The following is a 51,150-nucleotide window of genomic DNA, read 5'->3' on the forward strand; positions in this document are numbered from 1 at the left end:
CGGCTAGCTTCCTAGTTTGTACTTTGATTTTCATTGAGTATAAACAAGTGACGCCATCGTTTTCTTTCCATACTAACCTCCATCAAAAAAGTCCTCACACAAAAAACTTGTGTGAGGACGTCGATGCGCGGTACCACCTCAATTATAGGGAATTTCCCTATCGCTCTGTCTCGCAATAACGAGATGCACTGTAAGGTGTGCTCACCGAATTTTTATGATTTCAAATTCTAAATAGCATTCAGCCCAATTTTCATCATCGCCACTTATCTGTTTTCAGCTACCACAGACTCTCTAAAAAGTTTGTACGATTACTTTTCTGAATGGTTAAATTATATCATTTTTAAACTACTTGTCAATAGTCTATTAGAATTTTTTTGATATTCACTCTTGAAAATTATCAACCTGAATTACGCAATCCTGTCGCAATTCCGTTGATGGTGATATGAATCAATCGTTCTTGATCACTTGACAATTCTCCACGACGTTGGCGTTTAATCAACTCTAACTGAATATAGTTGAGAATATTAAAGTAAGGCATACGGTAATCCAGACTAGCTTTTAGATATGGATTGTCAGCTAAGAGTTCGTCATGTCCTTCAATAGCCAAGATAACGTTCTTAGTAACTTGCCATTCATTTAAAATAGTCTCATAGATGGCCTTAACTTGCTCGTCTTCACAAAGTTTAGCATATTCAAAAGCAATATTCATATTTGATTTTGACAAGACCATATCAACATTTGAAAGAAGCGATTGGAAGAAAGGCCAATTTTGGTACATATCTCGTAAGATAGCAATATTCTCTGGATTTTTATCGATAAATTCCTTGAAGCTTGAACCAACCCCGTACCATCCAGGGAACATAACACGACTCTGTGACCATGAGAATACCCAAGGGATGGCACGCAAACCACCGATTTCAGTAATCGTCTTACGAGCGGCTGGACGAGAACCAATATTAAAACTTGAAATAGCCTTGATTGGACTTGACTCGAAGAAATAATCATAGAAATGCTCATTACCAAAGACCAAATCACGGTAGATATCGTAACTACGATCCACTACTTGATCCATAATGGCTTCATAACGATTTGAGGTATTGGTATCGCTCTTTTTCTGCGTAATCATACGATTAATAGCTGCCGATACTAGCATTTCAAGGTTATAGTAAGCGGCGTCTTTGTTACCGTATTTATTCCCAATTACTTCACCCTGCTCCGTCAAGCGGATACGATCCTTGATAGACTTGAGCGGTTGAGATGTGATGGCTTCATAGGTTGGTCCACCACCACGACCGACAGTACCACCACGACCATGGAAAAAGGTAACCTTAACGCCAAATTCATCTCCAATAGCAGTCAATTGTTGTTGAGCCTTGTAGAGGGTCCAACATGATGACAAGTAACCACCATCTTTATTACTGTCAGAGTAGCCAAGCATGATTTCTTGGTAGTTATTTCGTGAGGCAATCCATTTTTTGGCAAGGCTAAGAGAAAGATATTTTCTCATTGTTTCCTCTGAATGATCCAAGTCTTCAATTGTTTCAAAAAGGGGAACAATCTGAACACGCGCCCTTTCCGTATCCACCAGTCCTACTTCTTTTAATAGAATAGCTAATTCTAGCATATCAGAAAGGCTAGTAGCGTGCGAAATGATGGTCTGGCGGATGACATCATCTCCCAACTTATCTTTCAAAACACGAGCCGTCTTAAAAATAGCTAGTTCTTTTGCTAATAATTCTGATTTTTCTGCGTGAGTCGCAGAAAGAATTCGGGGATCTTCTTCTAACTCTTTCAAGAGAAGGTCACACTTTTCTTCTTCGCTTAACTCGCTATAACGAGAATGAATTCCTGCTGATTTCAAGAGTTCTGCCACACAGGCTTCATAGACGCTAGAGTCTTGTCGCATATCAATTGATGCTAGGTAAAAACCAAATATCTCTACTGCCTGCAATAATTCCACAAAATCACCTGAAATCAAGGACTCACCCTTATTTTCCAGTAGAGAATCTCGAATAGCAATCAAATCCTTGTAAAAATCATTGGCTGTTTCATAACGAGTCCCAACTTCCTTATCCTCAATCAGATAGGTTTTAGTTGCTTGGATTTTTGACTGAATATCAAACAAGGCACGACGGTAAAGCTCTTTTTCACGGTAAATCGAGTTATCCTTGGATTGACGAGCCATTTCTCTGACTTGCTTGCTGACGTTAACAATACTAGTTGAAAGAGAAAATTCACGATAAAGTTGGTAAATCTTTTCATCATAGTAGTTCATGATGACTTCACACTGAGTGAGTGCAGACTGCTTCAAGGTCTCTGCTGTAACAAATGGATTTCCATCACGGTCTCCACCAATCCACATACCCATGGTGATTGGCTTAGCCTGTTTTAAATCCAGACCATGCGCTTGCGCTAAGCGCTTATACTCCGTCGTCAAGTGAGGTACAGCTTTCAAAAAGGAGCTGTTGTAATATTCCATAGCATTCGTGATTTCGTTAGTCACTTTTAATTTTTTCTCACGAATCATGTCTGTCTGCATGATAATTTCGATATAACGGCGCAAATCATTGTGCCATTTTTCTTTATTGATCAACCCCAACTTAACATCACGGTATTTACGCAAAAGACTATGAATATGATTTGTTAAATCCAACATACTTTTGCGTTGCACTTGTGTTGGATGGGCTGTCAAAACAGGGACAACATTCAAGTGTTCTAGGATCTCAACGGCATTTTCCTTTTCTGCTACTAATTTAATCGTTGTAGATAATTTACCTAAGTAGTCCTGATCAATATTATTTTGATGATTGATTTCATAAGCTAAATCCACATCCTCTGAAATATTAATCAAAAGAGGTAAGATTGAAAAATAGCGTGAAATATAGACCATTTCATCATTTGATAAGCTAGTCACTAGACGGTTTAGACCTTGATAATCTTCTTGAGTTGACAATTCTTTCAACTGCATGATTTTTTCAAAGGTCTCTGGGGTAAGCATATTTTTAGTAATATCTTCCAGCAATTCTGTTAGAATCAATACTTCTTCTTGCACAACACTTTTATTACTATAATTTTCTAATTTTTGAAGAGACATAGACTATCCTTTCTTTATTCTACTTCACAGAAGGTTCATTTGTTGATTTTCCAATTCTCGGTACAACTTAGCGCGTTTTTCACTGGCATCAATATTTAAGACAAAGGCCACTGCCACTGATAAGACTAGAAGACTATTTCCACCCTGGGATAAGAAGGGGAAAGTCACTCCTGTAGATGGAATCAAGCCCGAAATCCCTCCGATATTGACAAATACCTGAACCAACATCATCCCTCCGACACCGAGTGCAACCATGGCATTAAAAGGATTCTCCGCTCGGATACCGACCAAGATAATTCGCAGAATCATGAAAAACAAGAGAGCTAAAATAAGACTAGCACCAACAAAGCCAAATTCTTCAATCACGATAGAAAAGACAAAGTCTGTATGAGCTTCTGGTAAATAACCTCGTTTTTCAATCGAGTTTCCAAGACCTAGACCAAACCAACCGCCATTGACCATGGCAAAATAAGAATTAGCTAACTGGTGACCCGCATCAGCACGATCGGCAAAAGGATTAAAAAAGGCACTAAAGCGCTTGGCCACATAGCCAAATACTGGAATTTTTGAAAAGGTCTCAACACCGATTAGGCTGATAGTGGTCAAGACAAAGACAGAAGCGGCAGATACGAGCACCAGAATGGTTGAAAACCAGCGATAAGCGATTCCACTAACTGTATACATAATCAAGGAAACCAAGACTAAAATAGTCGCATTCCCTAAATCAGGGAAAATTCCCAAACTTCCAATCAGAACTAGGAGAACGAATCGCCAATCATTAAAAGCACGGGGAAGCCATTGATTTTGAGTCAAAACTTGAAAATCATAAATAGCTATTTCTTCTTGCTGTTTGGAGAATCGGTGAGCCAAATACCAAATAATAATGATTTTCAAGTACTCAGCTGGCTGAATAGTTACTCCTGCAACCGAAATCCAACCGTATGCCCCGTTTACGGAAATACCAATAAAACGAGCCAAGAACAATAAAACCATTTCTATCAAGATAACTAAAATGATTAGTCGCTCATTTCTCAAAAAATCTAGTCTTAATTTATAAATTAAGGCAATCAGTATTAAACTAACAATCCAAAAGATTCCTTGATTTCGAACCAATTGCAAGGCGCTCTTGCCTTCTTCGATTAAAATAGCACTGGTGGTCGAATAGACCACAATCAAGCCCAAAATAGATAAAAGCAAGTAGGGAATCAAGATGGAATAATTTAATAAGTGCCTCTTACTAATCTTCATAGTATCACCACTCTACTAGGATACAGACAAATCTGTTCCAAATTCCGTTTTATTTTCTAGTTTTGATTGCTATTATACCATTTTTTCAGAAAGAAAAAAACTCTTACCTTACAATCCTTCACAATCCTTCGAATTTTACTATTTTTACAGAATTAAGGCAGAATTTGAAATCGTAAAACTATTTTGAATAAGAGTTGCTTCAACCCATTGGCTCCGACGGATTAAGTTGCTTTCGTGAATGCCAAAATCAGCCGCAATTTGTTCATAAGTGCTCTATTCTCGCATGTATTGAATAGTTAGCATGAGGAGACCAGGAGACCGTCTAGGCTTAATTTGGGTTTTCGTCCACTTTTGCGCGTTTACGTTGATAAGCTGTTTTTAACACAACTAACATCTCTTTAAATGTCGTGCGCTGAACTGAACACCTACAAGGCTCTTAAAACGGCTATCGCTTAATTGTTTACTTGCTTCATCATCCATAGTTTTATTGTATTGTATTTTGTTTCGCAGGAAGTCTATTATCCCTTTAGTTCCAAGGTTTTTACGCTTTTAGCAACAAGCTTACACACTCCACGTGATGCGTCTGTAGAACTCAAAAGGTTCGGGGAACCTTTTGAGGATTAATTGCGTTTATCTAACAAACTCACACATTCAACGTGGCATGACTGATGAAGTCATCATAAGAATTTCACTTGCTGCTCTTTTACGTTGGCAGGCTGAACGGTCAGAAGTATCATTGTATATCATTTGTATCATGGCATATAAAGTATCGCTCTATTTTATTGATGGTTTTAAAATCGCTCTTATCATGGCGAGCCATTCAAATTTGCTCCACAAATGAGGAAAGTACCATTTTAGGCTATTCAGTTGTCAAAGGGCAAATAAAAAATCTCACTCATTTTCAAACTCTATGAAATTGAGGAGATTATTTTCTAAAGCGAATTTTATCAGGAAAATCAGTTAATCCCAATAAATAGTCTGTACTGACGTCATAGAAATCTGAGAGTTTAACCAATACATCAGCCGTCAACGCATGCTCACCCCGTTCAATTTTGGCATAAGCTGAATTTGTAAACGAAAGTATTGTAGCTATTTGCTTTTGGGGCAGATCATGATTCTCCCTCAAATCTCTCAAACGTCTGTACATCTAGCTTTCTCCTAAGAAAAAGTATAGACCATATATTGTAACTATTTAGGATATTGTCCAAATCGGACAACAGGAATTTTACCATCCTTTATATAGACTTTTATTTTTATGTATCAAGTTTTTTAAATCAAAACCACCAGTGTGAACTGGTGGTTTGTTCTGCGGCTATAAGCCGCTTCTACCGGCCAGGGCCAAAGGCCCACCGAAATAGCTTCCTCGCGCACCACTTTCCCGAGCAGGTGCTAAAGCACCTTAGTTACTTCCTCTTATTTATTTCGCCAGTAAACGGATCTACTGACTCGAATAACGTGAGCTGGTCTGCTACTCTGTCTTCTTGTAATTGATTCTGAATATATTCAGCTATCACTTTCTGATTACGGCCTACCGTATCTACATAATAGCCTCTACACCAAAACTTGCGATTGCCATATTTGTATTTTAAATTCGCATGCTTATCAAAAATCATCAAACTGCTCTTGCCCTTTAAATAGCCCATAAAGGACGAAACACTAAGTTTCGGAGGAATACTGATAAGCATGTGAATATGGTCTGAACAAGCATTCGCTTCATGGATTATTACACCCTTACGCTCACATAAGTCACGTATGATTCTTCCGATACTAGCTTTGTATCTGCCATAAATGATTTGACGACGATATTTGGGTGCAAAAACAATATGATATTTACAATTCCATGTGGTATGTGATAAACTTTGATTATCCTCTCTCATGAGGTACCTCCTGTATGATATGTTGTAGTGGCGGAGAAACCACTTCTATCTTATCATTTTAGGAGGTTCTTTTTGTTACCACGCTAAAAGCTCTATGGAACCACTAGCATAGCTAGTGGTTTTCGGGAGACAACAAAAAAGTTGGATGACCCAACTTTTATCTTTCTATCAGTATCAATTTTATCTTTGGTATAATAAAAGATACAGATATAAGGACAAGTAATGATGTTAACAATAAGAAAACTAATTCCAAAGTTGTTGAATTTTTAAAATAAAAGTTTCTCAAAATAGTTAATTGATAAGTTAAGGGATTTAACTGACCAATCCATCTCACAATACTAGGAGCAGAATCTATTAAGTAGAAAACAGGAGCTGTAAAACCAAGCGGTGTTAGTACAAAACGTATTACAATATCACGTCTTCTGTAATCATTGATAAACATTGTAAGTAAAATTGCAAGGGAGTCCCAAAATAATAAAACAACAATAGATAACAAAACTGTATAAAAAAATCTATCCATTGCGATATTTATCTCAAACGCTAACGTAATTATATATATAATAATTTCTTGAACTATCAACCCTAATATAGAATAGATACTCATCCCTAAAATATAATATAAAGGACGAACTCCACTGCATAACTTAAGAGCAAGTAGCCCATATTTTTTATCTATTGTCACCCTATAAATAACTTGAGTCATCTGCCCGATTATCAATAAAGCTATAACACCAATGATTGTATATTCTGCATAAGAGGTTTTTATATCATTAAACTGAATGTTCTTTATCGAAGAATTTAATCCTATTATTATAAAAACAACATATAAGATTGGTTGTAGAAACTGAGAAATAATTAAACCTTTACTTCTAAAAAAAGCAATAATCTCATTTTTAGCAATAATCGCTAGACCTCTTAAACCTAAGTCCGATTTGTGCCTTAATTGATCAGCCTTCATTTTTCTCCTCCTATTCTTTGCAAATAACTTTCTTGTAAGGTTAATTTACTTGTTGAAAAGTTTTTAATTTCACATGCTTTTCCTATCTCATTGATAACATCTAAGATATTTTCTTCTATAGGGACTTCTATTGTAAAACTATCATTATCTTCGATGTGAACTTTAAATCTAAAATTTTCTAAAAATTCAATTTGATATCTAGAAATTCTATTCTGCATTGAAAAATTTAATTTGATAGTTGAATTATCTACAAAGTCACGCATATCACCAAAAAATGATATGGAGCCATTTTGTAAAAAAAGTATTTTTTTACAAAACTTTTCGAGTAGATTTATGTCATGTGAAGATATGATAATAGTTTTTCCTTCCAAACTCTTATCTTTTAAATACATTAAAAATTTTTCGGCAGATTCAGTATCTAAACCAACGGTAGGTTCATCTAAAATATAAAAATCTGGATTATGAGCTATTGCTCTAGCAATCTGGACGCGTTGCAGTTGTCCACCTGACAATGTTTCTACCAAATTATTTTTTTTATCAGCTAACCCAACAATTTCTAAGGCTATTTGACACAACTTCTCAGCATTTTTCCCAAACTTTCCAGCAAGGTTCAGCCCCAATATTACATTGTCCTTCACAGTAGTATAAAAATCAATTACTGTGGTTTGAGGAGTAAAGCCTAAATGAGCAAAAGGTTGAGAACTAACTATCAAATCTTTATCACAATACTCTATTTCTCCTAAATAAATCTCTTGAAAACCTACAATAGAATTAATTAACGTAGATTTACCTGCACCATTTGAACCTAATAAGCCAATGAAATCTCCCTTATTTATTTGTAAAGTTATATCTTTTAAAGCCATTACGTCATCATAACGAACACTTACATTATTCATTTTCAAGAAACAATTCATAACACCCCTACCTTTATTTTAATACCTCTATAAAATCTTTTTTTAATTCAGAAAAAGTATCATATTTATAATTGAACGCTTTTTTATAAATATCATAAAGCCAATCTGATTTATCAAGTGTGTCTAAGCGACGCGAATTAAAATTCATTGCATACTCCATCGCTTCTAAAAAACTCATTTTTGAAAAGACGTTAAAATCATCTAAATTCTGACTCCAATATAATAACAAAACCAATCCCATAATATCCTCTGGTTGATTATTCAATAAATTTAAGTTGGTTTCATAAAACCCTGGAGTTCCAAATAGAGGCAACTTTTTTTCTTCAATTTGAGTTTCTTTCCTTAGGGCATGCTCAAAGTCTATAATATAAATATTATTTCTATTATCAATAAGTATATTATTAAATGATAAATCTCTATAGGAAAGATTATATTTGGAGTTTATTATCTCCATATAATCAATTAATGTTAAAAACCAATCATACGAGCCACTAACCATATTATACTCGCTTAATTTATCTGCAATAATAAACTCAAATTCCACAAAATACGAATTCTTTATGTAAAAATCGTTAAAAACTTTTGGAGTAAATTCCTCCTTTTCCAATTCTACTAATATTTCTCTTTCATTTATTAAACGATTCACAGAATCTCTATTTGTAAAATCAACCAACGATAAATCACTAGCTTCTTTTAATAAAGAATAAACTCGCTTTTGAGTATTAAATACTTTATAAACTCCACCTTTGGCATTTTTAGAAATCACTTCCAAAATAATATATTGATCAGGAATAGTGTTATATCTTGGAATATAGTAATCCCTTATTGGAACATTCACATTTGAAGGGATTTTCTTATCTCTTTTATCCTTGAAAGTGCTATCTTTTACGAACTCCCCATATCTGTAATATACAACCTCGCTAAGTTGAAATCTGAAATCTGATGGTATGTTTACACCCTTTACACCTTTATACAATATTTCTAATTTGTGTAACAAACGTTGAAACTCTTTATTATCTTTTGGATAAATTGTAATGAATTTCCCGACTTGTGAATAACCATTAAGCCCTGTATTTTGCAAAGAAAGTTCTTTAATGCTAACCAAAATTTTGAAATTTATCTTCTTCTCTCTAGAAAATATAAAATCAAAGAATTTTTTAGCAACCAAATTAGCATTTAATATTGAAGCGCTCAGGTGTATTTTAAATCCCTTAGATTGGGTGATATTAGACGGCAAATTATATAACCAATGTTCATCACTAAAATTATCACTAATTTTATATTCTAATAATAAATTATGGTATGCGTCTTCTATTTCAGTTTCATAGTCCAAATAGTTTAAATACTTTTCGTAATTCATATTAAGAAATCTTCTCCATAAATTTTTAGACCATCATTTAAAGCCAAACAATTTAAAGCGTGATAATAAATGTTGATAATCAATGTAACTTTCAGTCCTCTATTTTGTAATTCCTTCACCAATAATTTTATGCTATATCTATTTTCTCGAGGCAATTTATAGGACTTCAAGATAAAACCATAAAAGAGATAAGTATTATAATCTGACAATCCAGTTTCAGAATAATTTTTTAGAAAAATATCTAGTGATTCTGATAATTCATCCGGAATAATTCTTTTAACATCGTATTTATTTTTCATATCGGCCACTCTTCCTTAAAAAGCTCACAATAAAATTTTAAATTTCTATACAACAATCCGAGAGTAGTCTCACAATTTGAACATTTCACATCACTCTTAATATATAAAAAATGAATTAATCAGAAACCTCTGACTAAGATTTCCTAATTAATTCACTTTCTATATCATAGTAAGGAATTCTATTATCCCTAATTGAAAATTGAAATTTTATGTTTTATATATTAACAATTATGCGGATTGTAAATCTTGTCTAACAAAATGGCAAGTGCTACTATGTGCCCCAGAAGGCGATGCAACGCTATTTTGAATTGAAAGAGCATAATCATCCATATCATTTAAGTCACGGATTAGCAATGCTTCCTTCTCTCTTCCGACAATTCCAAATTTTCTAATTACCTTTTCAGGATTATCAAAAAATTCTCCAACAACTTCCATATTTCCTTGAAGTTCATTCAAGAAAGCTTTCATTTGACTACTCATTATATAGCTCCTTTTCTATTACTTTATTTGGAATCAAAACTTACTTGTACATTGGAAACACCTCTATTCTACGCTTTCATATTGCTGCATGACACTTTCAAAATCAAATTGCTAAAAATAATTTTTTAAAGCTTAATTTAGATTTAATTACATATATCTCAAAAAATTGTTTTGAAATTAGTAAATTAAAATAGGTTTCTGTACTTATAGGAACTAGTTATAAAAACTTCGCCCATCATAAAATATCTATTTAAGTAAAACAAAAATTTTATAATTTTTTGATTTTTAAGTGACTATAATCTCCTATCTATAAATACCATTCGCAGGACCTGGATCAATCCCTCTAGCCATCTTATGAACTTGAGTTCCTCCAGCAGTCCCTAATAGGATTAATCCTATGACTAACAAAGCAACAATTTTCCTAAACAAACTTCTCATATACCTCTCCTTTCGTTTTCTTGCATTTATTTTATCACTTCAAAATTAGCTTGTCAAGTATTTTTATAATCTTTTTTTATTTTTTTTATTTAATACTTTTTTGTATTCAAATTAGATTTAAAAAACGATGCTCACTAGAACACCGTATTCCTTATTCTGTTATATCTGCAAAATAATGTTCGACTTTCAAAGCCATTGACATGTTTTCCTCAAGTTTGTAGAGAAAATGAGCAGTCTCAAAATATTCTTTTACTGAACTTTTAGAAGAAAAATTTTCACTTACACTTCCCATCAATAAATACAAATCAGCTAATAGATAAGTTGTCCTGTACTCCTTACATTGCTTTATCGTAGCTGTGATTTTCGTAATAGCTTCTTCAATATTTTTCTGTAACCATAGGTATCGACAAACGTTATAATTGAACTTAATTGATAGTTCTAACTCTTCAATTGTGTTTAAATTAAGCTGATTCACTTGATGCTCTAGCTTGTCTCTAATCTCATTAAAACGTTCTAAATCTTCAATATCATAATAAAAATTGAATAGAGTGTTTGAAACTTGAAGGTAGTTCAAATCAGATACATTTAACTGAGGTAGCATATTCTCTAATCGTGTAATTGCCTCTTCTTTCTGTCCATAAAAATAAAAATCTATAAGAGACTTTATCCATTCCATGTAAAATTTATCTGCTAGAGATAAGCGATGGGCTTTTACATTTTCCAATTCATATATATATTTTAAAGATTCATAATTACGATTTGTGATAAATGTCTGTGCTAACTTCTTAAACTCTGATAACTCATTGACTTCCTCTACAACCTGCTCATCAAAAAAGTAGTCCATACTAACTTTTAATTTCTTAGCAAGGGCATGTAAAAAATCCGCTCCAGGGGTGAACTCTCCACTCTCTAATCGACTAATTTGCCCCTGTTTACAGATACCCTCAGCTAATTCTCGCTGAGACATTTTTAATTCTTTTCGTCTATTTTTTAATCTTGTTGCTAATAGTGTACCCACGTTTGCATCTTCCTTTTCTATTTGATTTCAATGTTAATTGTAACATGATTAAATCTAAATTTCAAATATATTTTACAAAAGATACACATTGTATATAATTATTGGCTAGATTCCTATTTTTGAAAATCTATCCCATCTCCTTTTGAAAGTCCTGTATTTAAGCGATTTATAAATTTATCTAGCCTGACTACCATCTTTTCATACCTGCCCCTTTCCAATTCCAGTTGATTCCCCAGGCTCTTCAATTTTTTCTCAACAATATTAGCACTGATATTCTCAGTTATATTCAGTTTTGAAAGATTTAATTTCATTTCTTGCTTACTTTCAACTGAAGCCAGTAGATATTCTGCTACTTGATTCAAGGTTGACATTCGTTCTTGCAACTCATTGATTCTCAATTCAGACGCTGCTAGTTCATGCACTAACTCATCTTTAATCGTGACATAAGATTGATTTTCTACTTCCAGTTCAATCAAAGCATCCACTTCCGCAATCTTCTCTTTAATCATATCGACTGTCGCTTTTCTGCGTAATGGAATGGTTTGATTTTCATAGCTGAACTGTCTAATTAAGGTTCGACCTTTCATATAACAATTTTTCTCGGCAGCGTCTTTGTGGTAGACATAGTAGGAGCTGGTTTCCCTGATGAAAACCTTCACCTTATCCTCTTCCATATCAAGCTGCATGTTCGGCACAAAGATAAGTCCCTCCTGACGAATACCAAACTTGACCTTGACGTAAATTCCATCATCCACTACTTTTTCAATTTGATTGAGTGACAACTCCACCTCAAATTCATGAACGGCATCTCTGTTACTCTTGAACTCTTGATAGGACTCCCAGAACTTCTCATCGCTTGGAAGTTCTTTTTCTTTGGATAACTTTTCTTCTTGATAAAGTTGAACGAAATCCTCAGTTTCTGGAGCTTGCCAATCTTTTCTATTTTTAAAATAATCTTGGAAAAACTCTACATCATAAAGATTTTTCTGGTCTAGCTCTGTCTCCTTTACCTCCACTCCTGCAAATTGAAAAGAAACATGCTTTTGTTTAGGATTGATAGTTAGTCCAAAAAGTTTTGCTTTCTGAAGTAAATCATCCATATTCTCAACTTTCAGCAATAAAAATTCCATGAGACTTTCTATTTCTCTTTTGGCAAAGTAGTTCTTAAAAAATTCTTCTGTGTAAGGCTGCTTGAGATTGAGTTGCTTGCCACGCACCACCTGTTTCATAGTTGAGTCCGTAATAAAAAAGGTGGCATGCTTGTGACGGAAATCCATCTCCACATGTAGTAGCGGAGCATTCTTTTTGAAATCCTCAAAGTCCCTAGAATGTTCCATCAAAAAATAGAGTCGCTGCTTGAGTTCATACTTGTGATTAGTCTTACGATAGACTTCATACCGCTGGTGAGAATAGCGGTTCTCAATGATTTTAGCACCTGCGATTTTAGAAAAACGGTCAGAAATCATGCGAAGATTTCGCTCCACCTTGTAGTCCCACTTGAGCTTTTTGTCAGAATTGCTATCTACTGAATTGATAATGATGTGATTGTGCAGGTGGTCTTTATCAACATGGGTCGCAACGATAAAACGAAATTTGCCACCAGTTAATTCCTTCACAGTCTCATAACCTATCCGATTGATTTGTTCAGGAGTGAGATGATCCTCTGGCGAGAAAGACTGAATGATGTGGTGAGCGTGTATTTTTCGTTGATTTTCTTCCATCCTGTCGTGGCGAAAATCGTAAAGCGTATTGTTGATGATGAAATTTTCATGATACATCTGCACCATTTCCTCATAGCTAGGAAAGTCCAGAAAATTCTTCATGCCATAGTCCGACACCAAGGCAAGATTATTGGTTTTCTCAGGATTGAGAATGTACTTGATAAGCTTTCTGCGGTAACTCTTTCCGTGAATGGCAAAGTGTTTAGTGATGACCATGGAACTCCTTTAGCTTCTGCGCTTGCAGATTAAATTCCTTATCAACTTCTTTTATCAATTCACCAATTCCTTTTTTCAACTCCTGCAATTCTTCACCAGAAATTAACTGAGATTGATTAACACTTCGAGCAATCTGGTTGATATTATTGCCAATCCTCTTTAACTCAAACACTAAATCTTGGTAACCGTTTGTGTCAATCGTGATAAAATTCATACCAGGATCGAGTAGAGTTCGTCTCGCATATTCAGAAAAGGATTTACAACCACTTTGATCGATATTTATATTTAGTTGGTTCAACTCACTATCAGACAAAAACACTTTCTTGAGATTGGTTCGGTAACGATGTTCCATGTGCTTACCTCATGTACTTCTCACGAAATTCTTTACTGAGGGGTATGGTGTTTGCAACCTCTTGAATCAATTCCTGCACGCACGTTAAGAGAATAGATACATGCTCTTGGGTGACTTGACGTTCTGACTGTGCCAAGATTAAAACTTCATGAACGTCACGACTGATTTGTTCTAGTTTTTGGGATTGCCAGAGGGCAAACCATGTCTCCATCTGTTTTTGTAAATCAGAGGAAAGTAAACTTTTACGAAGAAAATCAGAGAAATTAGTCTCTCCCCGCTCTCTCATCAAAGCTAGAATTTGCTTTTCTTCTGCTTCTGTTAAACGAAATTGTTTCCGAATATCACGCACATCTCGTTTCATACTGCTACTTCCTTTCCAAAATACTTGTACTGACAATGTGAGCTACCATACAATGTCAGTACACTTTTCCAACAACTGATTTTCATTCTTGTAAGGCTTTGCGAGCTCAGATATTGTGTCCACAATATCCCAAAAATCATATCGCCAGCCTATCAAAACTTTCTAGTTTTGACAGCCAACGATAAGATAACTTGGTGACTTCGCCCCCAAACCCCCAGGTAAAATTCTTAGTTGGATTTTTAAAAGTTGAGAAAAGTATAGCAGAAGAAATTTGGGGAAGTTATCACAAATCAAGTAAGGACTAATCTCTAACACCACTGCATGTACCGTCCTATATTTATGATCAGCTCCCATCGTTTACATTTTCAGGTCACTGTCTTTTCATACCAGGAATTAGAATTGACAAATTTAATTAGAGAGGTATTCATTTAATTGTTCACTTCTTCGCTCCATTTCCATTACAGAAATTTCTTCAATACTATGTGTTCAGCTGACTCCCATGATTCGTTGTACTACGTCCTAAACGCTAACGGAATAAGCCGTACATCTTTCCTAGTTTACTCTCGTAATTTACGTATATAGGTTACGACACCTATTTGGATTTTAGAGTTCCTCATCCGCTATATATGGCTTCAAGTCACGATTCTGTTTGTAGAACCTTGATTTCGCTAATTCCTTCCTATCCCCCCTACCTCACGATATTCAGGCTTAGGAGTCGCTATTGGTTTCATCTGCAGCAAATATCCACAGAGGACTTGGACCTCAGATGTACACTATGCCTGTCGAACAAAGAAAAAAGTAGGCTAAATTTCTAACCTACTTTTTCTGACTCTACTCTGATAAAGCCGTCTCATATATAGACATTTTATGCTTGAAGGAATCTTTTCCTCCCTCTAATTGATTGATGATATGATTTTTTATATATTTTTCACTAACATATCCCTGTGATTCAATCCATCCGTTAACTCCATCTGACTCCATAATAACAACTTGATCTGTCATAGAATTTGTTACAATTGTAGCATTATGTGTTGCTAAAATAATTTGACGTTGAGCTTTCACATCTCTAAACTGCTGAACTAAATGCCTGTAAATATAACGATTGTCTAGATTGTCTTCAGGCTGATCAATAATCAATGGTCTGAAGTCTTTAGAATAATCACTATATGCTAATAAAAAATCAAGCATGGCTACAACTTTTTGGCCCAAACTTAATACACCAACTTCTTTATAGAGAATATCAAGTTGTTGCGAAGATTCTTTCGAGTTAATATTAAACTCCAAAAATCGTGTATTTTCTTTAGAAAAAATTTTTCGTTTATATGCACCTAATAAGTGAGAACCTTTTTTCAAAATGTCATAACTATTGAAATGAGCAATATAGTTAACTATTTTTTGATTATTGAAATCCTTCATTATAGTCAGTGAATGTTGATAACTTCCATCTTTCTCACTTATAATATTTTCACTTAACCATTGATTAACCCATGATTCTTGTTCATAATCATATATACATACAATATGCAATTTATCTGCTGCACTAATTTCTACTCCATGTAAAATATGAGGATGTATATCATAAATCGGATAATTTTTCATTATGATTGAGACTGCCATTTGTAACTTTTTAATACCTTTGGTAGTATTATGATCAGTTACTACAACTATTTCTATTCCATTTTTTATGATTGCCTCTGCTAACATAAGAAAACTAATATATTCTTTTGAACTAGAAAAAACAACCTTATCAAAATTACTAAAAAAAATTGTCTTATCAACTTTTATTTTCTTATTTTCAAAAAATATATCATATAGTTCATCTTCAGTAATTTTTCTATATTTCGTTGCAGTCCAATTAGAAAATAGCTTGTAATCATAAGAAACAGGTGTATGCAAATGAATTAAAGTCTTGTGAAAGCTACCGAATTTCTCTTTGGAATTTGTTAGTTCTTGATAAACAGACTTTATCTTGTTATTAAACCCTCTCATTTCTATTCTCCTAAAAATATCAATTGTTTATTTTTCAAGTAATTCATTAAGTCTCTTTTCCCCCACCTGCAACATCTCCTTCTCTACCTGACTCCACTCCCCAAAGAGTAACTCTTGAAGAACATCTGCTGCTGAAGTTGTATTTTCTTTTGAATCATATACACAACTTCTATCTCGTTGGTAAATTTGAATTCTTTCAAAGATAGCTAGTTCTTCTAATTGCCGTGTATTATCAACTAGATGATTTACAATGAAATCATGATGTTCTTTTGGAGTTGCGCGTGCTTGATTTGGATTGATAATGTACAGTTCTTCATAACGGATAAGAGTACTTAGATAGGACAGCTCAGGCTTTGTCGCAATCAAGGCTAATTGTACTTTATATCCTTTGTTTTTCAATAGTTGTGCTGTTTTCTTTGGAACATCAATTGTTCGTAAAGTTCCCTCTATCAAAAGATTGTATCCCAAATGACTTAATTCGGCTACTAAAGACTCTACCATTTTCCCTGCAAAATCCTTGGTGTATTCTACACTATCTTTGCCATATTCTTGCTGCAGTTCTAAATAGCGTGGATGCTGAGAACGAAAACTATCGCCATCTATGATAACAATATTTCTTTGAAATTCTTTCTGTTTAATACGATGAATTGTAGTCTTACCAGCACCACTTTGCCCTCCAAGTAAAATCGCTATAGGTTTCTTACTGGACTTTTTTCCTCTTGTCAGAGAACGAAGATTCCGTGCTAAAGCATGTTTGAATTCGCTATCAGTATAATCTTGAATTTCCATTAAGCTACCATCCGTTTTTCAGATATCTCTAACATACGTTCAATTCCATCCAAATAGCCGCTATATCTCTCTATTTCATCAAAATTTTCTACTAAATAGATATTTGTATGAATCAAGTCAGATAGATCATCACTCATTAAAATCCAAGGATTAGATTCATCATCAATGCTAATTCTCTGACTATCTTGATAACGATAGAGTCTGGCTAGTAAATTAGCACCTCTTTCTTTCACAATTTCAATTTTCAAAGTCAATTCATAATCTTCAACAGGATTGAGCATTTTATCTTCTCCTACAATATCGACATAAGATACATTAAACTTCTGACAAATGATGTCAATTAATTCCGTAGAGACTGAACTAGTTCCATTTTCATAACGACTCAAGCTATTTCGAGAAATTCCTATAATTCGTGCAAATTCGGGTTGTGTTAAGTCATGTGTTTTACGTAAGGATTTTATGTTCTTTCCAATCATAGCAAACTCCTTTATTTTTATAAATCCATTATAGCATAAAAAAGCATAACGCACCAAAAATGGTGCGTTATTTCTTGTTTGTCTATCCTAAACTTTACTTCTATAAAAGTCACCTAAAGAGCCATAAATATTTATTCTTGTATTAATTTTTTCGATGCGCAAACGATATCTACAAATACATCTATAACGATTCACCTTTTAGGATTTTTATTGTCAAAATTGTCTTTATCTACAAAGACAAAATGCTTATAAAATAGCTTGAAATCAAGGATTATCACCTTTTTCGTTGTAGCAACACTCCACATGTGATTATTAGGCTATTAGCAAAGCGTATCCAATACCTCAATAAAGTGTTGTTTTTACTGATATTTTAACTATATTGTATAGTCTACTATTTAAATCTCAATTAGGATATTTTATAGAATACCCAAAATTCAACAATAACTAAAAGTAAGATTCCATTGTATTTCCTTGTTGGTCTTTCATATCACGAATTTTATTTTTCAGAATATTAAAGTTACAAATTTCATCTCTAATATCGTTATCCGCTCTGTAGCCATTAATCATCTCAGTCAGAGTTTTCCCTTTACTACCATTCTTTATAGTAGTATTTACTCTTTTTATACTGCTTTCAAAAGGCTCATATGTTTTATACTTAATTACTTCGTCTTTAAAATTAAATAAAGGTGTATCCGGCTTAGCATTCCATAAAATAATCAACCACATTATAGCATTATAAAGCTGCTTTGCAGTTTCATTCCACTTTTCAGGTTGTAAATTTCCACTCCCTGTATTGTCATATTCTTGTCTATTATTTACATGAGAATCACCTACAAGCGGATTAAAAAGAGGTAGCCCTTTGTAATTAATTAGTTCTAAAAAATCCCTTGCCGCACCCATGCAACACTGAATAACTTCCTTCTTGCCATCAATTTTACTCTCAGCGATAAATACATAATATTCATCTTCAATAGTTGCTCCTGCATCACTATGTTTTTGTTGATTTGCTAACAGCTTAATATGTGCTTTAGGCTAAACTTCAAAATCTCTAACAATTCTTTGTCTTGTTTCATGTCCTCTACAATTCATTTAAGTTCTCCTTTACAAGTTTAGTAACTAGCCTTATTATACTATATAAGATATGAAATGTACCATAATCTTCATCAACTAGTTTTTAGAAAATCACAAATCCATCTGGAGAGATGACAAGCTGATTCTCCAATTCTTGGCAATTGCTTGCTAGTGCTACTGCTTCTTTCTCTAAAAGATAATCTTCTGTTGATTGGTTGAATATTGCTTTGAGGATCCGTCCTTCGTATTTCCATTCCAGAGCTACTAGATCAGATTTGATTTCTTGAAGGCTATACTTGCCATGCGAAATGATTACTGACGCGTATTTCCGAATCTTAATTAGCCTCTTCATAAAGTTCAGCATATCATTGTCACTTGATACACGTTCCCAAGGCATACAACGACGGCAATCTGGATCTGGTCCTCCAGTCAAGGCTAGCTCGGTTCCGTAATAAATGCACGGTGTTCCTTTTTGTAAAAAGAGAAAGGCTAAGGCTGATTTAACCAGTTGAACATCTTCATTGGCCGTCCACAGGATTCGCTCTGTATCATGTGAATCCAAGAGATTAAACATGACCTCTGAAATCTGCTGCTTGTAATACATAGACTCTCCATTGATTTCATCGATGAACTGGTCTGTCTTCTTAATTCCTCGTAAGAAATAGTCCTTGATACTATCAGATAAAGGATAATTCATGACGGCATGGAACTCATCTCCATTTAGCCAAGGCTGAGATGTATGCCAGACTTCTCCTAGGATATAAAGATCAGGATTTTTAGCTAAAACTGCCTTACGAAAATCCTTCCAGAACTGATGGTCAATCTCATTAGCCACATCCAAACGCCAAGCATCGATATTAAACTCTTCAATCCAATAAGTCGCAACCTTTAAAAGATAATTCTTGACCTCTGGATTGGCTGTATTTAGCTTAGGCATATAGTCCTCGAAACCAAAAACATGATAGGGTAAGTCTCTCTTATTAACTAGCTTTTCAGTTGTCACTGGGAATTGTTGAATATGGAACCAATCCTTATAAGCAGACTGTTCACCATTTTTGACGACATTTTTCCATTGAAGAGATTGCGAACCAATATGATTAAATACCGCATCCAGCATGACTTTCATGCCACGATGATGCGCTTGATCCACCAGTTCCCGAAAGGTCTCCTTGTCTCCAAAATGATGGTCAATTTCAAAGTAATCTGTCGTATTGTACTTGTGATTGCTTGTAGATTCAAAGATGGGACAAAGATATAGTCCAGTAATACCCAAGTCTTGCAAGTAATCCATATGATCAATAATCCCCTGTAAATCACCACCAAAGAAATCATCGCTCTTAGGTGTGACAGATGAATCCCAGTCTAAAGTCCCTTCTGGGTTTAATAGAGCATTGCCATTGGCAAATCTTTCAGGAAATATCTGATACCATACCGTATTTGAAACCCAGTCAGGAACCTTGCAGGCATCAATCTCATGAAGATAAGGCAACTTAAATCCATTCCCAATTGCATGAAGATTTTCTAGAGAATTTTCCACACACCCTTTATCGCCATACAAAATATTTTGACCTTCTGTATCTCTGAGCTCAAAGAGATACTGGATACGTGCAAAGTCAACTGACACTTCAACCTGCCAATGGTCAAATAAGGTACCAGAAGTTATCTTGACCATTTCTTTTGTATCCTGATAAAACTCCTCCATAAAGATAAAAGGGTCCCCATAGTGCAAGTTGATGCTTTCAATGTCCCCTTTCTTAGTTCGAATTCGAATATGGAGTTTCTTATCCTTATAAAGATAGGCATACTCCGACTCAGGCCTATGGTAAATAGCACTCAATTCCATCAATTTGTCTCCTAAAGTATTCATTCAAATTTTACGCAAACGTTTTCAAACTCAATGAATCCAGTATACTATTTTTGTAAACTATTTGCAAGGAATGTCCGTTGTTAAAGGAACTATCTTTTAAAGTATACAAAAAGCCTTAAAAAAGGCTTTCTCTATATACTAATCCTCTTTCGGTTTTGAAAATACTTCTACTCGCTGAGCTAGGACTTTGATTTCTACAGGTAGGTTATCTGATTTATCTCCGTCAACATCTGACTCCAATTCACTATCTGAAGAGATTTTAATATTACGCGCTTTGATATACTCGATATTATCATTTGCGACAACATCCCCTTTTAATAAATCAGGAATGACGGATAATTTGGAGAATATAGAGGCATCTTTCAGAATCAAAATGTTGGCATAGCCGTCCTTGTTTTCTTCAAAGATTTTCTTATCAGCGAAGTAATTTGTCAAAAGGACCAAAACATGGCTAGCTTCACCAACATAATTTCCATTTTCTGTCTCAACCTTAATGTTAAAGACCTGATCTGTCATGACAGACTTCATGGTATTTACAGCATAGGTTAAAATACCGAATTTTGTTTTGTCCTCTATTTCAACATTGTGAATCGCCTCAGGCAGAGAACCGATACTAAAGATATAACCAAAATAGTTGTCATTTGCTTTACCGATATCAATCTTATTGGTTAAATCAAAATCCAGTTCGTCAATTGCGCCATCGATGTCTTGATTGATTTCCAAAAGTTTTGTAATGAGGTTACCCGTACCGCCTGGGATAATCCCTAACTTAGGAATGTAGTCTCTCTCATCAATACCTGAAATGACTTCATTGACAGTTCCATCTCCACCAAACACAACCACTGCATCATACTGCTCACGAGAAGCTTCTTCAGCAAAATGTGTTGCATCCAGCGCTTTTTCGGTAATTTTGGTTTCAACATATTCAAAGTATTCTTTTGCTTTATTCTCCAGCTTTTCTTTGTAATCCAAAGCCTTCTCGCCACAGAAGTAGGGTTGATAATTACCATTGCTTTTTTCATTGATTTTATCCTTAATTTTAAACAGAAATGTTTACATTTCGTCGTATGCAAGTAAATGTAATCCTATTATACAATGAAAATACAGAAAAGAGAAATCTGACGTACTGGAGATTAATACGCTTTTATTCTATTTTCCCATCGCCTAACTACATCCTTTAAGGGTTCATCCAAGTAAGAATAGGCCTTATCCTTGATCCAATCAGGAATACCGTAAGCTGCCTCTGCTATGCTACAAGTGATTGCTGCGAGAGTATCACTGTCGCCACCAAGTGAGATGGCATTTCTTATCGCATCTTCGAAGTCTCTACTTTCAAGAAAGGCGATAATGGCTTGAGGGACAGTTTCCTGACATGTTTCGTTAAAACGATAGTTAGGACGGATTTCATCTAAAGTTTGAGATAGATTGTAATCGTATTCTTTTTCTATATAATCCTTAATTCGTCTTTTACACTCTGTAGGATTGTCGTTAATTGATTGCTCGTACTCTCTACAATAACCACCAAAGTAAAAACGACATAGAAAGATAGCATCAGCTGTAGCCATAGCGCCTTTGACACCTTCTGGATGATTATGAGTTACCTCTGCAGAAAGACTCGTAAGTCCTCTAGATGATGGCCATATACCAGTTTTCGCATAAAAACCACAATCCATGATCCAAGCACATGGAGAAATACGCATAGCTGATTCATTCCCAAAGCTATTATAAGGCTCACGGTTATCGCTGTTTAGCCATGCATTAAACCGAGCACCGTAATCAGCATTCGGATACATTCTGCCATATTTCTTCATCGCGTCAATGAAGTCGTCTTTTTGTCCACCATTCATAATTGCTTCTGCAACAGCACAGGTCATAACCGTGTCATCTGTAAAAAAGCAGTCCTTCCGAAATAAAGGAAAGTCCTTTGTTTTGATATTGTTCCATTCGTAAACAGAACCGACAATATCTCCAGTAATTGCTCCAAGCATCAGATTCCTCCTTGTTCATTTTGATGCTTTTTATATTGGTTATCTACCATATTTATTTTAGAAAATAACATCCTGTTGGATTTTAAAAATTTCATTTTTTTCAAAATAGGGTTTTACCATTTCTTTCCACCTAGCTCTATGAAAATTGATTGATTTTAAAGGAGATAGGCCACAATTTCCCAATGCATAACTATCATTTACTTCAACAACAAGTGTTCTGCCATCGCGAGTAACACCGATATCTAGTTCATAAGCTATTGGCGCATCTTTCCAACATGATATCGCTTCATCAATTACACTTGCATCAAATTGTGCATGATAATCACCTGTATAGGGTCGAACATCTAATACGCGACCATCTAACACAAAACAACGCCATTCAGCTATGAATTCTACAACCTCACTAATCCATATAGGATAGTCGAAAGGTAGACCAATACCTATTAAATCATGGGTTCCATTAACAACTCTTCCAGTAAAGACTTTTGAACCAGCTTTAGGCTTAATAAATTTTCCCCAATTATCAGGTATATTCACAATCTCTCCTAAAATACCAGCATAAATCTTTCGACCATAAAACTCTTTAAGCTCAATAGGATAATCATAAACCGGAACGTTTAAGCCCATCATTTTTAGTAATGCTCTAATCTCCATTATATAATCTACAACTATATCTTCACTTGTTAACTCTTTTATTTCAGAAAAAGATTGATATAAAATAACTTCTTCTCCTTGTAAGTAGGCACCTACTTGAGCATTGTATTTATTAATTGAAACCTCACTTGGTAATTTACTTTGTCTAATATAAACAACCATTTCATCACTCCTATATCACTAGTGTCAACTGGCTTTTATAATACATTAGTTTAAAAGTGGAGAGGATTTTTAACACAGTAACTTTAAATCTTTGGTATTAAAAAATTTTCACAATATTTATAGAAATAAAATCTGTCTCAAATCAGTTATCAAATCTAGTATAAATTATGAGCGGCCACTCTAATACTTTCCCTCTAAACAAGAAAAAGACTTACACTCAAGGGTTTTCTTACCCCCTTCGTTATAACGTTTTGACTCTTTTACTAGCAAAGGTATATACTCACAAGGAACTTTGGTTGACTATTGAATCTCTCCAACTTCTTCTTTAACATATCCTTCTACATCTTCAATCTCTACAAACATTGGGTCTAAGTGACACAAGAAATGCCAAACTTCGATCCCTTTTTTTCTGTAAAGAATCGCTTCACCGTCTTCACTTCCGAAAAAGCTTCTGTCGATTTCATATCCGCAGCTTTCTAAGAAGTCTTTTGCTTTACGATAGTTCGTTTCTCTTGTTTCGACATAGGCTTTAACTTCATGGTTGTTAACGACATATGCATCAATTTTTGAATATCCTTCGATCACTCTATCATTTTTGAGGGATAAATTTGAAATCTCTTTCCAAATAATGTTTACATTTTCCTCAGGATCGAACATAAATTTAGATAAAGGAACAATATTTCCGTTAAAAATAATTTCCATATAATCCGGTATGTTTTTAGGATTAAAATACTCCACTTCAAAACCATCTTCTGTTTCCAGAGTGTATCCCGGGATTTGAGCTACAAAGGCTTTCCCATCTTCTATGGAATTAAATGCTACTAAATCTTTAGAATAATCATTTTGGTACAATTCCAATATAACCATCGATAATCTCTCCATTTTCATTATCAGGCTAATGTAAATAAGCACGTCACCTGACCAATTCAGGCTCTCTGTATCATCTCATCATATTTCCTACTTACTTTACGAGTCCTATACCCAGAACACACCTTATCGACCTTCGGTCTCACCTCGTCGCATTGGCTGAACATCTACTTTTACTTCGCTGATGCTTCAACTCGTACAAGCAGTGATACCGCCTCAGCGTGATGCCTCAGTGGGACTCAAAAGGTTCAGGGAACCTTTTGAGGATTAATTGCGTTTCTCTAACAAACTCACACATTCGACGTGATGCGTTTGAGGAAATAGATCCACCGGCTGGACTTTCTTCAATTCATATCCCAATTCTTGGTAGAGTTTAATATCACGCGCCATGGTTGCGACATTGCAGGAAATATAGGCGATGCGGTCTACTCCTGTTTGAGCGCTTGCTTTGATAAAGCTATCGGTCAATCCCTTTCGTGGTGGGTCGACCAAGATAACGGTTGGTTGAATACCTTCCTTGAGCCATTTCTTCATGGCATTTTCAGCCGTATCACAGACATAGTGGGCGTTTGAAATATTGTTCAGCTGAGCATTTTTTTTACTATTCTCAACCGCTTCTGGAATCAGTTCAACACCGTAGACTTCTTTAACATGCTTGGCGACTGATAAACCAATGGTTCCAATACCAGAATAAGCATCAATAACCACGTCATCTTTTTTTAACTCTGCAAAGTCAATGGCTGTTTGATAGAGTTTCTCCGCCATTTCAGTATTGACTTGGTAAAAGGCTGGGCCAGCGATTTGGAAGTCATTTCCCAACATCTGGTCCGTAATATAGTCTTGACCATAAAGAGTGCGCCACTCCTTACCAAAAATCGCATTGGTATTCTGGTCGTTGATATTTTGCATGACAGACACAATCTCTGGGAACTGCTTGATAACTTGTTCAATCAATTGGTCAACACGAAAAACTTTTGGACGAGTTGTCACCAAAACGACCATGATTTGTCCTGAATAGTGACCACGACGCACCACAAGATTCCGAATCAATCCAGACTGTTCCTTTTCGTCATAAGGTTTTAAATCAAAACGACGGAGCAGGTCTCGAAGAGCTACTACGACTTGGTCAATGACAGGATCCTGGATAAAGAAATCTTCAAGGGGCATGAGGTTGTGCGAATTCTTACGGAAAAATCCTGTTTCCAAGACACCATTCACTCGACGAACGGGCACCTGCGCCTTATTGCGATACTTGACTGGATGTTCCATACCAAGCGTTTCAGCAACTTCTACATCTGCAATTCCAGCAATCTTGTAGAGACTGTCCTTGACTTGCTTGGTTTTAAACTTGAGCTGTTCTGGATAAGAAAGGTGTCCTAAATCCGCGATTCCTGAACGCAGGTAAGCCAAATCTAGATCTTGATTACGGTGTGGTGACTGGACAAGGTATTTTTCAACTTTTCCAAAGCCAATCTTTTTATTGACCTTGAGGACACGCATGAGAATTTTTTCACTCGGTAAAGCATTCTCTACAAAAAAGACCAAACCATCTACCTTGGCAACTCCTGCCCCTTCATGGGTCAAGTCAACAATTTCAACTTCTACAATATCATTTTTCTTTAACATTCTTTTCTCTTTCTATTGGCCGACAAAAAAGACGGCAACGTTACGGTTACCATCCATTATACCATGAAATTTCTTAAGAACCAAAACTCTTGAAGAAGGTGACAAGGGCTTGCCAGAGGGAGCTTAAGAAGTTACCACCGTCCTCTAGCGCCTTATCCGCATCAAAGTTAAGGTTGATATTTTTAAAACTGTCGCCAGCTTGTGATACGATGCTTTGTTTAAGGTCATTTAGGGTTTTAGTGAAATCTGCATTGCTGAGGATATCACTCTTTGAGAGATTCAAGGCAAAATTGATGATGATATTGATCTGGTTTCCTGTTATGACCTGATCAAGTTTGTAATTTTTTAAGGTATCTTCAACAATCTTGCGGATATCTTCTTCTGTCAGATTTCCCTTGCTTTCTTTAGCTTTGGCGAGTCCTGACTTGATATCAGCTAGGGCAACGTTTAATTTATTAGCATCATAGCCTGATTTGTCCTTGTTTTCAGCATTGATATCTGACAAAGCCTTCAACTCTTCTTGAGCCAAATCTTTATTAGCTTGTGGCACCTTGGCTCCATTAGCCTCTAGCGAATAGTAAATCCCTGCTAAAGCACTTTCTCCTGTAACTGGAATAGGGGCTGCTACAGTGATTTTGGCATGTTCCATACCCAGCGTTACTGCTGCGTTTCGGTACATATCCTGAGTCACCTTAGTGATATTTTCTGGTGTTTCAATCTTGACCTCAAGTGGCGATTTGTCACCTAGCTTTTGAATCTTGGCTGATGAATACAACTGTAAGCTAGAGTCATTGGCCACATTCATGATTTTAGAATAAACATCAGGTGTCATGGTCTTGAGTTCTTTGGTATCTGTTGAGGCATTGTACCCCAGTTTTTTAAGAGTTTGATTTTTTTGGTCTTCAGATAGGGAAGAACCTAGGACATATTCAGGTTGGACATAGGTTTCATCGATAACTTTTTGAACATCTGTTGCTGCATGGACGCTATTCATAGCTGTTACTGCCCACAAGATCGCAGCGCTAGTCAGAAAGAGTTTCTTTCTCATAGGGAATTTCCTCCTTTACTTCTTTAGAGTAATATATCTATCTTAAAGAAAACTTATAACAAAAACACCTGGTCTAGCCAGATATTGAAAAGAGAATGAAACATTTGATGATGTAAAGGTTAAGTCGTACCTGTCTAGAATAATAATAGTTTCCTCCATTTACATAGAGTTCAGCACCGTGAAAAATGGAAATGGGGTGAATATAACTATAAGTCTTTCCAGTCGTATTACCAAGCAAGGGGGCAACAGTCTCACGAGAGTACTGTTTGGCTAGAGCCAAGGTATTTTCCTTGCCATTTTGGGCGATAAAATCGATATAGGCAGGTCCAAAATTATAGGCTTGAACAGCTGTCCAGATATCTACACCCTTCTTCTGCGCCAGATAGAGATTGCCTGTCAGAGTTTGAATGCCTTGCCGAATGCTAGAGGCATTATCATTGATGGTGTTGGTTGAACCACTTGCAGACTCACTAGACTGCATAACATCGCCTTCTTTTCCTTTTGTTTCAGTATAAATCATAGCAAGCACAAGCTCTTCGTTTGCTGGAGTGTCTTTTTCACTCAAGATTTCTCGCACCATGGGTTGATAGGTCATGACTTGTTTGACATCTTGATGAACGCGGTAAGCTTTATAGCCAGCAAAAAGGAAGACTGCTAGTACAAGCACTCTTCGAATTCGTTTAAACATTATTTACTTTGGATATCCTCGATATTTTTGATTAAGATAGAGTAGGTTCCATTTTCGTTTTGGGTAAACTCAACAGACTCGGCGTCTTGATAGACGTTATTGGGAACGATGAGTTCAATTCCATTTGATAAGGAGAGTTTTTGGTTTTCAAATTTCTTTAATTGGCGACTGGCATCAATTTCATCAAATTGAACAGGTTCTGGTACGGCTTCTTTGACTTGGTCAATAAAGCTCAAACGAGCCGTCAGATTGTTGTCAAAAAGGTCATTAGCCAATTTCTCAGGTGACAATTCATTGCTTTCTTCTAGATTGTTGAAAATAGCTGATTTGACCTTGGATTGAAATTGAAAATCATCTGTGTTAAAAGATTCGGCAATTCTCTGGGCTGTTTTTTCCAGTTCCTTGATGGATTTCTTAGGTGAAATCTTGGGGGCAACAGCTAGGAGATTTTCTGAAAAATAGTTCAAAAAAGTCCCGTTGTACTTGATTCGTTTTTCAATCAGATGGTACTTGCGACTCTGAAGATTGACTACCAAGGCCTCGTCAGCACCCGTTCCAAATCCAGGCAGATTATTCTGAGTCAGCTTGATTGGATTATCAACTTCTCCTCCAAGGTGAGTCAAGGTCTCACGCAGAGCAATTCGTAAGAAAGCAAAATGTTCTACACCTTCTTTAGAAAATTGCACAAAAATCAAGTCATTGGTCTTAAGATTTTCTGAAATGCTGAACTCCTCTTTCCAGAGATTAGCCAGTATTACTGATGTCTCCAACAAATCGTCTGTGATATGATTGAAGAAGGGATTTTCTTCTTCGAAAATCCCAGTCTTGGCTTCATCTGAATACACACGTTCAATTTTTTTACGCAGGTATTCTTCGATTTTTGGAGTAATATTGAGAAGCTTATCCGCTAGGAACAGCTCGGTATCATCCGGACTGAACTGGTGAATAATGGCTTTCTTAATATAAATATCCATAAAAGTTTTAGTCCTCGTATAATGGGAAGGCATCTGTCAATTCTTTAACTGCACTTCTCACTTCTTCTAAGACAGCTTTATTTTCTGCATTTTTAAGGGTTTTAATGATGAGTTCAGCCACTTTGCGACTTTCTTCTTCACCAAATCCACGTGCAGTAATGGCTGCAGATCCGATACGAATACCACTTGTCTTGAATGGTGACAAGGTTTCATATGGGATTGAGTTTTTATTTAGGGTAATATTGACTTCATCCAGCAAGTTTTGAGCAACTTTTCCGTTTTCTACAACCTTAGTCACATCCACTAGGAAGAGGTGGTTTTCAGTCCCACCAGAAATAATACGAAAATCAGGGTCTTGTAAGAAGACAGCTGCCATAGTCTTGCTGTTCTTGATAACATTAGCAGCATATTCCTTGAAGGCTGGATCCAAAACTTCTTTGAAGGAAACAGCTTTAGCTGCTACAACATGCTCCAAAGGGCCGCCCTGAATACCAGGGAAAATAGCTGAATTGATTTTCTTAGCAAGTTCTTCGTCATTGGTCAAAATCAAACCACCACGTGGTCCACGAAGGGTTTTGTGGGTCGTTGTTGTAGTGATATGAGCGTATGGTACTGGGCTTGGATGAAGGCCAGCCGCAACCAAACCAGCGATATGAGCCATATCTACCATGAGCTTAGCACCAACGGCATCTGCAATTTCACGGAATTTTGAAAAGTCGATAATTTGAGAATAGGCTGAAGCACCTGCTACGATCAATTTTGGTTTTACTTCTTGGGCTTGCTTCAATATAGCATCAAAGTCCAATAATTCCGTTTCAGGATCTACACTATAAGAAACAAAGTTGTAGGTTTGACCTGAGAAGCTAACTGGAGCTCCGTGGGTCAAGTGTCCACCTGCTGCTAAATCCATCCCCATAACGGTATCACCTGGCTCAATCAAGGCCATGTAAGCCGCACAGTTGGCTTGGCTTCCTGAGTGAGGTTGGACATTAGCAAATTTTGCACCGAAAATTTCTTTTGCGCGTTCAATAGCAAGAGTCTCTACCACGTCTACCACATCCGTTCCACCATAATAACGGCGGCCTGGGTAACCCTCGGCATATTTGTTTGTCAAGATAGACCCTTGAGCTGCCATAACAGCCTTGGAAACTACGTTTTCCGAAGCAATCAACTCGATATTATTCTGTTGGCGTTCTTCTTCTTTGGCAATAGCATTCCAGAGATCAGCATCGTATGCTTTAAAATCATCTTTGTCAAAAATCATAGGTCTTCTCCTTTTATTGTGTGACTAGTCCATTAGTTTAATTTTCTTATTAGAAAATCAAACTAAAAGATGCGAATAAACCGTTTCTGCATTTTATCACAAGTATAACCAACTTTTTCATAAAATGCATGAGCACCCAGACGATGATCGGCAGAGTTTAAGCGGATAAACCCATAACCACGTCTTTTTGCTTCTTCTTCCAACCCTTGTAATAAGCTTTTACCAATACCTTGACCTTGCGCTTGAGGTGAAACTGCTAAAGCTAAAATATTAAATCCTGCTTTAGAATAAAGTGATTCATAGACCTCAGCGTGGACATATCCAAGCAAGGCATGACTAGCTTCATTCTCATAGCCAAGTAGGAAATGATGGGAATCCTGAGATAGTCTAGCAAATTGACTAGCCGTGTCCTCTGGACTAAAAGAATAACCCAAAGCCTCTTGGTTGATCTCACATATAGCGTTCACATCAGTTTCTCTTAAATCTCTTAGCATCTCATTCCTCCTCAAAAGAAATCTCTGGCAACTGAGCAAGAATATCTTCTCGCTTAATGGCCCCTTGGCGTAAGATTTTCACCTTGTCTCCAGACAAGTCCAAAATAGTCGAATCCTGTCCAGTTAGAAAAGCATCGTCTTCTAGACCCAAAACCTCTTGGTCAAAATCCTTCAGAATTTGTTCAAAGGTTACACCACTTGACTGACCTGAAATATTGGCAGACGGCCCAATCAAGGGTCCCGTCTCTCTAATCAAATCAAGCGTGATGGGATGACTAGGCATCCGAAATCCCACCGTTGCGAGACCCGAATTGACCCAATAGGGAACTCGGTCATTAGCTTCGAGAATAATGGTCAAGGGACCTGGTAAAAAGGTCTCTACAAGTTTTTGAAGATAAGTTGGCTGATTCTTTGAAAAGTGCAAGATATCCTCTAAAGAGGCAATATTGAGATTGAGTGCCTTGTCTCTGGGACGACGTTTAATCTGGTATACATGATTAACTGCTTTTTCGTCTAGAGCCTTGGCAAAAAGACCATAAACAGTCTCTGTAGGCAGAACAACAGCTCCACCCTTTTCCAACTCTTGCCTAATCCTGTCCATCATCAACCACAACCATCCTATCTTGACCAAATTGATCCTTAAGCGTTCTTACACGTTTTTCAGGAAGATGCTTCCTAAAAAGTTCAGGAACACTTTGACCTTGCTTGTATCCAATTTCAAGGTAAATCTTACCACCATCTTTGAGATAGTCTTTTGCATCTTCCGCAATTCTACGGTAAATAGCTAGGCCATCCTCGTCTGCAAAGAGAGCTAGATGAGGCTCCGAATGCAAAACATTCAAGCCAACCTCTGACTCATCTTCACGAGAGATATAGGGTGGATTGGAAACAATTATATCATATTTTTCAGAAATTTCTGTAAAACAGTCAGATTTTTTTAAAAATATTTGAAGATTTTGATTTTTAGCATTTTCGTTAGCTAAATCTAAAGCATCTTGGGAAATATCTGCTGCTGTCACTGACCAATCTGGTCTATTTTTTGCTAGAGCGAGAGCAATAGCTCCACTTCCTGTTCCAATATCCAGAACTGAAAGATTCGTCTCAGGATTTTCAGCCAGGATAAGCTCCACCAACTCCTCTGTTTCTGGACGAGGGATCAATACTCGCTCATCAACTGTTAACTGCATTCCATAAAAATCTGCCTGTCCGATGATATACTGTGCTGGTTTATGATCTACTAACTGTTGAAAAATTCCTTTTACAAATTGTTTTTCTTCCTCTGTTACCTCTTTCTGGAGGGCAAAAACAAAATCTGTGAAAGGAAGATTTTTCAGGCCACGATAGACAAAAGAGAGGCTTTCAGCTTCCTCTCCTTGTCTTATCAACTCTTCTTCAAAATCTGAAAATAATTGAGCTAATATCATTATTTATTTAATTCTTCTAATTTTTGTGTTTGGTCATAGAGCACCAAAGCATCCACAACCTCATCCAATTTACCAGACAAAATAGTATCTAGTTTTTGGAGAGTCAAGCCGATACGGTGGTCTGTGACACGGTTTTGTGGGAAGTTATAAGTACGAATACGTTCTGAACGGTCACCAGTACCGATTGTTGATTTACGCTCAGCGTCTTGTTCATCCTGAGCAATTTGTGCAAAGTGGTCAGCAACACGCGCACGGATGATTTTCATGGCTTTCTCACGGTTCTTCTGCTGGGTACGTTCTTCCTGCATCTCAACTTTAATATTGGTTGGCAAGTGAACGATACGAACGGCTGTCGCAACCTTGTTGACGTTCTGTCCACCAGCACCAGAGGCGTGATAGATGTCGACACGAAGGTCTTTTGGATCAATGTCGTATTCAACCTCTTCAACTTCTGGCATAACAAGAACTGTCGCTGTCGAAGTATGAACACGGCCTTGGCTTTCTGTCACAGGGACACGTTGCACACGGTGGGCACCTGATTCGTACTTGAGTTTAGAGTAAACCGACTGACCAGAAACCATAGCAACCACTTCTTTAAAACCACCGACACCGTTCATAGAGGCTTCCATGACTTCAAAGCGCCAACCTTGGGCTTCCGCATACTTTTGGTACATAGTTAGCAAATCTCCAGCGAAAAGTGCCGCTTCGTCTCCACCAGCTGCTCCACGGATTTCAAGGATGATATTCTTGTCATCGTTTGGATCCTTTGGAAGGAGCAAAATTTTCAGTTTTTCTTCATATTCTTCTTTTTCAGCCTTGGCATCTTTGAGTTCTTGCTTGGCCATTTCTTCCAAGTCCGCATCTCCGCCTGATTCCTTAATCATCTCTTCGGCATCGACGATATTTTGAAGGACTTGTTTATACTCACGGTAGGCTATTACGGTGTCACGATTGGAAGCTTCTTCTTTTGAAAGCTCCATAAAACGCTTGGTGTCTGAAACGACATCAGGGTCACTCAGCAATTCTCCTAGTTCTTCATAACGGTCTTCTACAGCTTGTAGTTGATCATAGATGTTCATTTTTCTTCATTCTCCTTATTGATTTCAGGGGCAAAATAATGTTTACGGCAAACCGAGATATAGGTTTCATTACCACCAATCTGGATCTGTTCTCCATCGTAAACGGGCAGTCCATCCTGTGTTCGCAACACCATGGTCGCCTTTTTCTTGCAATACTGACAGATGGTCTTGATTTCGTCAATCTTGTCTGCTAAAAGCAAGAGATATTTGGAACCTTCGAACAATTCATTGCGAAAGTCATTTTTCAAGCCAAAAGCCATGACGGGTATGTCTAACTCGTCCACAACACGAGCTAGGTCGTAAACATGGTGGCGTTTAAGAAACTGGGCTTCATCGACCAACACACAGTAAGGTTTTTCTGATAGGTCTCGGATATAGCCGAAGATATCCGTCGTCTCCTCAATTGCAAGAGCAGAGCGTTTCATGCCAATACGACTCGATACATAGCCAACACCGTCACGAGTATCCAGAGCCGAGGTCATAATCACAACACTTTTTCCCTGCTCCTCGTAGTTATAGGCCACTTTGAGAATCTCAATCGTTTTACCAGAGTTCATGGTCCCATAACGATAATACAACTGTGCCATGTTTCTTGCTTCACGTCCATTTCTAAATTTTTGCTACATTCTAGTATATCATAATTTTCTGAAGCTTTAAACGGCAAAATGTGGTAAAATAGAAGAAATCAAAACTAGTGGAGGAAGCCATTATGCCATTTGTACGCATCGATTTATTTGAAGGACGCACGCTCGAGCAAAAGAAAGCTCTTGCTAAGGAAGTAACAGAAGCTGTTGTCCGTAACACTGGAGCCCCTCAATCAGCTGTCCATGTCATCATCAACGACATGCCAGAAGGAACTTACTTCCCACAAGGAGAAATGCGCACCAAATAAGCTAGCTTAAGCAGAATTGCTTAGGCTTTTTCAATCTCCAAGTAACATTCATTGAAGAAATAGTTCAAATTTGTTACAATTTGAAAAGAGACTTGGAAAAATTTCCAATAAAAGAGCTATTTATTAAAGGAAACATTATGATTACACGTGAATTTGATACCATCGCTGCTATCTCTACTCCACTAGGTGAAGGGGCTATTGGTATTGTCCGCCTGAGCGGAACAGACAGTTTTGCTATTGCGCAAAAGATTTTTAAAGGAAAAGACTTGAACAAGGTTGCCAGCCACACTCTCAACTACGGTCACATCGTTGACCCTCAGACAGGAAAAGTCATGGACGAGGTTATGGTTGGAGCTATGAAGTCTCCAAAGACCTTCACTCGTGAGGATATTATCGAGATTAACACCCACGGTGGAATTGCGGTAACCAATGAGATTCTCCAACTAGCTATCCGTGAGGGAGCTCGATTGGCTGAACCTGGTGAATTTACTAAACGTGCCTTCCTAAATGGACGTGTTGACTTGACTCAGGCTGAAGCCGTTATGGACATCATCCGTGCTAAAACAGACAAGGCCATGAACATTGCGGTCAAACAACTTGATGGTTCCCTTTCTGATCTTATCAATAATACCCGTCAAGAAATCCTCAATACACTTGCCCAAGTCGAGGTTAATATTGACTATCCTGAGTATGACGATGTTGAGGAAGCCACTACTGCTGTTGTCCGTGAGAAGACTATGGAGTTTGAGCAATTGCTAACCAATCTTCTTAGAACAGCTCGTCGCGGTAAAATCCTTCGTGAAGGAATTTCCACTGCCATCATCGGACGCCCAAACGTTGGGAAATCTAGCCTTCTCAACAACCTCTTGCGTGAGGACAAGGCTATCGTTACAGATATTGCTGGTACTACTCGAGATGTCATTGAAGAATACGTCAACATCAACGGTGTCCCTCTCAAATTGATTGATACAGCCGGTATCCGTGAAACGGATGACATCGTGGAACAAATTGGAGTTGAGCGTTCGAAAAAAGCCCTCAAGGAAGCCGACTTGGTTCTACTGGTGCTAAATGCCAGTGAACCACTAACCGCCCAAGACCGCCAACTCCTAGAAATCAGTCAGGAGACTAATCGCATTATTCTTCTTAACAAAACTGACCTGCCAGAAGTTATTGAAACCTCTGAACTTCCAGAAGATGTCATTCGCATTTCAGTCCTTAAAAATCAAAATATCAATAAGATTGAAGAGAGAATTAACAACCTCTTCTTTGAAAATGCTGGTTTGGTTGAGCAAGACGCAACCTACCTATCAAATGCTCGTCACATTTCCCTGATTGAAAAAGCAGTTGAAAGCCTACAAGCTGTTAACCAAGGTCTTGAACTAGGTATGCCAGTTGACTTGCTTCAAGTTGATTTGACTCGTACTTGGGAAATCCTCGGAGAAATCACTGGAGATGCGGCTCCTGATGAACTCATCACCCAACTCTTTAGCCAATTCTGTTTAGGAAAATAAGAAAAATCCATGATCCTTCTTGCGGTCATGGATTTTATTGTCTTATTAGTAATCTGGTCTTAAAACCCCTGTTACAGTTGCCTTAGTCGCTTCGTAGTCACCATCTACAACAACCTTGATAATGCGTTTGGCATCTTCTTCTGGTGCTGGAACTAGAGGTAATCGAGTTGGACCAGCTTCAAATCCCATATAGTTAAGAACGGCCTTAACAGGAGCAGGACTTGGATAAGAGAAGAGGGCATTGACCTTAGGAATGAATTGACGCTGAATAGCCGCTGCTTTCTTCATGTCGCTTTCTGCAATGGCAGTAAACATCTCGTGCATTTCATCCCCATTTGTATGAGAGGCAACAGAAATAACCCCATCCGCACCAAGGTTCATGGCATGGAAAGCATCTCCATCCTCACCTGTATAAATCAAGAATTCTTCAGGCTTGTGCTCAATCAAGTAAGCCATATTGGCCAAGCTAGTACATTCTTTGACACCAATAATATTTGGATGGTCAGCCAAACGAAGCATAGTTTCTGGAGTCAATTCGACAACCACACGACCTGGAATATTATAGATAATAATTGGTAGGTCAGAAGCATCTGCAATAGCCTTAAAGTGCTGATACATCCCTTCTTGAGAAGGTTTGTTGTAGTAAGGAACAATAGCAAGACCAGCAGCAAAACCGCCAAATTCCGCTACTTCTTTGACAAACTCGATCGAGTCTCGCGTATCATTGGTACCTACACCCGCAATCAAAGGGACACGTCCATTGACAATCTTTTGTACAGCCGCAAAGAGTTCCAACTCCTCATCGTGGGTCAAAGTTGGACTCTCAGCAGTCGTTCCTGCGAGAAGAATACCATCTGTATGATGGGCCAATAAATGCTCAATCAAGGCTGGAATAGCATCAAAGTTAATGGAACCATCCTCGTGGAAGGGAGTAATAAAGGCCGTGATGATTTTACACTCTTTTAAATCTTGATAAGACATGAAAACACCTCTCTATTTCAAAGAAGGAGTTCATCTGAACTCCTAAACGATATGACTATTTTAATTCAAATTTCAATTCGGCAGTTGGACGAACCAATCCACGTTCGTGGAGAGTTTCAGCAATCTGAACTGAGTTCCAAGCAGCACCTTTGAGAAGGTTGTCTGAAACAATCCACATGTGAATTCCTTTTTCAGCATCCAAGTCTTTACGGATACGACCAACAAAGGTATCACGTGAACCAACTGCATTGATAGCTTGAGGATAGATTTGATGAGCTACATCATCTTCAAGAACAGCGCCTGGGAAGGCTGCGATAGCTGCTTTTACTTCTTCGATTGGAGCCACTTCTTTTGTTTCGATATAAACTGACTCAGAGTGAGCTGACAAGACTGGAATACGAACACATGTTGCAGATACTGCAATGCTATCATCTTCCATGATTTTCTTAGTTTCCTTGGTCATCTTCATCTCTTCGTAAGTGTAATCATTGTCAGTGAAGACATCGATTTGTGGAAGAGCATTAAAAGCGATAGGATAATGTTTCTTATCACCACCTGAAGGCAAGATTTCCGCATGCAAATCACGTGGGTTTACACCATCATTCAAGACTTCACGAAGTTCACGTTGTGTCTCAAGAATTGCTCCCATACCAGCACCTGAAACTGCTTGGTAGGTTGAAACAATGATACGGTCCAAGCCCCATTTTTGGCGAACTGGCTCAAGAGCCACCATCATTTGAATTGTTGAACAGTTAGGGCAGGCAATGATCCCATTGTGGGCATCAAGTGCGTGAGCATTGACCTCTGGAACAACCAAAGGAACGTCTGGATTTTGACGGAAGTAAGATGTATTATCTACTACTACCGCTCCAGCTTTAACTGCGTATGGTGCATACTTAGCTGATGTCGAACCACCTGCTGAAAAGAGAGCAATATCAACTCCCTCAAAAGCTGTCTCAGTCGTTTCTTCAATCGTAATATCTTGGTCTTTAAATTTCAAAGTCTTGCCTGCTGAACGTGCAGAAGCAAGTAAACGAATTTTATCGATTGGAAGTGTTGATTCTTCCAACATTTTTATCATCTGAGCACCGACAGCACCTGTCGCGCCGACTACAGCAACTGTATATCCCATAAATAACCTCTTTCGGAATTTTCTAAAAATTTCTATAATAGAAGTATTATACTACTTTTTCCATGAATTGCAAAGCTTTTTCATCATTTTTTGAAAAATAAAAATCCCCAGTCGATAGACTAGGGACTAAGAGGCATCTTCATGTGATGAGCAGGTTCACACAACTCATCAAGGTCCGCTCCTGCGTTATGACCTCCTTATGCTCAATAGTAGCCCGAAGACTACCTATCGACTCATCGCACCTTCTATTCTACTAAAGAGAATGACTTTTGTCAACAGACGAAACGCTTTAACTTCATTTATACAGGTCAATAAGAAAAACCTTGATCTCCCAAGGTCATTTTGTTTCTATCATGCTAATTGCCGGGATTGAACCGGCGACCTCATCCTTACCATGGATGCGCTCTGCCAACTGAGCTAAATCAGCTTACTTGAAAAGTATACTATAATCAGAAAAGCTTGTCAAGTTTCCTTAGAAATTTTCTATAAGAAAAAGCCAGGTAAAGGCTACCTAGCTTATCTTCTTCTATTTGCTTAAATCAATTCGACGACCAATTTTACCGATAATAATCGCTCCAATAATCAATGAGGCAAATTCACCGATACCTGTTGTAAACCAAGTAAGGAAAAATGGTAATTCTGCTACAATATTTAACTCTGCAGCGATAGTAAACATGGAAATTGAAAAGAGGATTGAAAAGAAGAAATGATCTTTTCGAATCAATCCGTTAAAGAGGTAATCCTTGCTATATTTTGCAAAAAGCCAAACACCTAAACTGAGGAATACCAAGGTTGATCCGCCACCAACAAAAACATCTAGTAGTCCGAAGCTAAAGAAATTAGCAATCATACAACCGATAGTAACTCCGATGATGTACTTGGGATTGTAAAAAGCCATAAAGTTCATCATTTCTGAAATACGAAACTGATAAGCACCATAGCTGATGGCATTTAGGGGCGGTGTGACAGTCAAAACGACATAAATAGCAGCAACGATTGCAATGTCTGCAACATCACGAATAGTTAATTTTTTCATCTTTTCTCCTTTAGCGGGTTATCCGCGTGTAATATGCTTGGTGAAAGAAGCTAAGCACCAAGGGTTGCTTTATTCAACCTTACTAGTATAGCACAATAGCCTACTTTATGCTATACTTAAAGCATGAAAATTCGTATTCAAAAATTTTTTAACAACGAAATCTTAGCCTATCTCTTTTTTGGCCTTGCGACAACTCTAGTTTCGATTCTCTCACGACTAGTCATTTATCAACTAAATCATCAGGAACTCTTTGCTACTGCCCTAGCAAATAGTATTGGTATCTTATTTGCCTTTATCACAAATGATACGATTGTATTTAAGCAAGCAAGGAATAATCGCCTTATTCGTTTAGTGAAATTTTCTCTTGCCCGCCTTTCTACTTTTCTGTTAGACTTGTTTTTAACTTTTCTCTTTGTAACCCAATTTCCTCACATCATAGGTCAATTCGTAAATGAAAACATTGATAAGATAAATGCTATTGAAACAATAATTGCACAAATACTCATTATTATCATCAATTATATCTTGAGCAAGGTCTATATTTTTAGAAAATAATGCTCCATTTATGAGCCTTTTAATTGCCTTCTATAATGATTTAGGATACAATGAAACACGAAACGTTGAAAGGAAAACAGTATGTTAAAAAATCTAAAATCATTCTTGCTTCGAGGAAATGTTATTGACCTTGCTGTCGGTGTTGTCATTGCCTCTGCTTTTGGTGCTATCGTTACTTCACTTGTAAACGACATTATCACTCCTCTTATTTTAAATCCCGCTTTGAAAGCTGCTAAAGTCGAACGTATTGCTCAACTTTCTTGGCATGGAGTCGGCTATGGTAACTTTTTAAGTGCTATTATCAATTTTATCTTTGTGGGTACCGCCCTCTTCTTTATTATCAAGGGTATTGAAAAAGCACAGAAACTGACTGGCATAAAGGAAGAAAAAACTGACGAAAAAAAACCAACCGAATTGGAAGTACTTCAAGAAATCAAAGCTCTTCTTGAGAAAAAATAATCGTTTAAAAGGATCTAGCACAAAGCTAAATCCTTTTTCTTTACTCTTTGGGCAACTTGCCTACTTTTTCTAGCATCTTCTTGATAAGATAAGGCATCTTAACATTCTCCCGTCCTTTTTTCTCAATCAGTTTTTTCACAAATTCTGGCATTTGTAAATCTTGAGATTCGGCCAAAATGTTTTTCGTCTCATCTGAAGGAACTAACTCATCAAAGGTTTCTTCTTCTGGGAGAAATTCCTTAAACTCTTTGTCCTCATTGGCTCTGACTGTATTGACCAAGGCATCAATCAAGCGAGAATCTGTATTTGGCATTGGTGGACGATGGTAGTTTACCCCAAATTCCTGACACAAGTCATAACATTCCACATCATTATCAAACAAGACTTCAATGTGCTCACTGATAAAGCTGATTGGAACAAAAATATAATGGTCTGGATGTTCTGTCTGTTCTCTGAGATACTCCAAAACATCTGGCTTAATCCATGGAATCCCAATATCACTCTCACTTTGCCAGGTATTTGTATATTGATCGGAACTCAAACCTAGTTTTTCAGCAACTAACTTGCTATTTTCGAAAATTTGATCGATATAAGGATCTCCAAAATCCAAGGCAAAAATGGGCACACTATGGGCTGAAAAGATGACTTTAAAGCTATCCTGCTTTACTTCTTCTTTTAAAATTTTAGCAATTTCATCTGCCCAATAGTTTAAAAGTGCTTCTTCCTGATACCAGTCCTTAATGACCAAAAATTGAATTTGTTTGCTTTCTAAAAATTTTTCATAGCCCATGACAGAGTAGAAAGAATAATGAGGCTCCACAATCAAACAAATACACTGTTCAATGCCGTCTGCTTCCATCTGACCAATCACATCTGGAATAAAAGGGCTGGAAAACTTATTGGCAAAATAGACACTATATTCATTTCCTAGCCTAGCTTCTACCAAGGCAACCTCTTCACGGGTAATTTTTTGCAGAGGCGTGCCTCCAATTCGTACATAATTATCATAGAGAGTTTGAATCTCGTGGTCTTGAGGTCTCACTCCACGACGAATATTTGTGAAAAAATCAGCCACACCTTCAAAGGTAATCTCTTCTGGCGAACCGAAGGTCATCATTAAAATTGCTTTTTTCATAATCGCTTCCTTGTGATATTTTTATCAAGTTTATTTTATCATGAATCCACTGATAAGTAAACGCTAACATAGCAGATTGCCCTAACTTCTGTCTTTTGTTTTTCTCTTCTTTCTATGATACAATGGAAAAAATGAATTCAAAAGGAGTTTTTTTATGACTTATCCAAATCTCTTGGATCGCTTCCTAACCTACGTTAAGGTCAACACGCGCTCTGATGAACACTCTACTACTACTCCAAGTACACAGAGTCAGGTTGACTTCGCAACCAATGTCCTTATTCCAGAAATGAAACGTGTTGGACTGCAAAACGTCTACTACCTTCCAAATGGTTTTGCAATTGGGACCTTACCAGCCAATGATCCATCTTTAACGCGTAAGATTGGCTTTATCTCCCACATGGATACTGCTGACTTTAATGCCGAAGGAGTTAATCCCCAGGTAATTGAAAACTACGATGGTGGTGTGATTGAACTTGGAAATTCTGGTTTCAAACTCGATCCAGCTGACTTCAAGAGTCTTGAAAAATATCCAGGACAAACGCTCATCACAACAGATGGAACAACCTTGCTAGGGGCTGATGACAAGTCAGGAATTGCTGAAATTATGACTGCTATTGAATATCTGACTGCTCATCCTGAAATCAAACACTGTGAAATTCGTGTTGGTTTTGGTCCAGATGAGGAAATCGGTGTTGGTGCTAATAAATTTGATGCAGAAGATTTTGATGTTGATTTTGCTTACACTGTTGATGGTGGCCCACTAGGTGAGCTTCAGTACGAGACCTTTTCAGCAGCGGGTGCTGAATTGCATTTCCAAGGCCGTAATGTCCACCCTGGTACTGCCAAAGGGCAGATGGTCAACGCCCTTCAGCTAGCAATTGATTTTCATAATCAACTTCCAGAAAATGACCGACCTGAGTTAACGGATGGTTACCAAGGGTTCTACCATCTTATGGATGTGACTGGTAGTGTCGAGGAGGCGCGTGCAAGCTACATTATTCGTGATTTTGAAAAAGATGCCTTTGAAGCGCGTAAAGCATCCATGCAATCTATCGCTGATAAGATGAATGAAGAACTTGGGAGCAACCGTGTCACTCTCAACTTGACAGACCAGTACTACAATATGAAAGAAGTCATTGAAAAAGATATGACTCCAATTACCGTTGCTAAAGCCGTTATGGAAGATCTAGGTATCACTCCTATTATCGAACCAATCCGTGGAGGGACAGACGGCTCTAAGATTTCCTTTATGGGAATCCCAACTCCCAATATCTTTGCTGGTGGCGAGAACATGCACGGTCGTTTTGAATACGTTAGCCTTCAGACTATGGAACGTGCAGTTGATACCATCATTGGTATCGTAGCTTATAAAGGCTAAAAAGACGAGGTAGCTCAGCTACTTCGCCTTTCTTTTTATTCTGCTGGTTTTTCTTAGCTTCCAGTACTTGTTGTAGATTCTGTTGTTACCTTTTCTGAAGCTGGTTCAGCAGGTTTAGAATCTCTTGTATTGCTTGGTTTGTTTTCGTCGCTAGCAGTTTCAATGTTAGATTCTGCAGTTGCGTTTGGTTGGTTCTCAGCACTGGTGTTATCACCATTTGCTTCAGCATTTCTTGCTGGACTTGTTTCTTCACTTGCGCTAGCTTTTGACTGGATTTGATGATTCAAGCTTTTGTCGATTCAAGTAAAGCTGTTTTGTCTTTACTATTAGCAGAAAGTTGATCTAATAATGCATCCACCTTATCAAAGTCCGCATCAGATCCATTATTACTTTCTAAATAAGAGTGAAGCGACATGAGAATATCGTAGAGTTTTTGATAGAGTACAAGTGTCTGAGAATCTTGCTCAGCATTTTCCTTTTCTTGTTGAAGGGCGCTAGCGATACGAGTCAAAACATCTTTTACCTGACTGTTTACTTCATCCAAGTCTGCATCAGCCTTGTTTGTGGCAGCTTTTAGATTTTCTACTTCTTCTGCCAAGGATTGTCTGATTCCTTCTTCATGGAGTTGTTCCAAGAGTTGATTTGCCTTGCTCAAAAGACTTTCTACTTCTTCCTTGCTATCTGTCGCAGATTATTGGTTGCTATCTACCATGTACTCCTAAAACAGGAGAGTTATAATCCAAGATTACAAGGCCTTACAGAAATAAGAAATCCAGATAAGACAATGTTCGTCCAAGACGCTATTCGCTTCGCACAGCAGCACGGATTCAATATGCTTTAATTTTAAAGTTTAGGTGTCAAGACCTCTTTTTAGTGTGCCCAAAATTTAGAGAAGTAATCAATCAACTAACTTTTATTTTTTTCAAACTTTCAGTAAACTGACCTAAAGCTAACTCAATCTGTCTTTGTAGATGCTTCTGCTATCAGCTAGAAGTTGATCTACTTTTGCCAAGACTGCCTTCTCATCAAAAGTTCCAGGTTGATAGTTGGATTGCAGGGATGGAATCTTGTTTTTCAAAGCCGCTTCATATCCCTTAGTTTGAACCTTGATGTAGTGATTGTGGTCGCCATGAGGAATCACAAAACCTTCTGAATCTTCACTTATAATTCGATTGGCATCAAAAACCATGACCATCTTCTTCCTCATGGTGGACATGTAGTGACGGATTACTTAATACAGAACTAGAAGAACTTCCTACCTCTTCCGTGTTAGAGTGTGATGGGGGATTGTTAAGAGATGACTTAGGAATATAGTGATAGTGTTCCCCATGTCTTACTATATAAGCATCACCTATATCTCTGACAATATCATTAGGGTTAAAAACATATGTGGCTGCTAATTCACCTGCCGACAAGTCACTCTCAGGAATGAAATGATAGTGACCACCATGTGGTACTATAGTAGGTTGAAATAGAATATGAGCAAATTGATAAGGGGATTTTAAAGTAATTTCTAACAATGATTTAGAAACTATGATGTGCTATTCTAAATTCAACTCACTATATATAACCATCATCGGTAGTATAACGTCCCTGTAATTTTGCTACAGATACTTCTGCACTAGCTCCTTTATCGTCTTTACCATGTTCTTGTTTTTGGCGATTGATTTCATCTTTTGTTCGTACATTTTCTGCATGAGCTTAATCTTTAAGGTAAACATAATACTTTCCATCTACCTTAATACTATATCCTCCCTTAACCTAACTGACGATATCTTGATCTTTCAGCTGATAGTTGGGGGCTTTCATTAATGGCTCTTCACTAAAGAGCGCATCAAAAGGAACTTTACCATTATAGCAGTGATAATGATCGCCATGAGAAGTTACATAACCTTGACCTGTAATCTTAATAACAATTTGTTTTGCTTGAATTCCTTCTTTTTGACTAACCTAGTCTGGAGTCAAATTTTCAGTCTTCTTAGTGTCTTTATTACTGTTTACATATGAAACACGATTTTTATCTGTATTGGCCTGTTAGCTATGTTGGTTCAGAGCATAAACACACAGACTTAAGGAAAGGATAACAACAGATCCAGCTGCTATATATTTCTTTTTAAATTTCATAATTACCTCATTTCTATAATTATTTATATGATGTCTTCATTATTAAATGATTAAATAAATAAATTAATTAACCAATTAATTAACTAGTAAATATTCCACCTCTTTTTAAGTTGTATGTCAAGAAATTTTATATATTAATAATAAAATGAAATTCTCCCAAAGTCAGAGTTTTATTTCTAACTTTTGAGAGAACTTCATTTTTGATTCAGACTTTTTCTACTGCTATTCCTTACGCTATGAGATCAGATAAATTCTTTTTTATCACTTCTCCACTTGGCAATCTTAATTCAATCGTTCCATCCATATTGAATATAACACTATCTAAGCCTAATCCGTAACTAGCTGTAAATTTTTCTAATTTTTCTTGTACAGGATCTACTGCTGGAGCTTCCTCTAATGCTGGATCTAACATAGGGTCACTCCCCACATTCCCTTCTGGATTCAACATTCCATTATCCGTTGAGTTTTCTGGTTTTACAGGTTTTTCGTTTGGTGCCTCTGGTAAAGAATCTGCTGGTTTATTTTCTGTTGGTTGGTTCTCAACTGTTCCAGTAGGTACTTTTCTATTTTCAGATGGTTTATTTTCACCATTTCCTTGAGGTGCTTCTCCTGTAAAATCTGCCATATTCTTTTTAATGACTTCTCCCGATGGTAAATATAATTCAATGGTTCCGTCCATATTAAACAAGACATTTTCTAGCTTCATCCCATAACTTTCAGCAAATTTTGCTACTTTTTCTTGTACAGGATCCACTGTAGGAACTTCTTCTAACGTTGAATTACTAGTACTATTCCCAGTTTCAGAAAGTTTTTCTTTTTCTACCTTCTCACTAGTCTTTGGTTCTTCTACCTTTTCATCAAGTTTTGAGTTTTCTTGTGCTTTATTCCTTTTAAATTGTGGTAGAATACTTGGTTTATCAGTTTGATTTTCTTTTTCCAAGATAGGTACTTCCACAATATAAGTCGATTGATTGTCCAAATAAGCATTTGCCATGAAGGTTACAGGAATTTTATTTCCGGCCGTTCTGGTTGTTCCTTGGTTTAATTTCGGAATCGGTAATTTGATTTCACCAACTTTATAGTTATTTTCTAAATAAGCATTTCCATGAAATTCATCAAACACTCTGACTAAAGCATCAGTTCCTTTAGGCACTGCAAATTGAGGGTTCACTCTTAAATAAGTATCCCCTGCATGGAAAGGATAGAAAATCGTTTGACTGGCCATTTTGTAAGCTAAAGAGGTTGGAACTGTAAATGTACCATCATAACTTACTTCTGGATAATCTTTTGAAGCGATAGTATACTTAAATGTTTGTCCTGGTAAATAAGGTTGATCTAATTCAAAGTTTGCAATATTCCCTACTCCTTCTCCAAATACTTTACCAGATACTTTCTCCAATACTTTTCCATCTGGTGTTATTAATTTTACTAGCATATTGATACCTAATTTTTTCTCCAATTCAGGCGGAAAACTAAAAGAAACGCGTTTTTGACCATTGGCTAGAGTAAAGTTTTGATTATTAAACGTACTATTTTTTAACAAATTAACAACATTCGTTAATTCTTCTCCAGTATAAACTTTATTCCCTTCTTTTTTAGCAACTCCTTCTTCGGGTTTAAACAGTTCATAGTTACTGTGAGAATGACCAATTCCAACCGGTTTATGTTCATCAATCGGATCTGCATGATGGTGATCTCCATGCGGATAAATAATCGCATTTTTTTCTTTATTCACGACAATACTTTCACGTTTGACACCATATTGTTTCATAATGCCAGCAATTTTTTCTTCGATTTTTTTATCTAAATCTTTCATTTCTTTGGCATTACTTGGATAATCCTGTTCATGAGATGACAAAGAATCTAATCCATTATGACTAGTTTTAACTTCCTCTAAATGTTTTTGCGCAGCCTTAATTTGCTCTTCTGTCAAGTCCTTCTTGAAGAAATAATGATTGTGGTCTCCGTGACTCATGACAAAACCTGATTCATCTTCAGCGATAATACGATTAGCATCAAATCCGTATCCATCTTCTTCATGTTTCTCATGTGAAGTTCCTGGATTGATTGGAAGAGATGGAGAAGGTGTTGCTAGACTATTGTTTGGAAGAGTCGGTTGCCCAATTTGATTTGATTTTGGAATGTAATGGAAATGATCACCATGTCTTACAATATAAGCTGTAGCCGTTTCTTCAACGATATCTTTTGGATTAAAAATATAACCATCAGATGCTGAAGAGAGCTCCTTACTTGTCGTTAAAGAAGAAGGATTGCTTGAAAGACTGCCTAGACTAGACACTACTTCATTAGGTTTTGCATTTGTAGAAACTGTAGAACCAGTTCCACTGATAGGCACCATTCTGGCAATCTTTTCTTCTAAGGCAGAAAGCTTGCTGTAAGGAATAAAGTGGTAATGGTCGCCATGCGGAATCGCAACTCCATTTGGTGTACGACTGATAATCTTAGCAGGGTCAAAGACCAGGCCATCTGATTCACTGTAACGTTGGGCGCTAGGTGAATCATAGAGTTCCTTCAAAAGACTCTGGAGATTTTCAGATTTATTTGCTGGCTTGCTAGTTGATCCTTTTGCTACAGATTGCGTGTTATTGTCACTAGCTGTTGAAGAATAGCTTAACTGACTCGGTTGCATATTTTTTCCAGCCAGATGTGCTTTAGCTGCTGCTAATTCACTAGCAGATAAATCGCTTTTGGGAATGTAGTGATAGTGACCTCCATGAGGAACGATATAAGCATTACCCGTATCTTCGATAATATCAGCTGGATTAAAGACATAACCATCATTTGTCGTATATCGTCCCTGAGACCTTGCTACAGCAACATTAGAGTTAACCTTCTCATTATCTTTGACATGTTCTTGTTTTTGACGATTGATTTCATCTTTAGTTCGAACATTATCAGCATGAGCTGCATCTTTCAGGTAGACATAATATTTTCCATCGACCTTGATGATATAACCACCCTTGACTTCATTGACAATATCAGCGTCTTTAAGTTGATAGTTTGGATCCTTCATCAAGAGTTCTTCACTAAAGAGGGCATCATAAGGAACTTTCCCATTATAGTAATGATAGTGGTCACCGTGTGACGTTACATAGCCCTGATATGTAATTTTGATTACAATTTGCTCGGCCTGAATTCCTTCTTTCTGGCTAACCTGGTCTGGTGTCAAGTTTTCACTTTTCTGACTTGACTGGCTGCCATCTACATAAGAGACACGATTATTGTCCTTATTTTCCTGCGAACGATGCTGGTTTAGTGCATAGGCACATAGACTCAAGGATACGATAACAGCTGATCCAGCTGCTATATATTTTTTACTGAATTTCATAAATCCCTCATTTCAATAAATGATGAAGTTTTTTCTCAACTTCTTTTACTTTATTAAATAGTTTTCTAAACCGATTATTTAACCATTTAATTAACCAGTAAATAGTTTACTATTTAAAATTACTTTTGTCAAGTTTCTGTTACGTTTTTCTAAAAAAGAGAAGTAACACGAAAGGTTACTTCTCCATAAAATATGCTCCATTCATTTTACTACTGTATAGGAGCCGGTTGACTTTCTTTTAACAAAGCCAAGAGACTATCTACTTCTGCTGAAATAGTGTTATTATCTTTCGTTCCGAGAAGAAGACTACTTTTTAGACCAGTCAATGTCTCCATAGCATTTTGTCTAATACTAGAATCTGTTACTTTTTCTAGCAAGTCCTCCGCCTCTGCTATCTTAGCGTTAATAACAGAATGCTCTACTTGAGGAATTTCAGCCTCATCTGTAGTATCTTCAGCTTCTTCCTCTGTCTCTTCCGTATCAGTGCTTGGTTTATAAAGATTATCTGCTGAAGGATTTAAACCAGCGTGATTCTCTTTTTCATCAGATTCAGGGTGAGTTGGCTCACTTACTTCATCATGTTCCTTATCTTCATCAGGTTTACTGTCTTGGTCTGCCTTATTTTTACGAACATGGTCGCTAGCGTTACCAAAACCATTATCTGAATGCGGACGTTCGTTTGGATGTTCGACATAGTACTTGACAGTCGCCAAAAGATCCTCAAGAGTATACCCCTTAGGTGCCTCATAAAGGCCTTCGTCAAACCACTCAAATTTGATGTTATGGTAATGGTCATAATGAGGTATGATTAAACTACCGTTTTTGACTTCTACAGTATATTGAAGATTGTAAGGCATACGATCAAGTGGCACCTTCTTAGCTGCTTTCACGCGGTTGTAGATAGCTTCTGCTCCTTTTGCCTCAGTATTTCCTGAATCCTGATGGTCTGTCGAAGGAGGGGTCAAACCTTTCTCTTTAGCATAAGCCTGGGCTGCCGCTCTCTCAGCTTCAGACAAACTATCTTTTTTAATCCAGTGGCTATGGGTCATATGTGGAGTTACATAGGCATCCCCCTCATCACTGGTTATATCACGAGGATCAAAGATATAACCGTCTTCTGTTGTGTACTTGCCTGCCAACTTGGCTACTTGAATCTCATCATCAGTGTAGGTAATTTGCGAATTTGGTTTGCCAAGGCGTTCTGGGTGGGTAATTGGTGCTAGGAATGCCAATAAATCATCTACCAATTTTACTTTATTAGAAGATTCATTATTCAAGCGTTCTGCTAATTTGTCTAAAGCTTGGAAATCAGAAGTACGACCTTTATTTTCAGACAAGACTTTATGAGTCTGGGTTAACAGATTGTAAGCTTTATCATAAAATTCTTGGTCACGAGGAGCGACATTTTCTTTTTTAGCAACTAGAGCATGTGTCTCTTGAGTTTTCTTAGACAAGAGATTTTCAATAGCATCAATCTTATCCTTAGCCAAGTCTTTATCAAAAACATAGTGACTGACACCAGCAATTTCCACAACATAGCCTTCTCCAACTTTTCTAACAACCTGTTCTACTGCAAAATCAGTTTGTTTTTTCTCAGTTGATGGTTGAACTTGCGGTTTTGGTGCTGGTTTCAAATAATGCATTCCTGGCAAGACTGCACCATTTTGTCCCTTAACAGCAATCATACGAGCCAATTTTTCTTCCAAAGGTGACAGTTGTGAATAAGGAATAAAGTGATAATGGTCTCCGTGCGGTACAGCAACACCATTGGCTGTACGATATGTTATTTGTGCCGGATCAAATACTAGGCCATCAGATTCTACATGGCGTTCTGATAAAGGTTTAGCATACAATTCACGTAAAAGGCTTGAAATGTTTTCCCCTTGATTTTGATGATAAGTTGGAGTGACAGTCAGATTGTGGTTCTCTGACAATCTTGGTTGAGCTGGATTTGCATTATGACTAGAACTTGAAGAAGGACGAGATCCCTGCTTCCCATTCCAATAGGCTTGGGCAGCAGCTAATTCACTGGCAGACAAATCACTCTTAGGAATATAGTGGAAGTGATTGCCGTGAGGGACAATATAAGCATCACCCGTGTCCTCAATGATATCAAATGCATTGAAGATATACCCATCATCCGTTGTATAACGTCCTTGGGCTCTGGCTGCAGCAACAGCATTATCTGCTCTTGAGTTGTGATTATGACTGCGTTCCTGCTTCTGACGTTTAATCTCTTCTTTTGTCCGAATATTGTCCGCATGGGCTGCATCTTTAAGGTAAACATAGTATTTTCCGTCTACCTTAATCACATAGCCACCCTTGATTTCATTGACAATGTCTGAATCCTTCAACTGATAATTCGGATCTTTCATGAGAAGTTCTTCACTGATGATGGCATCATAAGGAACCTTGCCATTATAGTAATGATAATGGTCTCCATGAGAGGTCACATAACCTTGATCCGTAATCTTGATAACAATTTGTTCGGCGTTGATCCCCTCTCTCTTACTGACTTCATCTGGTGTCAAATTTTCTGCCTTTTGACCAGCCTGATCACCATCTATATAAGAAACTCGATTAGACTCTTTCTTAACCTGACCAGCTTGGTGACGACCAAGTTCATAGGAACAAACACTTAGGGCAAGGACTGCCACTGAACCTGCTAGATATTTTTTATTGATTTTCATTCTTTCCTCACTTTAATTCTTCTGCTAGAATACTCATATTTTCTTCAAGATTTTCTAAATAGGTCTTGTCATTTTGTGGGTCTGACTCTAAAGGATTCAGAGTTTTAAGACCCACACCTGTTGATTTGACAAGAGTTTCAGCTACTTTTGAAGAAGCGTTACTTTCTGTAAAAATCGTTTTAACCTTATAGGTCTTAACAAATTCCTGAATTTCTGTTAGTTGTCGTGGACTTGGTTCTTGTTCAGGAGAGATACCTGCAATACCAAGTTGATTAAGCCCAAATCTCTTCGCTAGATAAGAAAAGGCTGTATGTTGTGTTACAAATGTTTTCTGAGTCGCTTTTTCAAATTTTGGTTGGAATTTCTTAGTCAATTCCTGAGCTTTTTTGATAAAGGCTTGCGCATTTTTTTGATAAGTCTCTTTATGCTCACTATCCACCTCTGAAAGTTTATCAGCGATAATTTGGGCTTCTTCACCAGCTTTTTCAGGATCTAGCCATGTGTGAGGGTCATAGAGCGTTTTTTCATCAACTCCATCCCCTGCTTCCACATCCTCTAGTCCAGGGACACGTTCCAAGGTCATTCCCTCAGAAGCCTCTAAGACCTTCACTTTGGATTTTTTTAGATTTGGATCCAGACTTCCTGCCCAAGATTCGAGTGTATGAGAATGGTAAACAAAGACATCTGCATCATAGATGGCTGCGATATCATTTGCCGAAGGTTCAAAGGAGTGAATCCCACTACTTGACTGAATCATCCGAACATCATTCAAGTCACCAGATACTTCCTTAACCATAGCGTAGATAGGATAAAAACTGGTCACAATTTTCATCCCCTTTCCTGTCTGACTTTCCTTTTGACTACAGGCTCCTAGCAATAAAAGAAAGACACTTAACAAGACTAAAAATAAATTTTGTTTCTTCATGAACAACTCCTTAACTGTTTAATTAACTAGTAAACATTCTACTCCTAAAAACTTAATCTGTCAAGATATTTTTAGAAAAAATTTGAAATTTCTTTCACATATAAAAATCTGCTGAGTTTCAACAACTCAACAGATTCTCACTTTATATACTCAATGAAAATCAAAGAGCAAATTAGGAAGCTAGCCG

43 protein-coding genes, 1 tRNA gene, 5 pseudogenes, 1 riboswitch and 1 other annotated feature are annotated in these 51,150 nt (G+C 37.1%); of the genes and pseudogenes, 6 read left to right on the plus strand and 43 right to left on the minus strand.

The genetic code is table 11. The annotated features are described in order from the left end of the window. Positions 1-110: 110 nt before the first annotated feature. Positions 111-328: a binding site (T-box leader), on the minus strand. Between the two features lie 69 nt (positions 329-397). From ppc to HT719_RS03180, 33 genes and pseudogenes are all read right to left on the minus strand, one after another. Next, positions 398-3,094 carry a phosphoenolpyruvate carboxylase gene (gene ppc / locus HT719_RS03020; RefSeq protein ID WP_172928192.1) on the minus strand — a complete coding sequence of 899 codons (2,697 nt, stop codon included), beginning with the start codon at positions 3,092-3,094 and terminating at the stop codon, positions 398-400. Between the two features lie 24 nt (positions 3,095-3,118). Next, positions 3,119-4,342: an FtsW/RodA/SpoVE family cell cycle protein gene (locus tag HT719_RS03025; protein WP_172928194.1), complete on the minus strand. Its 1,224-nt coding sequence runs from the start codon at positions 4,340-4,342 to the stop codon at positions 3,119-3,121. A gap of 153 nt (positions 4,343-4,495) precedes the next feature. Then, positions 4,496-4,822 (minus strand): annotated as a pseudogene (locus HT719_RS03030) (transposase family protein); the annotation flags it as partial. Positions 4,823-5,267: 445 nt separating this feature from the next. After that, on the minus strand, positions 5,268-5,489 hold the full coding sequence (locus tag HT719_RS03035; RefSeq protein ID WP_050262049.1) for a helix-turn-helix transcriptional regulator: 222 nt from the start codon (positions 5,487-5,489) through the stop codon (positions 5,268-5,270). 256 nt (positions 5,490-5,745) lie between these two features. Next, entirely contained in the window at positions 5,746-6,219 is a 474-nt protein-coding gene (gene tnpA, locus HT719_RS03040) for an IS200/IS605-like element ISSpn6 family transposase (RefSeq protein ID WP_001206386.1), read from the minus strand. Positions 6,220-6,376: 157 nt separating this feature from the next. After that, positions 6,377-7,177, minus strand: a complete 801-nt coding sequence (locus tag HT719_RS03045) for an ABC transporter permease (RefSeq protein ID WP_000642567.1) — start codon at positions 7,175-7,177, stop codon at positions 6,377-6,379. Further along, complete coding sequence (locus tag HT719_RS03050; RefSeq protein ID WP_240156546.1) at positions 7,174-8,040, minus strand: ABC transporter ATP-binding protein; 867 nt, start codon at positions 8,038-8,040, stop codon at positions 7,174-7,176. Before HT719_RS03050 ends, HT719_RS03045 begins: the two co-directional genes overlap by 4 nt. Positions 8,041-8,104: 64 nt before the next feature. Beyond that, on the minus strand, positions 8,105-9,451 hold the full coding sequence (locus HT719_RS03055; RefSeq protein WP_001105427.1) for a protein kinase: 1,347 nt from the start codon (positions 9,449-9,451) through the stop codon (positions 8,105-8,107). Then, positions 9,448-9,750, minus strand: coding sequence for a hypothetical protein (locus HT719_RS03060; RefSeq protein ID WP_000792536.1), 303 nt, complete (start codon positions 9,748-9,750; stop codon positions 9,448-9,450). The genes HT719_RS03055 and HT719_RS03060 overlap by 4 nt, the downstream gene beginning before the upstream one ends. A gap of 228 nt (positions 9,751-9,978) precedes the next feature. Then, positions 9,979-10,230 (minus strand): hypothetical protein, encoded by a 252-nt coding sequence (locus HT719_RS03065; protein WP_000098314.1) that lies wholly within the window; start codon positions 10,228-10,230, stop codon positions 9,979-9,981. 589 nt (positions 10,231-10,819) lie between these two features. Beyond that, positions 10,820-11,686, minus strand: a complete 867-nt coding sequence (locus HT719_RS03070) for a helix-turn-helix transcriptional regulator (RefSeq protein ID WP_000537005.1) — start codon at positions 11,684-11,686, stop codon at positions 10,820-10,822. A gap of 113 nt (positions 11,687-11,799) precedes the next feature. Next, on the minus strand, positions 11,800-13,623 hold the full coding sequence (locus HT719_RS03075) for an SAG1250 family conjugative relaxase (protein ID WP_172928197.1): 1,824 nt from the start codon (positions 13,621-13,623) through the stop codon (positions 11,800-11,802). Beyond that, positions 13,610-13,975: a MobC family plasmid mobilization relaxosome protein gene (locus HT719_RS03080; RefSeq protein WP_000401239.1), complete on the minus strand. Its 366-nt coding sequence runs from the start codon at positions 13,973-13,975 to the stop codon at positions 13,610-13,612. The genes HT719_RS03075 and HT719_RS03080 overlap by 14 nt, the downstream gene beginning before the upstream one ends. 4 nt (positions 13,976-13,979) lie before the next feature. Further along, a complete protein-coding gene (locus HT719_RS03085; protein WP_000817623.1) occupies positions 13,980-14,336 on the minus strand; it encodes an SAG1252 family conjugative relaxosome accessory protein in 357 nt (118 codons plus the stop codon). A gap of 831 nt (positions 14,337-15,167) precedes the next feature. Then, on the minus strand, positions 15,168-16,325 hold the full coding sequence (locus tag HT719_RS03090; protein ID WP_001213951.1) for a hypothetical protein: 1,158 nt from the start codon (positions 16,323-16,325) through the stop codon (positions 15,168-15,170). Positions 16,326-16,352: 27 nt separating this feature from the next. Next, entirely contained in the window at positions 16,353-17,114 is a 762-nt protein-coding gene (pezT, locus tag HT719_RS03095; protein ID WP_172928199.1) for a type II toxin-antitoxin system toxin PezT, read from the minus strand. Then, on the minus strand, positions 17,114-17,590 hold the full coding sequence (gene pezA, locus HT719_RS03100) for a type II toxin-antitoxin system antitoxin PezA (RefSeq protein WP_172928201.1): 477 nt from the start codon (positions 17,588-17,590) through the stop codon (positions 17,114-17,116). Before pezA ends, pezT begins: the two co-directional genes overlap by 1 nt. A gap of 444 nt (positions 17,591-18,034) precedes the next feature. Further along, positions 18,035-18,490 (minus strand): hypothetical protein, encoded by a 456-nt coding sequence (locus HT719_RS03105; RefSeq protein WP_016397781.1) that lies wholly within the window; start codon positions 18,488-18,490, stop codon positions 18,035-18,037. Between the two features lie 274 nt (positions 18,491-18,764). Next, positions 18,765-20,504, minus strand: coding sequence for a glycoside hydrolase family 13 protein (locus HT719_RS03110; RefSeq protein WP_061816335.1), 1,740 nt, complete (start codon positions 20,502-20,504; stop codon positions 18,765-18,767). Positions 20,505-20,666: 162 nt separating this feature from the next. Continuing rightward, positions 20,667-21,550, minus strand: a pseudogene (locus tag HT719_RS03115) (diacylglycerol kinase family protein). Positions 21,551-21,661: 111 nt separating this feature from the next. Next, a complete protein-coding gene (locus HT719_RS03120) occupies positions 21,662-22,516 on the minus strand; it encodes an ADP-ribosylglycohydrolase family protein (RefSeq protein ID WP_172928202.1) in 855 nt (284 codons plus the stop codon). A gap of 57 nt (positions 22,517-22,573) precedes the next feature. Further along, complete coding sequence (locus HT719_RS03125) at positions 22,574-23,332, minus strand: ATP-grasp domain-containing protein (RefSeq protein ID WP_172928204.1); 759 nt, start codon at positions 23,330-23,332, stop codon at positions 22,574-22,576. A gap of 300 nt (positions 23,333-23,632) precedes the next feature. Next, positions 23,633-24,199 (minus strand): hypothetical protein, encoded by a 567-nt coding sequence (locus HT719_RS03130; RefSeq protein WP_016397777.1) that lies wholly within the window; start codon positions 24,197-24,199, stop codon positions 23,633-23,635. Positions 24,200-24,466: 267 nt separating this feature from the next. Continuing rightward, entirely contained in the window at positions 24,467-25,825 is a 1,359-nt protein-coding gene (gene rlmD / locus HT719_RS03135) for a 23S rRNA (uracil(1939)-C(5))-methyltransferase RlmD (RefSeq protein ID WP_016399227.1), read from the minus strand. Between the two features lie 73 nt (positions 25,826-25,898). Then, positions 25,899-26,873, minus strand: coding sequence for a DUF1002 domain-containing protein (locus HT719_RS03140; RefSeq protein ID WP_016399228.1), 975 nt, complete (start codon positions 26,871-26,873; stop codon positions 25,899-25,901). A 73-nt stretch (positions 26,874-26,946) separates the two neighbouring features. Continuing rightward, positions 26,947-27,561: a cell wall hydrolase Pmp23 gene (gene pmp23, locus HT719_RS03145; protein WP_172928206.1), complete on the minus strand. Its 615-nt coding sequence runs from the start codon at positions 27,559-27,561 to the stop codon at positions 26,947-26,949. Next, entirely contained in the window at positions 27,561-28,535 is a 975-nt protein-coding gene (locus HT719_RS03150; RefSeq protein ID WP_172928208.1) for a nucleoid-associated protein, read from the minus strand. Before HT719_RS03150 ends, pmp23 begins: the two co-directional genes overlap by 1 nt. A 7-nt stretch (positions 28,536-28,542) precedes the next feature. After that, entirely contained in the window at positions 28,543-29,799 is a 1,257-nt protein-coding gene (gene glyA / locus HT719_RS03155) for a serine hydroxymethyltransferase (protein ID WP_050261644.1), read from the minus strand. 62 nt (positions 29,800-29,861) lie between these two features. Continuing rightward, positions 29,862-30,293 carry a GNAT family N-acetyltransferase gene (locus HT719_RS03160; RefSeq protein WP_000942969.1) on the minus strand — a complete coding sequence of 144 codons (432 nt, stop codon included), beginning with the start codon at positions 30,291-30,293 and terminating at the stop codon, positions 29,862-29,864. Between the two features lies 1 nt (position 30,294). Next, positions 30,295-30,897, minus strand: coding sequence for an L-threonylcarbamoyladenylate synthase (locus HT719_RS03165; RefSeq protein ID WP_000969285.1), 603 nt, complete (start codon positions 30,895-30,897; stop codon positions 30,295-30,297). Next, on the minus strand, positions 30,881-31,717 hold the full coding sequence (prmC, locus tag HT719_RS03170) for a peptide chain release factor N(5)-glutamine methyltransferase (protein WP_172928210.1): 837 nt from the start codon (positions 31,715-31,717) through the stop codon (positions 30,881-30,883). The genes HT719_RS03165 and prmC overlap by 17 nt, the downstream gene beginning before the upstream one ends. Beyond that, complete coding sequence (gene prfA, locus HT719_RS03175; protein WP_001028801.1) at positions 31,717-32,796, minus strand: peptide chain release factor 1; 1,080 nt, start codon at positions 32,794-32,796, stop codon at positions 31,717-31,719. Before prfA ends, prmC begins: the two co-directional genes overlap by 1 nt. Then, complete coding sequence (locus HT719_RS03180; RefSeq protein WP_172928212.1) at positions 32,793-33,383, minus strand: thymidine kinase; 591 nt, start codon at positions 33,381-33,383, stop codon at positions 32,793-32,795. The genes prfA and HT719_RS03180 overlap by 4 nt, the downstream gene beginning before the upstream one ends. A 122-nt stretch (positions 33,384-33,505) precedes the next feature. Between HT719_RS03180 and HT719_RS03185 the strand changes: the two genes are divergently transcribed. Continuing rightward, positions 33,506-33,688 carry a 4-oxalocrotonate tautomerase gene (locus HT719_RS03185; RefSeq protein ID WP_001117401.1) on the plus strand — a complete coding sequence of 61 codons (183 nt, stop codon included), beginning with the start codon at positions 33,506-33,508 and terminating at the stop codon, positions 33,686-33,688. A 137-nt stretch (positions 33,689-33,825) separates the two neighbouring features. Beyond that, positions 33,826-35,199, plus strand: coding sequence for a tRNA uridine-5-carboxymethylaminomethyl(34) synthesis GTPase MnmE (gene mnmE, locus HT719_RS03190; protein ID WP_023935943.1), 1,374 nt, complete (start codon positions 33,826-33,828; stop codon positions 35,197-35,199). A gap of 45 nt (positions 35,200-35,244) precedes the next feature. Here mnmE and dapA read toward each other — a convergent pair whose 3' ends face one another. From dapA to HT719_RS03210, 4 genes are all read right to left on the minus strand, one after another. Then, positions 35,245-36,180: a 4-hydroxy-tetrahydrodipicolinate synthase gene (gene dapA / locus HT719_RS03195; protein WP_138701835.1), complete on the minus strand. Its 936-nt coding sequence runs from the start codon at positions 36,178-36,180 to the stop codon at positions 35,245-35,247. 55 nt (positions 36,181-36,235) lie between these two features. Then, on the minus strand, positions 36,236-37,312 hold the full coding sequence (locus HT719_RS03200; RefSeq protein ID WP_054392865.1) for an aspartate-semialdehyde dehydrogenase: 1,077 nt from the start codon (positions 37,310-37,312) through the stop codon (positions 36,236-36,238). A 354-nt stretch (positions 37,313-37,666) separates the two neighbouring features. After that, positions 37,667-37,739 (minus strand) — tRNA-Thr (locus HT719_RS03205). A gap of 99 nt (positions 37,740-37,838) precedes the next feature. Further along, positions 37,839-38,348, minus strand: a complete 510-nt coding sequence (locus tag HT719_RS03210) for a QueT transporter family protein (RefSeq protein WP_000737071.1) — start codon at positions 38,346-38,348, stop codon at positions 37,839-37,841. Then, positions 38,346-38,443: riboswitch (PreQ1 riboswitch) on the minus strand. (Overlaps the previous gene by 3 nt.) A 28-nt stretch (positions 38,444-38,471) precedes the next feature. On the opposite strand from HT719_RS03210, the gene HT719_RS03215 reads away from it, so the two are divergent. Continuing rightward, a complete protein-coding gene (locus HT719_RS03215) occupies positions 38,472-38,903 on the plus strand; it encodes a GtrA family protein (RefSeq protein ID WP_172928214.1) in 432 nt (143 codons plus the stop codon). Positions 38,904-38,984: 81 nt separating this feature from the next. Further along, complete coding sequence (gene mscL / locus HT719_RS03220; protein WP_000916792.1) at positions 38,985-39,362, plus strand: large conductance mechanosensitive channel protein MscL; 378 nt, start codon at positions 38,985-38,987, stop codon at positions 39,360-39,362. A 40-nt stretch (positions 39,363-39,402) separates the two neighbouring features. Here mscL and hemH read toward each other — a convergent pair whose 3' ends face one another. Beyond that, positions 39,403-40,497 (minus strand): ferrochelatase, encoded by a 1,095-nt coding sequence (hemH, locus tag HT719_RS03225; protein WP_172928216.1) that lies wholly within the window; start codon positions 40,495-40,497, stop codon positions 39,403-39,405. 154 nt (positions 40,498-40,651) lie between these two features. On the opposite strand from hemH, the gene pepT reads away from it, so the two are divergent. Continuing rightward, positions 40,652-41,875, plus strand: coding sequence for a peptidase T (gene pepT / locus HT719_RS03230; protein WP_172928217.1), 1,224 nt, complete (start codon positions 40,652-40,654; stop codon positions 41,873-41,875). Between the two features lie 53 nt (positions 41,876-41,928). Here the strand turns inward: pepT and HT719_RS03235 are convergent. Then, positions 41,929-42,554: pseudogene (locus tag HT719_RS03235) on the minus strand (HIT family hydrolase); the annotation flags it as partial. On the opposite strand from HT719_RS03235, the pseudogene HT719_RS11875 reads away from it, so the two are divergent. Beyond that, a pseudogene (locus HT719_RS11875) lies at positions 42,552-42,716 on the plus strand (IS110 family transposase); the annotation flags it as partial. The pseudogenes HT719_RS03235 and HT719_RS11875 overlap by 3 nt on opposite strands. Positions 42,717-42,986: 270 nt before the next feature. Here the strand turns inward: HT719_RS11875 and HT719_RS11510 are convergent. The 4 genes and pseudogenes from HT719_RS11510 to adcAII form a co-directional block, all read right to left on the minus strand. After that, positions 42,987-43,999 (minus strand): annotated as a pseudogene (locus HT719_RS11510) (pneumococcal-type histidine triad protein); the annotation flags it as partial. A gap of 229 nt (positions 44,000-44,228) precedes the next feature. Beyond that, a complete protein-coding gene (gene phtE, locus HT719_RS03250; protein ID WP_172928219.1) occupies positions 44,229-47,348 on the minus strand; it encodes a pneumococcal histidine triad protein PhtE in 3,120 nt (1,039 codons plus the stop codon). Positions 47,349-47,557: 209 nt separating this feature from the next. After that, entirely contained in the window at positions 47,558-50,038 is a 2,481-nt protein-coding gene (locus HT719_RS03255) for a pneumococcal-type histidine triad protein (protein ID WP_172928221.1), read from the minus strand. Positions 50,039-50,045: 7 nt separating this feature from the next. Beyond that, the gene (gene adcAII / locus HT719_RS03260) at positions 50,046-50,963 is read right to left on the minus strand and encodes a zinc-binding lipoprotein AdcAII (protein ID WP_023940665.1); all 918 of its coding nucleotides are present in this window, start codon (positions 50,961-50,963) and stop codon (positions 50,046-50,048) included. Positions 50,964-51,150 lie beyond the last annotated feature (187 nt).

The sequence above is a fragment of the Streptococcus sp. k-378 genome, assembly GCF_013277505.1.
Taxonomy (GTDB): domain Bacteria; phylum Bacillota; class Bacilli; order Lactobacillales; family Streptococcaceae; genus Streptococcus; species Streptococcus pseudopneumoniae.

Bases quoted from the DNA above. Each gene is read 5' to 3' on its own strand.
- ppc (WP_172928192.1), bottom strand. From the start codon at position 3,094: ATGTCTCTTCAAAAATTAGAAAATTATAGTAATAAAAGTGTTGTGCAA.
- HT719_RS03025 (WP_172928194.1), bottom strand. From the start codon at position 4,342: ATGAAGATTAGTAAGAGGCACTTATTAAATTATTCCATCTTGATTCCC.
- HT719_RS03035 (WP_050262049.1), bottom strand. From the start codon at position 5,489: ATGTACAGACGTTTGAGAGATTTGAGGGAGAATCATGATCTGCCCCAA.
- tnpA (WP_001206386.1), bottom strand. From the start codon at position 6,219: ATGAGAGAGGATAATCAAAGTTTATCACATACCACATGGAATTGTAAA.
- HT719_RS03045 (WP_000642567.1), bottom strand. From the start codon at position 7,177: ATGAAGGCTGATCAATTAAGGCACAAATCGGACTTAGGTTTAAGAGGT.
- HT719_RS03050 (WP_240156546.1), bottom strand. From the start codon at position 8,040: ATGGCTTTAAAAGATATAACTTTACAAATAAATAAGGGAGATTTCATT.
- HT719_RS03055 (WP_001105427.1), bottom strand. From the start codon at position 9,451: ATGAATTACGAAAAGTATTTAAACTATTTGGACTATGAAACTGAAATA.
- HT719_RS03060 (WP_000792536.1), bottom strand. From the start codon at position 9,750: ATGAAAAATAAATACGATGTTAAAAGAATTATTCCGGATGAATTATCA.
- HT719_RS03065 (WP_000098314.1), bottom strand. From the start codon at position 10,230: ATGAGTAGTCAAATGAAAGCTTTCTTGAATGAACTTCAAGGAAATATG.
- HT719_RS03075 (WP_172928197.1), bottom strand. From the start codon at position 13,623: ATGGTCATCACTAAACACTTTGCCATTCACGGAAAGAGTTACCGCAGA.
- HT719_RS03080 (WP_000401239.1), bottom strand. From the start codon at position 13,975: ATGGAACATCGTTACCGAACCAATCTCAAGAAAGTGTTTTTGTCTGAT.
- HT719_RS03085 (WP_000817623.1), bottom strand. From the start codon at position 14,336: ATGAAACGAGATGTGCGTGATATTCGGAAACAATTTCGTTTAACAGAA.
- HT719_RS03090 (WP_001213951.1), bottom strand. From the start codon at position 16,325: ATGAGAGGGTTTAATAACAAGATAAAGTCTGTTTATCAAGAACTAACA.
- pezT (WP_172928199.1), bottom strand. From the start codon at position 17,114: ATGGAAATTCAAGATTATACTGATAGCGAATTCAAACATGCTTTAGCA.
- pezA (WP_172928201.1), bottom strand. From the start codon at position 17,590: ATGATTGGAAAGAACATAAAATCCTTACGTAAAACACATGACTTAACA.
- HT719_RS03105 (WP_016397781.1), bottom strand. From the start codon at position 18,490: ATGGGTGCGGCAAGGGATTTTTTAGAACTAATTAATTACAAAGGGCTA.
- HT719_RS03110 (WP_061816335.1), bottom strand. From the start codon at position 20,504: ATGGAATTGAGTGCTATTTACCATAGGCCTGAGTCGGAGTATGCCTAT.
- HT719_RS03120 (WP_172928202.1), bottom strand. From the start codon at position 22,516: ATGCTTGGAGCAATTACTGGAGATATTGTCGGTTCTGTTTACGAATGG.
- HT719_RS03125 (WP_172928204.1), bottom strand. From the start codon at position 23,332: ATGGTTGTTTATATTAGACAAAGTAAATTACCAAGTGAGGTTTCAATT.
- HT719_RS03130 (WP_016397777.1), bottom strand. From the start codon at position 24,199: ATGGTTATATTGGAATTGTACCAAAATGATTATTCTAAAGATTTAGTA.
- rlmD (WP_016399227.1), bottom strand. From the start codon at position 25,825: ATGTTAAAGAAAAATGATATTGTAGAAGTTGAAATTGTTGACTTGACC.
- HT719_RS03140 (WP_016399228.1), bottom strand. From the start codon at position 26,873: ATGAGAAAGAAACTCTTTCTGACTAGCGCTGCGATCTTGTGGGCAGTA.
- pmp23 (WP_172928206.1), bottom strand. From the start codon at position 27,561: ATGTTTAAACGAATTCGAAGAGTGCTTGTACTAGCAGTCTTCCTTTTT.
- HT719_RS03150 (WP_172928208.1), bottom strand. From the start codon at position 28,535: ATGGATATTTATATTAAGAAAGCCATTATTCACCAGTTCAGTCCGGAT.
- glyA (WP_050261644.1), bottom strand. From the start codon at position 29,799: ATGATTTTTGACAAAGATGATTTTAAAGCATACGATGCTGATCTCTGG.
- HT719_RS03160 (WP_000942969.1), bottom strand. From the start codon at position 30,293: ATGCTAAGAGATTTAAGAGAAACTGATGTGAACGCTATATGTGAGATC.
- HT719_RS03165 (WP_000969285.1), bottom strand. From the start codon at position 30,897: ATGATGGACAGGATTAGGCAAGAGTTGGAAAAGGGTGGAGCTGTTGTT.
- prmC (WP_172928210.1), bottom strand. From the start codon at position 31,717: ATGATATTAGCTCAATTATTTTCAGATTTTGAAGAAGAGTTGATAAGA.
- prfA (WP_001028801.1), bottom strand. From the start codon at position 32,796: ATGAACATCTATGATCAACTACAAGCTGTAGAAGACCGTTATGAAGAA.
- HT719_RS03180 (WP_172928212.1), bottom strand. From the start codon at position 33,383: ATGGCACAGTTGTATTATCGTTATGGGACCATGAACTCTGGTAAAACG.
- HT719_RS03185 (WP_001117401.1), top strand. From the start codon at position 33,506: ATGCCATTTGTACGCATCGATTTATTTGAAGGACGCACGCTCGAGCAA.
- mnmE (WP_023935943.1), top strand. From the start codon at position 33,826: ATGATTACACGTGAATTTGATACCATCGCTGCTATCTCTACTCCACTA.
- dapA (WP_138701835.1), bottom strand. From the start codon at position 36,180: ATGTCTTATCAAGATTTAAAAGAGTGTAAAATCATCACGGCCTTTATT.
- HT719_RS03200 (WP_054392865.1), bottom strand. From the start codon at position 37,312: ATGGGATATACAGTTGCTGTAGTCGGCGCGACAGGTGCTGTCGGTGCT.
- HT719_RS03210 (WP_000737071.1), bottom strand. From the start codon at position 38,348: ATGAAAAAATTAACTATTCGTGATGTTGCAGACATTGCAATCGTTGCT.
- HT719_RS03215 (WP_172928214.1), top strand. From the start codon at position 38,472: ATGAAAATTCGTATTCAAAAATTTTTTAACAACGAAATCTTAGCCTAT.
- mscL (WP_000916792.1), top strand. From the start codon at position 38,985: ATGTTAAAAAATCTAAAATCATTCTTGCTTCGAGGAAATGTTATTGAC.
- hemH (WP_172928216.1), bottom strand. From the start codon at position 40,497: ATGAAAAAAGCAATTTTAATGATGACCTTCGGTTCGCCAGAAGAGATT.
- pepT (WP_172928217.1), top strand. From the start codon at position 40,652: ATGACTTATCCAAATCTCTTGGATCGCTTCCTAACCTACGTTAAGGTC.
- phtE (WP_172928219.1), bottom strand. From the start codon at position 47,348: ATGAAATTCAGTAAAAAATATATAGCAGCTGGATCAGCTGTTATCGTA.
- HT719_RS03255 (WP_172928221.1), bottom strand. From the start codon at position 50,038: ATGAAAATCAATAAAAAATATCTAGCAGGTTCAGTGGCAGTCCTTGCC.
- adcAII (WP_023940665.1), bottom strand. From the start codon at position 50,963: ATGAAGAAACAAAATTTATTTTTAGTCTTGTTAAGTGTCTTTCTTTTA.